The sequence below is a fragment of the Pseudomonas sp. AL10 genome, from assembly GCF_029960685.1.
In the GTDB taxonomy this organism is placed as follows: Bacteria; Pseudomonadota; Gammaproteobacteria; order Pseudomonadales; family Pseudomonadaceae; genus Aquipseudomonas; species Aquipseudomonas lactis.
This window is the reverse complement of the sequence record NZ_JASBQZ010000042.1, coordinates 1-43843: the sequence shown is the minus strand read 5'-3', so window position 1 is coordinate 43843 and position 43843 is coordinate 1. Positions and strand designations below refer to the sequence as shown.

At 61.7% G+C, this 43843-nt stretch carries 41 protein-coding genes; 14 read left to right on the top strand and 27 right to left on the bottom strand.

Annotation, left to right across the window (positions count from 1 at the left end):
• Positions 1-85: 85 nt before the first annotated feature.
• A complete protein-coding gene (locus tag QK296_RS24970; RefSeq protein ID WP_094775228.1) occupies positions 86-2827 on the bottom strand; it encodes a PAS domain-containing sensor histidine kinase in 2742 nt (913 codons plus the stop codon).
• The gene (locus QK296_RS24965; RefSeq protein ID WP_003188217.1) at positions 2824-3261 is read right to left on the bottom strand and encodes a TadE family protein; all 438 of its coding nucleotides are present in this window, start codon (positions 3259-3261) and stop codon (positions 2824-2826) included. The genes QK296_RS24970 and QK296_RS24965 overlap by 4 nt, the downstream gene beginning before the upstream one ends.
• 71 nt (positions 3262-3332) lie before the next feature.
• On the opposite strand from QK296_RS24965, the gene QK296_RS24960 reads away from it, so the two are divergent.
• Both QK296_RS24960 and QK296_RS24955 read left to right on the top strand, forming a co-directional pair.
• Positions 3333-3836, top strand: a complete 504-nt coding sequence (locus tag QK296_RS24960) for a prepilin peptidase (protein ID WP_003188219.1) — start codon at positions 3333-3335, stop codon at positions 3834-3836.
• Positions 3837-3907: 71 nt separating this feature from the next.
• Positions 3908-4693, top strand: a complete 786-nt coding sequence (locus tag QK296_RS24955; protein ID WP_003188220.1) for a response regulator transcription factor — start codon at positions 3908-3910, stop codon at positions 4691-4693.
• A gap of 47 nt (positions 4694-4740) precedes the next feature.
• Here the strand turns inward: QK296_RS24955 and QK296_RS24950 are convergent, their stop codons facing one another.
• From QK296_RS24950 to cpaB, 8 genes are read right to left on the bottom strand one after another with little or no spacing between them, the layout of a single operon-like run.
• Positions 4741-5010 carry a DUF3613 domain-containing protein gene (locus tag QK296_RS24950; protein WP_003188221.1) on the bottom strand — a complete coding sequence of 90 codons (270 nt, stop codon included), beginning with the start codon at positions 5008-5010 and terminating at the stop codon, positions 4741-4743.
• Between the two features lie 10 nt (positions 5011-5020).
• Positions 5021-5746: a tetratricopeptide repeat protein gene (locus QK296_RS24945; RefSeq protein WP_282391633.1), complete on the bottom strand. Its 726-nt coding sequence runs from the start codon at positions 5744-5746 to the stop codon at positions 5021-5023.
• 10 nt (positions 5747-5756) lie between these two features.
• Positions 5757-6644: a type II secretion system F family protein gene (locus tag QK296_RS24940; RefSeq protein WP_003188224.1), complete on the bottom strand. Its 888-nt coding sequence runs from the start codon at positions 6642-6644 to the stop codon at positions 5757-5759.
• A 1-nt stretch (position 6645) separates the two neighbouring features.
• Positions 6646-7527, bottom strand: a complete 882-nt coding sequence (locus QK296_RS24935; RefSeq protein ID WP_282391630.1) for a type II secretion system F family protein — start codon at positions 7525-7527, stop codon at positions 6646-6648.
• Between the two features lie 9 nt (positions 7528-7536).
• Positions 7537-8808 (bottom strand): CpaF family protein, encoded by a 1272-nt coding sequence (locus tag QK296_RS24930; RefSeq protein ID WP_003188227.1) that lies wholly within the window; start codon positions 8806-8808, stop codon positions 7537-7539.
• Positions 8805-9998 (bottom strand): pilus assembly protein, encoded by a 1194-nt coding sequence (locus tag QK296_RS24925; RefSeq protein ID WP_034134625.1) that lies wholly within the window; start codon positions 9996-9998, stop codon positions 8805-8807. Before QK296_RS24925 ends, QK296_RS24930 begins: the two co-directional genes overlap by 4 nt.
• The gene (locus QK296_RS24920) at positions 9995-11200 is read right to left on the bottom strand and encodes a type II and III secretion system protein family protein (RefSeq protein WP_003188229.1); all 1206 of its coding nucleotides are present in this window, start codon (positions 11198-11200) and stop codon (positions 9995-9997) included. Before QK296_RS24920 ends, QK296_RS24925 begins: the two co-directional genes overlap by 4 nt.
• 19 nt (positions 11201-11219) lie before the next feature.
• Entirely contained in the window at positions 11220-12164 is a 945-nt protein-coding gene (gene cpaB / locus QK296_RS24915) for a Flp pilus assembly protein CpaB (RefSeq protein WP_212613807.1), read from the bottom strand.
• A gap of 336 nt (positions 12165-12500) precedes the next feature.
• Between cpaB and QK296_RS24910 the strand changes: the two genes are divergently transcribed.
• Both QK296_RS24910 and QK296_RS24905 read left to right on the top strand, forming a co-directional pair.
• Complete coding sequence (locus tag QK296_RS24910) at positions 12501-12695, top strand: Flp family type IVb pilin (protein ID WP_020302460.1); 195 nt, start codon at positions 12501-12503, stop codon at positions 12693-12695.
• A gap of 52 nt (positions 12696-12747) precedes the next feature.
• Entirely contained in the window at positions 12748-13152 is a 405-nt protein-coding gene (locus QK296_RS24905) for a response regulator (protein WP_282391629.1), read from the top strand.
• Positions 13153-13355: 203 nt separating this feature from the next.
• On the opposite strand, the gene QK296_RS24900 is transcribed toward QK296_RS24905, so the two are convergent.
• From QK296_RS24900 to QK296_RS24885, 4 genes are all read right to left on the bottom strand, one after another.
• Entirely contained in the window at positions 13356-15038 is a 1683-nt protein-coding gene (locus QK296_RS24900) for a POTRA domain-containing protein (RefSeq protein ID WP_282391628.1), read from the bottom strand.
• Between the two features lie 186 nt (positions 15039-15224).
• The gene (locus QK296_RS24895; RefSeq protein ID WP_282391627.1) at positions 15225-17078 is read right to left on the bottom strand and encodes a collagen-like triple helix repeat-containing protein; all 1854 of its coding nucleotides are present in this window, start codon (positions 17076-17078) and stop codon (positions 15225-15227) included.
• Positions 17079-17379: 301 nt separating this feature from the next.
• Positions 17380-18228: a MaoC/PaaZ C-terminal domain-containing protein gene (locus QK296_RS24890; protein ID WP_282391626.1), complete on the bottom strand. Its 849-nt coding sequence runs from the start codon at positions 18226-18228 to the stop codon at positions 17380-17382.
• A 2-nt stretch (positions 18229-18230) separates the two neighbouring features.
• Positions 18231-19583, bottom strand: coding sequence for a 3-oxoacyl-ACP reductase (locus QK296_RS24885; RefSeq protein WP_120247978.1), 1353 nt, complete (start codon positions 19581-19583; stop codon positions 18231-18233).
• A gap of 113 nt (positions 19584-19696) precedes the next feature.
• On the opposite strand from QK296_RS24885, the gene QK296_RS24880 reads away from it, so the two are divergent.
• Together QK296_RS24880 and QK296_RS24875 are read left to right on the top strand one after the other, a co-directional pair.
• Complete coding sequence (locus QK296_RS24880) at positions 19697-20974, top strand: acetyl-CoA C-acetyltransferase (RefSeq protein WP_034134630.1); 1278 nt, start codon at positions 19697-19699, stop codon at positions 20972-20974.
• A gap of 134 nt (positions 20975-21108) precedes the next feature.
• Positions 21109-22008: a PA4780 family RIO1-like protein kinase gene (locus tag QK296_RS24875; protein WP_003188241.1), complete on the top strand. Its 900-nt coding sequence runs from the start codon at positions 21109-21111 to the stop codon at positions 22006-22008.
• Positions 22009-22142: 134 nt separating this feature from the next.
• Here QK296_RS24875 and cueR read toward each other — a convergent pair whose 3' ends face one another.
• The 3 genes from cueR to QK296_RS24860 form a co-directional block, all read right to left on the bottom strand.
• Positions 22143-22544, bottom strand: a complete 402-nt coding sequence (gene cueR / locus QK296_RS24870) for a Cu(I)-responsive transcriptional regulator (protein ID WP_003188242.1) — start codon at positions 22542-22544, stop codon at positions 22143-22145.
• A complete protein-coding gene (locus QK296_RS24865) occupies positions 22541-24742 on the bottom strand; it encodes a heavy metal translocating P-type ATPase (protein WP_094775234.1) in 2202 nt (733 codons plus the stop codon). Before QK296_RS24865 ends, cueR begins: the two co-directional genes overlap by 4 nt.
• Positions 24743-24965: 223 nt before the next feature.
• Positions 24966-25346: a hypothetical protein gene (locus QK296_RS24860; protein WP_003188246.1), complete on the bottom strand. Its 381-nt coding sequence runs from the start codon at positions 25344-25346 to the stop codon at positions 24966-24968.
• A 147-nt stretch (positions 25347-25493) separates the two neighbouring features.
• On the opposite strand from QK296_RS24860, the gene QK296_RS24855 reads away from it, so the two are divergent.
• Together QK296_RS24855 and QK296_RS24850 are read left to right on the top strand one after the other, a co-directional pair.
• Positions 25494-25691: a cation transporter gene (locus tag QK296_RS24855; protein ID WP_003188247.1), complete on the top strand. Its 198-nt coding sequence runs from the start codon at positions 25494-25496 to the stop codon at positions 25689-25691.
• An 87-nt stretch (positions 25692-25778) separates the two neighbouring features.
• On the top strand, positions 25779-26972 hold the full coding sequence (locus tag QK296_RS24850) for a multidrug effflux MFS transporter (RefSeq protein WP_003188248.1): 1194 nt from the start codon (positions 25779-25781) through the stop codon (positions 26970-26972).
• An 8-nt stretch (positions 26973-26980) separates the two neighbouring features.
• Here the strand turns inward: QK296_RS24850 and QK296_RS24845 are convergent, their stop codons facing one another.
• From QK296_RS24845 to QK296_RS24835, 3 genes are all read right to left on the bottom strand, one after another.
• Positions 26981-27160: a hypothetical protein gene (locus tag QK296_RS24845; protein ID WP_003188250.1), complete on the bottom strand. Its 180-nt coding sequence runs from the start codon at positions 27158-27160 to the stop codon at positions 26981-26983.
• A gap of 146 nt (positions 27161-27306) precedes the next feature.
• The gene (locus QK296_RS24840; protein WP_003188251.1) at positions 27307-28320 is read right to left on the bottom strand and encodes a zinc-binding alcohol dehydrogenase family protein; all 1014 of its coding nucleotides are present in this window, start codon (positions 28318-28320) and stop codon (positions 27307-27309) included.
• A 139-nt stretch (positions 28321-28459) separates the two neighbouring features.
• Complete coding sequence (locus QK296_RS24835) at positions 28460-28753, bottom strand: putative quinol monooxygenase (RefSeq protein ID WP_003188253.1); 294 nt, start codon at positions 28751-28753, stop codon at positions 28460-28462.
• A 117-nt stretch (positions 28754-28870) separates the two neighbouring features.
• Here QK296_RS24835 and QK296_RS24830 point away from each other — a divergent pair, with 117 nt between their 5' ends.
• The 3 genes from QK296_RS24830 (at position 28871) to QK296_RS24820 (ending at position 32193) form a co-directional block, all read left to right on the top strand.
• The gene (locus QK296_RS24830; protein WP_169856981.1) at positions 28871-29782 is read left to right on the top strand and encodes a LysR family transcriptional regulator; all 912 of its coding nucleotides are present in this window, start codon (positions 28871-28873) and stop codon (positions 29780-29782) included.
• A gap of 153 nt (positions 29783-29935) precedes the next feature.
• Entirely contained in the window at positions 29936-30622 is a 687-nt protein-coding gene (locus QK296_RS24825; RefSeq protein ID WP_003188257.1) for a helix-turn-helix transcriptional regulator, read from the top strand.
• 200 nt (positions 30623-30822) lie between these two features.
• Positions 30823-32193, top strand: a complete 1371-nt coding sequence (locus QK296_RS24820) for an MFS transporter (protein ID WP_137205432.1) — start codon at positions 30823-30825, stop codon at positions 32191-32193.
• 127 nt (positions 32194-32320) lie between these two features.
• Here the strand turns inward: QK296_RS24820 and QK296_RS24815 are convergent, their stop codons facing one another.
• Positions 32321-33274 carry an adenosine deaminase gene (locus tag QK296_RS24815; RefSeq protein ID WP_014716772.1) on the bottom strand — a complete coding sequence of 318 codons (954 nt, stop codon included), beginning with the start codon at positions 33272-33274 and terminating at the stop codon, positions 32321-32323.
• Between the two features lie 193 nt (positions 33275-33467).
• Between QK296_RS24815 and QK296_RS24810 the strand changes: the two genes are divergently transcribed.
• Complete coding sequence (locus tag QK296_RS24810; protein WP_003188263.1) at positions 33468-34559, top strand: calcium:proton antiporter; 1092 nt, start codon at positions 33468-33470, stop codon at positions 34557-34559.
• Between the two features lie 74 nt (positions 34560-34633).
• Here the strand turns inward: QK296_RS24810 and QK296_RS24805 are convergent, their stop codons facing one another.
• The 6 genes from QK296_RS24805 to QK296_RS24780 all read right to left on the bottom strand — a co-directional run bounded on the left by QK296_RS24805 (position 34634) and on the right by QK296_RS24780 (position 40690).
• Positions 34634-35992 (bottom strand): 8-oxoguanine deaminase, encoded by a 1359-nt coding sequence (locus QK296_RS24805; protein WP_003188265.1) that lies wholly within the window; start codon positions 35990-35992, stop codon positions 34634-34636.
• A gap of 210 nt (positions 35993-36202) precedes the next feature.
• Complete coding sequence (locus QK296_RS24800; protein ID WP_003188266.1) at positions 36203-36889, bottom strand: SDR family oxidoreductase; 687 nt, start codon at positions 36887-36889, stop codon at positions 36203-36205.
• A gap of 56 nt (positions 36890-36945) precedes the next feature.
• The gene (locus tag QK296_RS24795) at positions 36946-37527 is read right to left on the bottom strand and encodes a YigZ family protein (RefSeq protein ID WP_003188267.1); all 582 of its coding nucleotides are present in this window, start codon (positions 37525-37527) and stop codon (positions 36946-36948) included.
• 12 nt (positions 37528-37539) lie between these two features.
• A complete protein-coding gene (locus QK296_RS24790; RefSeq protein ID WP_003188268.1) occupies positions 37540-38199 on the bottom strand; it encodes a TetR/AcrR family transcriptional regulator in 660 nt (219 codons plus the stop codon).
• 87 nt (positions 38200-38286) lie between these two features.
• Positions 38287-39681 (bottom strand): nucleobase:cation symporter-2 family protein, encoded by a 1395-nt coding sequence (locus QK296_RS24785; RefSeq protein ID WP_003188269.1) that lies wholly within the window; start codon positions 39679-39681, stop codon positions 38287-38289.
• Between the two features lie 88 nt (positions 39682-39769).
• Positions 39770-40690: a LysR family transcriptional regulator gene (locus QK296_RS24780; protein ID WP_003188270.1), complete on the bottom strand. Its 921-nt coding sequence runs from the start codon at positions 40688-40690 to the stop codon at positions 39770-39772.
• A 126-nt stretch (positions 40691-40816) separates the two neighbouring features.
• Here QK296_RS24780 and QK296_RS24775 point away from each other — a divergent pair, with 126 nt between their 5' ends.
• Positions 40817-42166, top strand: a complete 1350-nt coding sequence (locus QK296_RS24775; RefSeq protein WP_003188272.1) for an aspartate aminotransferase family protein — start codon at positions 40817-40819, stop codon at positions 42164-42166.
• Positions 42167-42205: 39 nt separating this feature from the next.
• Entirely contained in the window at positions 42206-43699 is a 1494-nt protein-coding gene (locus tag QK296_RS24770; protein WP_169856982.1) for a CoA-acylating methylmalonate-semialdehyde dehydrogenase, read from the top strand.
• The last annotated feature ends 144 nt before the right edge of the window (positions 43700-43843 follow it).

The following is a 43843-nucleotide window of genomic DNA, read 5'->3' as shown; positions in this document are numbered from 1 at the left end:
CGTGGTTTGACGGGGCGCCTAAGATCAAAAGCAGATCAAGAGCAAGATCAAGAGCAGCTCGCTTCGCATCGTGGTTAGCGTTGAATTAGTTCTGCGCGATGGGGAGTTCGATGCAGAATTTCGCGCCGGCCTCGCTGTTGGTAACGCTCAGGCGTCCGCCCATGTTTTCCACAATCCCATAGCTCACCGAGAGGCCCAGCCCGGTGCCCACGCCTATCGGTTTGGTGGTAAAGAACGGCTCGAAAATCCGCTCCAGCAAGCGCGGGTCTATCCCGCCGGCGTTGTCTTCGACCCAGATGCGTACATGGCGGCTGTCGTGCTCGCTATGCAGGGCAATCCAGGGGCGCAGGGCAGGGTCTTTTTCTCGTTGGCTGAGCAGGGCGTCGCGGGCGTTGACCATCAGGTTGATCAGTACTTGTTCTAGTTGGTCGACATAGCCTTTGACCTGTACCGAGAAGTCGGTAGGGCTGATGCGCACGTCCACGCCTTTGCCGCGCAGGCCTTCGCTGAGCAGGGAGAGGGTGCCCTCCAGTGCTTGCGCGGGGTCGAAGGGTTGCTGCTCGATTTCCGAGCGGCGGCCGAAGACGCGCATGTGGTCGACCACTCGTGCGGCGCGTTGTACCTGGGCGTCGATACGTTGCAGTTTTTCCGTGAGGTAGTCGATTTGCACATCGCCATTGCCCAGGCGCTTGAGCACATTGGCGATGGCCATGCGCATCACGTTCAGCGGCTGGTTGATCTCATGGGCCAGGCCGGTGGCCATTTCGCCGAGGGTGGCCATTTTTGCGCTTTGGGTCAGTTGTTGCTGGGAGCGGCGCACTTCGGTGTTGTCGCGGCCCACGGCTTGCACTTCGATCAGGGCGCCTTGTTCATCGAAGACGCCGCGGTCCGACCACACCCACCAGGCATGTTCGCGCCCCGGCAGTTGCAGGCTGATTTCCGCGGTGCTCACCGGGAATTCCGGGGTCAGTTGCTGGATGCGCTGCACAAAGGCGGCGCGTTGTTCATCCGACAGCCACTGGCCCAGGTTGATGCCTGGCAATTGTTCGGGCCGGCATTCCAGGTAATTGGCCAGCGGCGTGTTGCCGAAGGTGAGGATCAGGTCGGGGCGGTAGCGGCAGATCATCGCGGGTGAGTCTTCCACCAGGATGCGGTAGCGCTCCTCGCTCTGGCGCACCTGCTCGGCGGCCAGGGTCGCCTCGGTGACGTCCAGCCACAGGCCTACGGCTTCCACCGGCAGGCCGAGGTCGTCGCGCAGCAGCTTGGCTTCGTCGAGCAGCCAATGGTAGTTGCCTTGTTTGTCGCGCAGGCGGTAGCGGCTGCGCACGTTGCCTTCGCGCAGCAGTTGGCGGGTGCGTTCGAAGTAGTGTTCACGGTCGTCGGGGTGGATCAGCGCTGCCAGGGTGTCGTGGTTGCAATCGGCCAAGGTCCAGCCCAGCAGCGGCAACAGGCTGGCGCTGAAAAACGCCGGGTGCAGCGCGCCGTTGACGTAGCGCTGCACGTAGATGACGGCCGGTGAGCTGGCGATCAGGTTGTCCAGGCGCGCATGGGCGGCGGCGGCTTGCAGTTGCTGGTTCTGGATGTCGCTGATGTCGAGCATGAAGCCGATCCAGCGCCGTTCATTGCCGGCGCCCAGCACTTGGCCTTGTATGCGGTACCACAGGGGCGACTGCTCGGACTCGGTGCGTTGCAGGCGCACGCTGGTCAGCAGTGGCTTGCCCAGGGCCTGCAGGTCTTGCAGGCGGCTGTTGAGGGCCTGGCGGTCGGCGGGGTGGATGAGTTCGAGCCAAGTGCCGAGGGGCTGGCGGGTGGGGCCTTCCTCCAGGCTCAGGTTGCGCAATAGTTGCGGCGCCAGCTGGATCTCCTGGGTAGCGGGCAACAGTTCCCACCAGCCAGTGCCGAGCAGGCCTTGCAGGGCTTCTACCCGTTCCAGTTGCTGGTGGTGACGCTGTTCGCGCAGGCGGCCCAGCAGCGGCGCGGCGAGTGCTGCGCACAGGTTCAGCCAGTCACGCTCGCCGGTGTGGTATGCCTGGCCGTTATAGAAACCACACAGCAGCCACGCGGCGGCGCCATGGCTGTCGCGGTACGGCACCAGGAAACCGTCGGCATTGCCAAATACACTGTGCAAGCGCGGGTTGTCGCTGCGGCCCTGGGCAACGTCCAGGCTCAGTGGCGTGTTGCCGTTGATGCTGTCCAGGCTGGTGCCCAGGTGCTGCCCGGTTTGCCATAAGGCCGGGGCGTCGTGGGCGGTGTATTGGCTGTAGATGCGCCAGCCCTGGTCATCTTCGTCGAGCAGTGCCATGGCGACGCAGGGGATGCGCCAGCGCTGGGCCACGCTGCGCAGGTGTTCGCTGAACACCTGAGGCAAGCGGTTGAGGCTGCACACGCGCAGCTGTTCGCTCATCAGGGCGGCGAGTTGGTGGTTCTGTTCGCGTTGCTGCACCCGTGCCCGGTCAGCCAGCAGGTCAGTGATGTCCAGCAGGTGCAGGGCCCAGGCGTCGCCCTCTGGCTTGATCCAGCCGCGGGTATGCAGGACCTGGCCGGCGGCGCCCTGGAAGTCCAGATCCAGGCCGTGTCGTTGCCACTCCTGCGGTGTGCCCTCGACACTCAGCGCGCTGTCGGCACACAGCAAGGCCTGCAAGGGTGGGTTGGGCACGTTGGCAAGATGCTGGGCAAGCAAAGGCCTCAAGGCGCCCGTGATGCTCAGCACCCGGCCCAGGTTGTCCAGTTGCACTTGCAGGCCCGGCGCGGGCGTCGTTGGCGCGTCCAGAGCCAGGGCGCTGGTAAGCCCGCGCAGGCGTGCGAACAATTTATCCCCTGTCGTCAAAACTGAAGGCTCGAGGTGGCAGTGAGGTTGGTGGGCAGGTTGGGTACGGTACCCACCCCAGGCAACACCAGGGCCGGCAAGACCGCTTTGATATTGGCCGAGGGGTAGGTGATCTTCACCGTCAGCAAATTATTGGTGTAGGTGGCGGTGATATAGCCGGGCAAGAACTTCAATGAGCCTGGGATCCAGTTCAACTGGGCCTGGGCTGCATCCTTGGCGCGTTGCACAACCAGGGCCGAATAGCCGGCGGTGCTGGGGTCCAGGGACACACTGCGGCGTACCCCTTCGGCGGCCGCTTGGTGAAATGACTGCATCAACAGCAGCGGCAAGCTGTAGCTGAGCATGCCGTAGAACACCGCAAAGAAAATCACGAAGACCAAGGCAAACTCGATCGCCGCAGCACCTTTTTGCTTTCTCGGGAGGCTCGATTTCATGACTGCGTCTACCCTGAGGCGAGTACTTGATATCAGCATAGAATCATTCAGCCAAAAGGGATGTTTTTTACGTGATCCAGACGCTAGTGATTGTGCTGTGGTTGGGCGTATGTGCCGTGCAGGATATTCGCCAGCGCCAAATTGCCAATACGCTGACCCTGGGCGTCGGGCTGTTGGCGTTGATCTACCTGCTGTGGGCGGGGTCGACGTGGCTGGGCGCGCCCCGCAGCGAGGGCGGCCTGGCCCTGGCTTTGGCGCTGGTGCTGACCTTGCCGGGCTATGCGTTGGGCCGCTTTGGCGCAGGGGATGTGAAGTTGCTCGCCGCCCTGGGGCTGGCCTCCAATATCGAGTACCTGCTGGGGTCGCTGATCGGTGCGGGCATCGCTATGGTGGCCTGGACACTTATGCATCAAGGGCTTAGCTCAAACCGCGTTAAGCGGGCAGGGCCCGCGTCAACAAAACAGCCTTTTGCGCCCTTCGTTTTGACAGGTTTTGCCGGCAGCTGGTTTTGGATCCATCAGTCGCGCGAGTTGATTAATGCTATGTACATAGTCGGAAAGTACGTCTACGTTTAATCAGGAGTTGTGTAGGAATTTTCGTCAGAAAGGATAGGTCATCATTTGGCTTGCCAGGCATGGAGTAGCGCGTGAACAAGCTTACGTCCGCAGTAAAAGTGCTCGTAGTCGACGATCAACCCTTAATCGTAGAGGAGCTCTGTGAATTTCTTGAAAGCAGCGGGTACCGTTGTGTCCCGTGTGAGTCCAGTGAGCAAGCTGTCCAGCGTTTCAAGGAAGACCTTCAGATCGGTTTAGTGCTGTGTGACCTGCATATGCCGGACATGGACGGCATCGAGCTGGTGCAGGCGCTGCAACGGATCGCCGGCAAGCATCGCGCGTTCGAAGCGATCATGCTTACCGGTCGCGCTGACAAGCAGGATGTGATCAAGGCCCTGCGTGCAGGTATCGCCGATTACTACCAGAAGCCGATCAACCTCGATGAATTGCTCGAGGGCCTCAAGCGCCAGGAAGCGGCATTGGAGGAGCGGCAGAAAGACCTGCAGTTGGGCACGCTCAACCAGAAGTTGCAGTACCTGTCCGAATCCATCAACGACTTGTATATGGACTTGGACAAGGTGCGCCGCAACCCGACGCCCCAGGACCATGACGGGGACCCATCGGCCGATGAAGCCGGGCCGGTGGAGATCCCGGCGATCTTCAATCAACTGTCACCGCGCCAGTTGGATGTGGCCCGCCTGGTGGGCAAGGGCCAGACCAACTACCAGATTGCCTGTGAGCTGGGGATTACCGAGAACACGGTCAAGCTGTATGTGTCCCAGGTATTACGCCTGACCCATATGCACAACCGCACGCAGTTGGCGCTGGCGTTGTCACCGAACAACTCGGCGATGCGCCAGCGAGTAACGGCGCACTAGCACCGCCCCCTGTAGGAGCGAGCTTGCTCGCTCCTACAGGGGGGATTTTATTTGCTGCCCTGCGCAGTCCCGCCTACTTTCTGATCAAAAAACTCCGGGATTGGATGCTTGTTGCTGTCCAGCCAGCGCTTGAGCGCCTGCTCGCGTTCTGCCGGCGTTGTTTTTTGCGGATTGGCCGAGGCGGCGCGCCCGCTCAGTTGCAGCGCCATCCAGTTTTCCGTTTCTGCCTGCCGGGGTGAAGAAGGCCCTGCTTCGATGGCCGAAGCGAGGAGCGGCAGGGCCAGGCAGGCAAGGCCGGCGAGGTGGTGGAATTTCATCATTGACTCCCTATTTCACAGAGGCCGGCAGCGTGTCGCTGACCGCCGCTACCTGATCCTTGACTGGACGCTGCGGTGCCGTGCCAGCGTCCTTGAGGTGTTGCGCGCGTGCCTGGGCCTGGGTCACCTGCTCGGGGCTCAACCCGAGTTGGCCGACCACTTTCGCGGCTTGCTCCCAGTTGTCTTGGTAGATCAGCAAAGTCACCAGGTTCACCGCCGCCAGTTGATCGCTCTGCTTGAGCTCGATGGCGGTCATGAATTCAAAGCGTGCGTCTTCCAGGCGCCGTTGGTCGAGGTACACCACGCCCAGGTCATTGCGGATTTTTTCGTCGGTGGGCGCCAGCCGTGCCGCACGCTGCAGGTGAGCCATGGCCTGGCCGTTGTCGCCCCTGGCCGACGCCAGTTGCCCCAGGCCGTGCTCACCGTCGGCGGCCAGGCAAGTGCCCAGCAGGCTGCGGTACAACGGCTCGGCGTCTGGGCGGCCCAGCAAGCGATAGGCGCGGGCTTGGCGTTGACGAACCTGGGGCAGGGCGCTGGGCAGGTTCTGCAGGTTGGCGAGGCTGGCGTGCAGTTTGCCTTCGTTGGCCATGTCATCGGCCAGGTTCAACGACAGCTCCTGGTCGGCGCTGGGCTTGGGGCAACTGCCCGGTGCCAGCAACCCGGCCCACGGAACCTGGCCATTGCTGGCACAACCGCCCAGTATCAGCAGGCTCAAGGCGACGATCAGTGGTTTCATGGCAGGCTCCTCAAAAGTTATTCAAGGCTCGGGAGATGGCGATCATCGCCGGCCCCCCGAGCACGATCAGCAAGGCGGGAAACAGGAACACCATCATCACCACGGACATCTTTGCGGACATCTTCGAGATGTATTCCTGCAGGCGGGTCAGGCGGCGGTCGTCGAGCAACTGCTTGAGGGCCAGCAAGGATTTCATCGCGCCGCCGCCCTGGTGGATCAACTGCTGAAGGATGATGCAGGTGTCGGTGAATTCATCCACGGCCAGCAGGCGTGCGGTCTTGCCCAACTCTTCGGACAGCTCCAGGCCGGAGTCGACCCTTACCAGGATCAGGCGCAGTTCATGGGTCAGGTCGGGGAGCAAGCGCTGGGCTTCGGTGCTCAACACCCGCAGCGATTGTTCAACTGCCATGCCGGATTCGAACAGGATGCGCAGTAACGGAATGAACGTGGAAATTTCCCGCGCGATACGCTCCTGGCGGTATTTCGCGCTGAGGGCCAGGATGCGCTTGGGCAGCAGGTAACCGATGCCCAGGGCAATTGCCGGGGCAATCCAGGGCGAGCCGGCGTGAGGAAACAGCAGTTGCTGGCCGAGCAGGGTCAAGCCCAGCAGCACGATGGGCACGCCGATCTGGAAGGCGGCGAACATGGAGCGCTGGTTGGCTTTGCGCCAGCCGACGCGGTTGAGCAGGGTCTGGGTTTCGTTGTCCAGGCTGACCGAGCGCTGGGCCACGGCGCTGGCGCCCAATTGGCGCATCAGGCTGCCGAGTTTGTCCTCGCGGGTCAGTTGGCCTTGCAGGCGTTGGCTGACCAGGCGTTGACGGCGCCGTTGCTCCAGCAGGTTGCCGACGATCAAGGCGACGGCGGCGAGCGACAACAGGATGCAGATCAGGATGGCCATCTCAAATACTCCGCAACATGCGCCACATGACGAAGGTGCCCGTGATGTCGAGCGCCGCCGCGGCCAGCAGCAGGTATTGCCCGGTTCCGTCATTCCACATGCTCATCAGGTAGCCCGGGTTGACCATCAAAAAGTAGCCGACCATGGCGATGGGCAAGCCTGCCAAGACGTACGCGGTCATGCGCGTTTCGCCGGTCATGGCCTTGAGTTGGCGTGCACCCTGTTCGCGCTCGCGGATCATCTTGATCAGGTTTTCCAGCAGCTCGCTGGCGTTGCCGCCGTAGCGGTGGTTGACCTTCAGGCCCAGGGCAAACAGGCGGAACTCATCGCGCTCGTAAAACTCGGCAAAGTCGCTGACCGACTCCGGCAGGCTCACGCCCATTTGCACGTTACGCTGGATGCGGCTCATGGCCTGTTTGAGCGGCGCTTCGGTGCTGTCGATCGCACCCAGCACGGCGTCTGCCAGGGTGCGCCCGGACTTGAGGCTGCGCACGCTGTGGTCCAGTAGTTGGGGTAATTGTTCGATCATGCGCTGCACTCGCCGTTGGTAGCGCCAGGCGATAAACACACGCAGCAGCAGCGGCGGCATGATCAGCATCACCAACAGGCCCAGCCCGCCGGCCAGCAAGTAACCCAGCAACATGCCCACCGCCCAGGTACTCAGCCACAACCCCAGGCGATCGGTGGGCTTGCCCAGGCCGGCGCGCTGGAACATGCGCTCCAGCGCGACCCAGCTGCCGTTCGGCTCCTGGGCTACCGGCTGGCCATCGGAGAGGCGCTCCAACACCCGATCGGTACCGGCCTGGCGCAGCCCTCGCTGGAACAGCCAGACGGACAGGCTGATCAGCAGGACGCAAATGAGCAGCAAGACAAGTCCGGTCATGAGCCCTCTCTACAACGGCAATGCCGATTCACGCCGCAGCTTGTCGCCGGCCGGGTTGAGCGCTTCGCGCAGGAAGCCAAAACCGGTACGGCGGTCGAGGCGGAACAGGGTGTTGGTGACATACACGTCGTCGCGCACGCCAACCACTTCCACCACCTCGCTGACGCAACGGCGCCCATCGGGCAGGCGCGTCAGTTGAATCACCACATCCAGTGCAGCGCAGATCATCTGCCGCAGGGTTTTCTCCGCCACCACACGGCCGGTCAGGCCCACCAGGGTTTCCAGGCGCAGCAGCGCGTCCTGGGCATTGTTGGCGTGCACGGTGCTCATGGAACCGTCATGGCCGGTGTTCATGGCGGTCATCACGTCGAGCACTTCGACGCCACGGATCTCGCCAAGGATGATGCGGTCCGGGCGCATCCGCAGGGCGTTGCGGATCAGGTCGCTGGCCTTGACCTCGCCATGCCCCTCGGCATTGGGCGGGCGGGTTTCCAGGCGCACCACATGGGGGTGGCCCAGTTGCAACTCGGCCACGTCTTCGATGGTGACCAGGCGTTCGTGGGGGTTGATCAATTGGCTGAGGATATTGAGCAGCGTGGTCTTGCCGGTGCCGGTGCCGCCACTGATGAGGATATTGCAGCGTTTGCCCACCGCCTCCTGGAAGAACTCGAAGATGTTGTGGTCGATGGTTTGCATCGCCACCAGGTCGCTGCTCTTGAGCATGTCCTTGCGAAACTTACGGATCGACAGGCAGGGGCCGTCCAGGGCAATTGGCGGGATGATCGCATTGACCCGGCTGCCATCGGGCAAGCGCGCATCGACCATCGGCGACGACTCATCCAGGCGCCTTCCGAGGGGCGCGAGAATGCGCTGCATTACACGTTCTACATGGTGCGCATCGATAAAACGCAGGTCGCTCTGGTGGAGCACCCCGTCACGCTCGATAAACACCCGGTGCGGGCCGTTGACCAGGATCTCGGTGATCGACACATCGCGCAGCAGCACTTCCAGCGGGCCGAATCCGGTCAGCTCATCGACGATTTCCTCAGCCAGACGCTCCATCTCATAACGCGAGATCGCCAGGTGCATGCGCGTGATGTACTCGGCCACTTTGTCGATGACAAATTGCGCCAGGGATTGGCGCGAGCCTTCCAGCAGGTTCTGGCCGGATTCTTCGATGGCATCGATGATGTAACGATGCAGCACCAGTTTCAGGCCATCGTGGTCGTTGTGCGCGGCTGCCCCACGGGCCGGGGCGCCGAAGAGTTTTTCGCTGTTCATCGACTCGTCCCCAGCAGGCGTTCGAACCAGCGTGTCGAAGGTTTATCCAAGCCTTCGGTGCGTTTGGCCAGGCGCTCGCCCAGGTGGCGCAGGGCTTGGGTCAAAGCTTCGCGTGGGGCCAGGGTGAACAGGCTTTGCCCCTGGTTTTTGGCGTTCAGGCGCACTTCGGGGCTCAGGGGCAGCACGGCGATGCACTCCAGGCCGAAGCTTTTTTCCAGGGCTTCGGTGTCGGGGGCACAGCCTTTGATGTAGCGATCGACGAGCAGCTTGGCATGGTCGAGCTTCATGCCTTTTTCGCGCCACAGGTTCAGCACCGCCAGGTTACGCCGACAGTCGAGCACGCCCTGGTCGGTGCACCACAGCAACTTGTCGCAGTGGCTGACAAAGGTGCGCAGGGCTTCGCTGTCCGCTTGCCCGGTGAGGTTGACCACGATGTGCTGGAAGTGCTGGCGCAAGGCGCTGAGCAACATGTACAGCTCGGCGGCGCTGGTTATTTCCAGGGGCTCATCGCTGGCGGCGTAGGCGAGGATGCGCAGGCCATCGTCGGTGCTGGTGAACGCGCTGTTGATCAGGGTGGCGTCCAGGCGGCGCAGGTGGCGCAAGGCGTCGCCGAAATTGAAGGTGCTGTCCAGGCCCAGCAGCGCCAGGCTGTCGCCCCTGGGCAGGCCGAGGTCGAGCATCAGCGTCTGCTGGCCACTCTTTTGCACCACCATCGCCAGGTGGCTCGCCAGCAGGGCGCCATCGGTGTTGCCCTGGGCGCCGTAGAGCACGGTGAGGCCGCCGAGATGGGCGTTCGGCGCCGTGGGCGGCAAGCGCTTGCTCAGGCGTCGCACCAGCCCGGCCACTTCGCTGGAGCGCGAGCCATAGGCGACAAAATCCCGGGCGCCGGCACGCATGGCATTCAAGACAAGCTGGTTGTCCATGCCGTCGCCCAAGGCCACTACTGCCAACATCGGCTTGGCTTCCAGGGCGCCTTCGATCAAGGCACTCTGGGCCACCAGGTGTTCACGGTCCAGGCCTACGAACACCAGGTTGGCGAAGGTCACGTCCACCAGTGCCAGCAATTCATCGAGGCTGCCGCCGCCCACGCTGATCACTTGGCCAAGGGGCGCCAGCGCGCCCTGGAGCCATTCCAGGTCGGTGCTGTTGCGGGTGATTGCCAGGAAGGTCTGGCTCAGGCTATCGCTCATTGGGAAAGTCCACTGCGACGGTCGAAGTTGCCGTTTTCCAGGAAGAACAGGCGGAACCAATTCGGGTCGTAGGTGCGCAGTTTCTCGCCGGGCAGCGACGGCAACTGCGCATTGGCGGCCAGTGGCTGTACCAGATGCGGCGTGACGATCATCAGCAGTTCTTTTTCTTCGCTGTTTATAGTGGAGTCGCGGAAGAAAGCACCAATGATCGGGATGTCGCCCAGGCCTGGCAGCTTGGCGATCGTGGAGCGGTTGGTGCTGCTGATCAGGCCGCTGATCACGAAGCTTTCACCGTCGGCTAACGACACGCTGGTGTCGGTGCGCCGGACGGTCAGGGCGGGTACCTGGATGCCCTGGATCCGGATCGCGTTGTTGTAATCCAGCTCGCTGACTTCCGGGGCGACTTTCAAGGCGATGCGGTTGTGGTCGATGACCGTCGGCGTCAGCGTCAGGCGAATGCCGAATTCCTTGTACTCGATGGTGATGGTATCGCTGCCGGCACTGGGCACCGGAATCGGCACTTCGCCGCCGGCCAGGAAGGTCGCGCTCTGGCCGCTCATGGCCACCAGGCTCGGGCGTGCCAGGGTATAGGCGAAGCCGCTGCTTTCCAGGGCGTTGATCAGTGCCTTGACTCGGCCACCGCCAAACCCGATGTTGAAGTTTTCGGCGCTCACCGGCAATTTGAAGATGCCCTCTGAAGGGGATAGCAAGCTCGGGCTGCCGAGGAAGAAATTGTTGCCCATGCCGAGGATCTTGGTGCTGGCCTCCTTGAGCTTGGTTCGGCTGACTTCGACGAAGCGGATATCGGTCTGCACCTGGCTGGGCAGCGTCGGGTCTTCGGAGGGCGACAGCGATTGGCTGGTCAGCGCCGAGGTGGCCTTGCCTTTGACGAACACCATGCTCTGGCGCGGGGTGGTCGAGCAGCCTGTCCACACCATCAGGCTGGTGGCACCGCTGCCGACACCGGTGAGCAGAAAGTGGCGGTCGCCGTTGACCCGCACGTCGGCGATTTTTGGGTCGCCGATGGCCAGGCGCGTAATCGCTACCGGCGATTGCAGCTCGGTTTGCAAGCCTTCGCCCACCTCGATCACGGCGGGCAACTGGCCCAGGGCGTTACAGCTGCCCGATGCGCCCATCGCCATGCCCAGGGGCAGGCACGGCAGCATCAAGGCCAAGGCCAATTGAGCGTAGCGTTGGCTCATTCAAGGCATCCTTGTTCAATCAGGGGGTAGGTTGTGCCGCCGCCGCGCCGCGAATCACTTCGACGCCCCGACGCTGGCCGGTGTCGGCCACCGCGGGGGTGATTTTTTTTGGCGGGCCGCTGAGGGCCAATTGGGTGAATTGGTAGAGGTCGCGGTTGGCGCTTTGCACCTTGTCCGGGGTGTCGCTTTCGCCGGCCCAGTAGCGGCTGAGCAGTTGTTCGTCGGCACTGCGCACGGCCAGGCGCAGCGTGCCGGCTTGGGAGGCGAGCATCAGCCGGCTCAGCAAGGGTTCGGGCACCGCCAGCACCACACTGCGCGCGGCAGTGCGGCGTTGGGCAGCCTGGGCGCGTTCTTCGGCGGTGGCGGGTGGCGGTACGGCCGGGGTGCCGTCGTTGGCCAAGCCCAACTGATCACCGACGCTGAGCAGGCGAATTGCCGGGATGACCACCTGCGCCGACTGCTCGGCATTGGCATTGTCCTGGCGCAAGAACAGCAAGACATCCACGTAATCGCCGGGGCTCAACTGGCCACCGGCACCGATGACCTCATCGACGGCGACGGCCAGCGCTCGTTCGTTTGTACGAATCATGCGGGCCAGGGGGCCGCCGGCGGTGAAGCTCTCATCATTGAGCCAGGTGCCGGCACCCAGGGCCCGCAAGGGCGTGCGGCCGATGGCCTGGTCAACGCTGGTCAGGCTGCCAGCCGGCACGGTGCGCAGTTTTTCCACGGCGACATCGGCAGCCGTGAGGGGCACAAAAGGCGCAACCGCATGCACCAGCACCACGACCGGCTGGCGGGTTTGGTCTTCCACGACGGCAACGGTTTTTTCAACGGAAATGACAGGTTCTGGCGAGGGCGCTACGGAGGGTGCCGGTGGACGACTCAGCACCAGGCCCCAATACCCTGCAACCAGGGCTCCGATAAGCAGCAAGCCAGCCAGGACCATGCTGATACGACTGTTCATGACGGCGCTCCCTATCCTGTTGCACTGCTTTTATTCCCGTTTATCCAAACGAGTTAAATTCGCAACTGGGCTGTGATGAACAACTAACGATTTGGCTATTTGAAGGTAGCCCAGCTAGGACAAATTGCCATTACTGAATGAAAAATTTATCTGCGCGGTTACAGCGGGGGCTGTAAATAACGGATTTGTGGGGCTGGCGGGGTGACTAATACTTTGTGATTAATTCGTTCTTACAGTTGTGAGTGTTAAATTTGTTGACAATGCTCTAGTGGCACACGGCAATCATTGTGTGGGCCAGCTGTATCGGCGCTTTGTGGCGCATGAGGGAGATCTCCTATGATCCTTGACCTGTTCTTGAAATTTTACATTCACGCTCAGTTATTCCTGCGCCGTAGAGACGGGGCGTCGGCCATTGAATATGTGATTATTGTGGCGATAGTTGCATTAGGTATCATCAGCTTTGGTGGTGGGCTTGGCGATAAAATAAAAGCCATTTTTCAGCAAGTGTCTGATGCGCTGCCAGCCGCGTAATAGTCATTGCTACAGGTTATTGTTCCGGTAATTATTTTATCAGGTACCGCCCATGACCCACCTTTCGTCATCCCGCCAACAAATCCTATTGGTGGATGACGAGGAGGATGCGCTGGTCGAGTTGGCCGAATCCCTCGAAAACGAGGGATTCGTCTGTTTTACCGCGACCTCCGTCACCTTCGCTTTGCAAGAATTGACACTTAACCCCGATATCGCCCTGGTCATCACCGATCTGCGCATGCCTGAGGAAAGCGGTATCTCCTTGATCAAGCGCCTGCGCGAACATACCTCACGCTCGCATTTGCCTGTGATCGTGATGTCTGGCCATGCAGAAATGGACGATGTCAGCGATATGCTGCGTTTGCAGGTGCTGGACCTGTTTCGCAAGCCTATCTACCTGGTGCGCTTGCTCGATACCCTCAACAACCTGTTTCCCCTCTCTACACCTGGTCGGTAACGGACCGGCACCGCTTATTAAATGTGGGAGCTGGCTTGCCTGCGATAGCGGTGGTTCAGTTAAAGATTCATTGACTGACACACCGCCTTCGCGAGCAAGCCCGCTCCCACATTTGGCTCGTGGGGTGCCAGGCACTTTGTCGTCGATTGTCCGGCCGTCATCGCAGGCAAGCCAGCTCCCACATAAGCTCCCACGCAACAGCTTCACAGTTGATAACTGAAACTCAGCGTATACCGCGGCCTGCGGTTGAAGCTGTCCAGGGCGATATCCGACATTGGTTTGGCCGCCTCCAGCGCGATGTTGTAGTACTTCTTGTCGCCAAAGCGTAGACCCACCGCCGCCGAGGACATGTCGTTAGCCTTGACTGGCAGGTCGTTGAACCAGGATTTGGCGCGGTCGACTACTACGTAGGGTTGCAGGATCTTCACCCAGTTGCCGGTGCGGTTGAAGCTGTAGTTGACCTCGTACGCCACCCCCCAGCCTTTGTCGCCCGAGCCTTGGTCGTCCGGGTAGCCACGGCCGAAATTCTGCCCGCCGAAGGTCACGCGTTCGCTGTCGGGCAGGGTGTTGTCGCTCCAGTACAGCGCACCGGAGAGCACGCCTTGCCAGTTGTCGAAGAACTTGTCGCTTTGCACGCCGGAAAGGCGCAGGCGGAAGAAGTCGAGGTCGGGTTTGGCCACGCCCAGGTCACTGCGGGCCTTGGCGCCCAGACCGTCGATGCCCTGGTACAGGCCACCACTGATGATGCGCAGGCGTTGCGCGTCGGCTTTGCGCCAATCGCCTTCGAAGGCCAGGGCACGCAGGTTGGATTCGATGTCGAAACTCAGCGGGAAACCCACCAGTTTGTAGCGCGTGGTCTGGTCGACGGCGTACAGGCGCGTACCCAGGGTGAGTGACTCGGTGGGGGAGGCAATGAACGGGTGGCTCAGGCCAATGGAGTAACGGTCGATGGACTGGTGCGGCTTGAGTTCGAAACCGCCGTCCAGTTGTACGCTGCTGTTGGGGTCGGCGCGATAGCGTTCGGCGGCGAGTGCCAGTTGGGTGCCCTCGGCGTTGATGAACTGGTTGTAGTCCACGCGGTAGTAATGTTCTTTGTCCTCGCCGGGCGGGAACAGGCCGCTGACGCTGAGCTGTTCGCCCATGGACGTCTGGGAATTGCTGGTAGCGCTCAGCAACGCTTGCGTGCCGCCACGGCTTTTTTGCACCAGGCTCATGCTGGTAGTGAAAGGTTTGCGGCTGGCCTGGATCTGCATGTGCGTGGCGCCATCGGTGGTGCCCGGTGGCGGTACTTGCGCCTGTACGCTGAGGCCGGGGATGCGGCTCATCAGCGTGGTGTAGCGCTCGAACGTCTTGCGGGTCAGCGGGCGCTCAGCCAGGAGCTTCTGCGCGAGCTTATCGACGTAGGCCGACACCGAACCGATGTCGCCGGTTTGTTGATAGTCCTTGATGTAGCCCTCCACCAGTACCACGCGGACCAGGCCGTTTTCGAAGTTCTGTTGCGGCAGGAACGCGTAGGACAGCAGGTAGCCATCCTCCTGATAACGGCGGGTGATGCCACGGGTCGCTTCAATCAGTTGGGCGAGGTTGGTTTCCCGTCCAATCAACGGCGCATACACCTTTGCCGTCTCGGCGAGCGGGTAGATCGTTCCGCCTTCGATCTGCAACTTTCGAATAGTGACCTTGGTGTCCATCAACAGCGGTTGGCCGGCAGTCGGCGGCGCTTCAGGTACCTGGGTTTTCGACGTGGGTGGTCGGTAGGCATCAGCGGGCAGGTTGGGCACCGGCAGGGTGCGGACAGTGTCGTTGCTGTTAAGAAAGCTGGGAAGGGTCTCGGCCTGGGCGTAGGCACTGAGGGTGAGCAATAACAACGGCGTCAACACGCGCATAGGACACTCCATGGTCAACTGCAGCAGCGCTTCGGGCCCGCCGGGTTCTGGGACTCGGTTCGGGAGGGCGGCGATTGATAAAACGTGTCGCCGCCCATAAAAAAGACGAGAGACTTATTAAAGGTCTCTCGTCTCAACCAAGCGTAGGCGCTGTAGGGGAGGCCGTCTAATCGGCCAGGTGCATTTCTATTTGCCGGTCAGGCCGTTCAACAGACCGCCCAGACCGCCTGTGGCTGTAGTGCCGCCTGTGGTTGTGGCCGTGCCGGTTGTTGTGGCGGTAGTGCCGATATTCAGGCCGCCGAGCAAGCCACCGCTGGTGCCGCCAGTGGTGCCGCCGGTTACCAGGCCACCCACCGAGGCGACGGTGCCGCCGACCGCTGTGACGGTGGTGCCCACCGCGTTGGTGATCGGGTTGGCATTGGCTGCCGTCAAGTTAGTGCCCACGCTGCTCACAGCGCCGCCGACTTGAGTGACCAAACCATTCACCGGAGCTCCCACACCGGTAGTCGTGCCGATGGTTTGCGTCAGGTTGGTGACGCCGCTGGTCACAGGGTTGAGCGCTGCGCCGACATTGGCGGCTACGGTGGCGACCGGTGCGGTAGCTGCGGTGTTTGCTACACCTGTGCCACCCAGCACAGTGCCCAGCGAGGCAACGGTGCCGCCGACTGCACCACCGGTCACACCCGCTGCACTGACGGTGCCGTTGGTGTTGCCCACGTTCAGGCCGGTACCTACGTTAGCCACCAGGCCACCCACCAGCTCTGGAATACCGGGAGCCGAGGTGCCACCGGTTGGGGCCACATAACCGCCCGATTTATCCAGTGTGCCACCGACGCCAGTGAGCACGGTGCCGACAATACCGGTGACTGGGTTGCCGGTGCCGCCAGTGCTGGCGACTTGAGTACCCAGGCCAGTGACAGCCGAACCGACTTTATCCAGTACGCCATTGAGTGGAGCGCCCAGGCCGGTTGCGTTGCCCAGGTTGCCGGTGGTGTTTTCCACCAGCGACACCACAGGCACCACGACTTTGCTGCCCAAGGTGTTGGTCAACGAACCCAGCGGGCCGGTGGTGCTGGCCGTGCTCAGGGTGTCGCCGAGCATGGTAACGGTGGTGCCGACTTTATCCACGACGCCACCTACCGCTGTGCCCACGCCACCTGTCACGCCGCCGACCACAGGTATGCCGCCCAGAGTGGTTGACAGCGATTGGCCGGTGGTCGAGAGGCCGCCGCCCAGGTCCGCCACGCCATTACCTACGCCTGCCACTGTCGTGCCGAGGGAGTTGCTGTTGGTGCCCAGTGAGCCCAAGCCGGTGGTCACACCAGTGCCGATGCTGTTAACAGCAGTGCCTGCCGAGGTGACCAGGCCGCCAGCGGTTGCGCCGACGATCGGTACGCCATTCAGCGTCGAACCCAGGTTACCGACCGCTGTACCGACATTGCCGACTGTGGTGCCAAGGGTGCCGGCGATTTGGCCGGTGACCAGTGGGGTGGTTGTCGAACCTGTTCCGCCACCGGTGCCGCCGCCAGTGCCGCCGCCAGTGCCTCCGCCGGTGCCGCCACCAGTGCCGCCACCAGTGCCTCCGCCGGTGCCGCCACCAGTGCCTCCGCCGGTGCCGCCACCAGTACCGCCGCCAGTGCCTCCGCCGGTGCCGCCGCCAGTACCGCCGCCAGTACCGCCGCCAGTACCGCCGCCAGTACCGCCGCCAGTACCACCGCCAGTACCACCGCCAGTGCCGCCACCAGTACCGCCGTCACCGCCGCCGGTGCCACCGCCCGTACCGCCGTCGCCGCCGCCAGTGCCGCCACCGGTACCACCGCCCGTACCGCCGTCACCGCCGCCAGTGCCACCGCCTGTACCGCCATCACCGCCACCAGTACCTCCACCTGTACCGCCTCCGGCACCTGCACCCGCATCCGGCGATGACGCCGCCACGCTGGATTTATGCCCGCCACCACCGCTGCTGCAGCCGCCCAGGCTCATTGCCAGAACGAGGGCCAGCGCGGTACTTGCTTTCCAAAACACGACTTGAGTTTTCATGATTGAGTTCCTTGCACCTGGTACAACCTTGGTTGTTTCAAACCCTCGTTATTTCTTTGGATAACGATAGGTTTGTCCGTGTGGATATCTCAGGCCAGTGCACTCTTTCACGCAATGCTCAACTTGGTATTAACGATTTATATACATCCGGCCATCGTCGGCTTAATGACTAATACCAAAGGTGTAATGGAGGGATGTTTCAGGATGTTTATATGATTAAAATCAAAGCGTTGTAAATAAAGGCGGACCTCGTAAGGTCCGCTATAACTTAGGGTGTATATATACAATTAATCAGGGGTTTTCAGGCAATCGGCTGCCACTTCCCCCGCATATGTTGAATATCCCCAGCGCCTTTGAGTTCCAACGCCCCGCTGGAACCGGCCGCGCTGCTCATCAATATCACTTCACTGGGCAGGCGCACCGGCTTCATGAACTCGACGTCAATTTCAATATTGGCGGCCGGCAAGTGTTCTGCCAGCGCCGCGAGGGTGCGCGCCTTGTTCCACAACCCGTGGGCGATGGCCTGGGGAAAACCGAACAGCTTGGCGGTTGGCGCACTGAGGTGGATGGGGTTGTAGTCGCCGGACACGCGGGCGTAGCGGCGGCCTATGTCAGTGGGCGCGTTCCAGCGCGTCAGTTCGGTGAGCGTGCCCTGAGTCTGCAATCCGCTGTCCGCAGCTTCGCCTTCAAGCTTCACGCCCCGACATAACATCTGGCTTTCGGCTTCCCACAGGAGCCCAAGGGCATCCTCTACAACGGTGACGATGTCAAAGGTGGCCCCCTTGGGATGGGGGCTGAGATTGCGTGCGTAAACGCCGACACTCACGTCACCCACTCCACCTAGAGGCCGATGAATACGGATGCGATTGCGCAGGTGGATCAACCCCAGCAGTGGAAACGGAAACGTCTTGTCCGTCAGCAATTGCAGTTGCAGGCCGAACGCGAGGATATGCGGATAAGTCGCCGGCAGCATCGGGCTGTCAGCAAAACCGCACACCTTGCGGTACGCCGCAACGGCGCCGGGATTGACATTCATCCGGCAGCGCAACCCACGTTCGGGCAGTGTGCTGCCGGTGATCTTGCGCTTGAGCGCCGCACGCCAATACAGCGGCAGTAGAGGTGGGGTGCTGTCCAAGGTTTGCCATTGCATGCTCAAGCTCCCAGCAGGCTTTGCCCACACACCCGCAGCGCTTGGCCGCTGACCGCACCGGAACCCGGCTGGCTCAGCCAGGCGACGGCTTCGGCCACATCCTGAGGCAAGCCACCTTGGCCCAGGGAGCTCATGCGGCGCCCGGCCTCGCGTAGGGCGAAGGGAATATGCGCGGTCATCTGGGTTTCGATAAACCCAGGCGCGACGGCGTTAATGCTGATCCCACGTTCCTTGAGCAGCGGCGCCCAGGCTTGAGCCAGGCCGATGAGCCCGGCCTTGCTCGCGGCATAGTTGGTTTGCCCACGGTTGCCGGCGATGCCACTGATGGAGGCCAGCAACACCACCCGTGCGTTGTTTTGCAGGGTGCCGCTGTCGAGCAGGGCCTTGGTCAGCACTTGCGCAGCCTTGAGGTTGACCGCCAGCACTGCGTCCCAGTATTCCGGGGTCATGTTGGCCAGGGTTTTGTCGCGGGTGATGCCGGCGTTGTGCACCAGGATGTCGAGCCCGTCTGGCAGGTGTTCGATCAGTTGGCGTGCGGCATCTTCGGCGCAGATGTCCAGCACCACCGTGCGCGCATTCAGGCGTGCGGCCAGGGCTTCGAGGTCAGCCTTGGCCTGGGGCACATCGAGCAGAATGACCTCGGCGCCGTCGCGGGCCAGGGTTTCGGCGATGGAGGCACCGATGCCTCGAGCGGCGCCGGTAACCAATGCCTTGCGCCCGGCCAGCGGGCGCGTCCAGTCTTGCACCGGGGTATCGCAAGCTGCCAGGCGAATGACCTGGCCCGAGATGTAAGCGCTCTTGGGCGAGAGGAAAAACCGCAGCGCGCCTTCCAACTGGTCTTCAGCGCCGTCGCCCACGTAGAGCAACTGCAGCACGCCACCGCTGCGCAGCTCCTTGGCCAGGGAACGGCTGAACCCTTCCAGGGCGCGCTGGGCGCTGGCGGCGAACGGATCGCTGAGGCTTTCCGGCGCCCGGCCAAGGATCACCAAGTGGGCACTGTGGTCGAGGTTTTTAAGCAGTGGTTGGAAGAATTCGCGCAGCTGCTTGAGCTGGTCGGCTTGCTGCAAACTGCTGGCGTCGAACACCACCGCCTTGAGCTTGGGGCCGTGCCCTGGAATCCACGCGGGCGCTGTCGAGGCTTCGGCGCCGTAGCTGTAGACGGCGTCGGTGAGTCGGTTGGCAAACGCCAGCACCTGGGTCGCCAGTGCGCCACCGCCCAGCAGCAGTGCGCCTTCGACCGGGCGCAGGCGTCCGGCTTGCCAGCGTTCCAGGCGTACCGGTGACGGCAGGCCAATGGCGGCGACCAGGCGATGGCCGAGGCTTGAGTTGGCGAAGTCGATATAACGGTCAGACATGGAACGCTCTCCGAAGGCTGGGGTTCAAAGGTTGACCACCCTGGGGTGGCAGTCGTTCGATTGAGCCTAGGCTAGGCTTGATGATTCCACCCACTACCACAAGGGAGCTTTCCATGACTCAATTGCGCCGTGTAGCGATCATTGGCGGTAACCGCATTCCTTTCGCCCGTTCCAATGGCCCCTACGCCACGGCGAGTAACCAGGCGATGCTGACTGCCGCGCTGGAGGGCCTGATCGAGCGCTACAACCTGCACGGCCTGCGCATGGGCGAGGTGGCCGCCGGCGCGGTGCTCAAGCATTCCCGTGATTTCAACCTGACGCGTGAATGCGTGCTCGGTTCGCGCCTGTCACCGCAAACCCCTGCGTACGACATCCAGCAAGCCTGCGGCACGGGGCTTGAGGCGGCGCTGCTGGTGGCCAATAAAATTGCCCTGGGCCAGATCGAATGCGGCATTGCCGGCGGGGTGGACACCACCTCGGACGCGCCGATTGGTGTGAATGAAGGGCTGCGCAAGTTGCTGCTCAAAGCCAACCGCAGTAAATCCATGGCTGACAAATTAAAGGTTCTGTTACAACTTCGTCCCCAGCACCTCAAGCCGGAGCTGCCGCGCAACGGCGAACCGCGCACGGGTTTGTCCATGGGCCAGCACTGCGAGCTGATGGCCCAGACTTGGCAGATCCCCCGCGCCGAGCAGGACCAACTGGCGTTGGAGAGCCATCAGAAGATGGCGGCGGCCTACGCCGCAGGCTGGCACAACGATTTGCTTACGCCCTTTCTCGGCCTCACCCGCGACAACAACCTGCGCCCCGACCTGACCCTGGAAAAACTCGCCAGCCTCAAGCCGGCCTTCGAGCGCAGCGAAAAGGGCACGCTCACCGCGGGCAACTCCACACCGCTGACCGATGGTGCCTCTCTGGTGCTGCTGGGCAGCGAGGCGTGGGCCAAGGAGCGTGGGCTACCAATCCTGGCTTACCTGCGTGATGGCGAAGCAGCGGCGGTGGATTTTGTCCACGGCGCCGAGGGCCTGTTGATGGCGCCGGTTTATGCGGTGCCACGCTTGCTGGCGCGCAACGGCCTGACCTTGCAGGACTTTGATTACTACGAAATCCACGAAGCCTTCGCCGCCCAAGTGCTGTGCACGCTCAAGGCCTGGGAAGACGCCGACTATTGCAAGACCCGCCTGTGCCTGGACGCACCGCTGGGGTCGATCGACCGCAGCCGGCTCAACGTCAAGGGCAGTTCCCTGGCGGCGGGCCACCCGTTTGCCGCCACCGGTGGGCGGATCGTCGCCAACTTGGCTAAATTGTTGGATGCGGCGGGCAAGGGCCGTGGGCTGATTTCCATTTGTGCCGCCGGTGGTCAAGGCGTGACGGCGATAATCGAACGCTGATTGCCGATAAAATTGGCCCATTGAATGCATTCCCAAGGGGTCAGAGGTCAGTAGCCTCTCCCCCCGGCGAGCCGATTGCCGTATAACGAGTTCCACACGCGTGTTTGGTAATACAGGACCCACAATAAAAGCTGATGAAGACTCCTAAACGCATTGAACCCCTGATCGAAGACGGTCTGGTCGACGAAGTGCTGCGCCCTCTGATGAGTGGTAAAGAAGCAGCTGTTTATGTGGTGCGCTGCGGCAATGAATTGCGTTGCGCCAAGGTTTACAAGGAGGCGAATAAACGAAGTTTTCGTCAGGCATCCGAATACCAGGAAGGCCGTAAGGTCCGTAACAGCCGCCAGGCGCGAGCCATGGCCAAGGGCTCCAAGTTCGGCAAGAAAGAAACCGAAGATGCCTGGCAGAACGCTGAAGTGGCGGCGCTGTTCCGCCTGGCCGGTGCGGGCGTTCGCGTGCCCAAGCCGTACGACTTTCTTGAAGGCGTGCTGTTGATGGAACTGGTGGCCGACGAATACGGCGATGCGGCGCCGCGTCTGAATGACGTCGTGCTGGACCCGGACCAGGCGCGCGAATACCACGCCTTCCTGATCTCCCAGATCGTGCTGATGCTGTGCACCGGCCTGGTGCACGGTGACCTGTCCGAGTTCAACGTACTGCTCACGCCTACGGGCCCGGTGATCATCGACCTGCCCCAGGCGGTGGATGCGGCGGGCAACAACCACGCCTTCAACATGCTGGAGCGCGACGTCGGCAACATGGCTTCCTACTTCGGGCGTTTTGCCCCGGAGTTGAAGAAGACCAAGTACGCCAAGGAAATGTGGGCGCTGTATGAAGCCGGCACCTTGCACCCGGCCAGTGTGTTGACCGGTGAGTTCGACGAACCGGAAGAACTGGCGGATGTGGGCGGTGTGATCCGCGAAATCGAAGCGGCGCGGCTGGACGAAGAGCGTCGCCAGGCGATTCGCGCAGCGGATGATGCGCCACCGAGCAAAGTACCGGACGAGCCACCGCCACCGCCTTGGATGCAGTAACTTACAACGGCGCTGATCGTTCCCACGCTCTGCGTGGGAATGCATCCCTGGACGCTCTGCGTCCTAAAGCGTGACGCGGAGCGTCGAAAGCGGCATTCCCACGCGGAGCGTGGGAACGATCATTGTGCTGTCTGTCAGGCGCAGCAGTTACCCGCTGCTAATTCCTTGAGGATCGGGCAATCGGGCCGATGATCGCCCTGGCAGTGCTCCATCAGGTCCTGCAAGGTATCGCGCAGTTGCCCCAGCTCGCGAATCTTGTGATTGAGCTCGTCGATGTGCTGGCGCGCCAAGGCTTTTACGTCGGCGCTGGCTCGCTGGCGGTCTTCCCACAGGGTCAGCAACTTGCCGACTTCTTCCAGTGAAAACCCCAGGTCCCGCGAGCGCTTGATGAACGTCAGGGTGTGCAGGTCATCGTGGCCGTATACGCGGTAGCCGCTGTCGGTGCGGTGGGCGGTTTTCAGCAGGCCAATGGATTCGTAGTAGCGAATCATCTTCGCGCTTAGCCCGCTGGTGCGGGCGGCTTGGCCGATGTTCATGGGCGTTGATCCTCCAAGTCCTTGGGTTTCCAGGTTTTCAACAACAGGGCGTTACTCACCACGCTGACGCTGGATAAGGCCATGGCGGCGCCAGCCAGTACCGGGTTGAGCAGGCCGAAGGCGGCCAGGGGAATGCCGATCAAGTTATACACAAAGGCCCAGAACAGATTCTGTCGAATTTTCGCGTAGGTCTTGCGGCTGATCTCCAGGGCGGCCGGCACCAGGCGCGGGTCGCCACGCATCAAGGTAATGCCGGCGGCGTGCATGGCTACGTCGGTGCCGCCGCCCATGGCGATGCCGATATCGGCAGCGGCCAGGGCGGGCGCATCGTTGATACCGTCGCCGACCATGGCCACCACGCCGGTTTTTTTCAGCTCGGCCACGGCAGCGGCTTTATAGGCAGGCAGTACTTCGGCATGCACATCGTCGATGCCCAAGGCCTCGGCCACCACCCGTGCACTGCCGTGGTTATCGCCGGTGATCAAGTGGCTGCTGATGTGCTGCGCCTTGAGTTGCTGCACGGCCTGCAACGCGCCGGGCTTGAGCGTGTCGCCAAAGGCAAACAGCCCCAGCACGCGGGGTTGCGCGCCTTGCTCGATCAGCCAGGACAAGGTGCGGCCTTCGGCTTCCCATTCCTTGGCACGCGGGCCTAAATCGCCTGCGTCCAGGCCGGTCTCTTCCAGCAAGCGGCGATTGCCCAGCGCCAATGGACGACCGTCGAGCGTACCTGCAATGCCGCGCCCGGTCAGGGATTGGCTGGCGCTCACATCGGCCACGTCCAAGCCTCGTTCGCGGCAAGCATCCAGCACTGCCTTGGCCAGTGGGTGCTCACTGCCGCGTTGCAAGGCGCCGGCCTGTTGCAACAACAGGGCTTCGTTGCCATCCACGGCCGCCAAGTGGGCAATGTTGGGCGCGCCGGAGGTGAGGGTGCCGGTTTTGTCGAACACCACGGCGCTCACGGCATGGGCGCGCTCCAGGGCTTCGGCGTCCTTGATCAGGATGCCGTGGCGCGCTGCGACGCCGGTGCCAGCCATGATCGCGGTCGGCGTGGCCAGGCCCAAGGCACAAGGGCAGGCGATCACCAATACGGCGACCGCATTGATGATGGCGGTTTCCAGGGAGGCACCGTACAGCCACCAGCCCACCACGGTGATCAGCGCCAATACCAGCACGGCGGGTACGAACACCTGGCTGACTTTATCCACCAGTTTCTGGATCGGTGCCTTGGCGGCCTGAGCGTCTTCGACCAGGCGGATGATGCGCGCCAGCACGCTTTCCGCGCCCAGGGCGAGGGTGCGCACCAGCAAACGGCCTTCACCATTGATGGCGCCACCGGTGACCGCGTCGCCGGGTTGTTTGGGCACCGGCAGGCTTTCGCCGCTGATCAGCGCTTCATCGGCATGGCTCTGGCCCTCCACCACCTCACCGTCCACCGGGAAGCGTTCGCCTGGTTTGACCAGCACCAGGTCACCGTGCTTCAAGGCACTGATGGCGACGTCTTCTTCGCGGCCGTCCTGCACGCGGATCGCCCGTTCCGGACGCAAGGCTTCAAGGGCGCGGATGGCGCTGGCGGTCTGGCGCTTGGCGCGGCTTTCCAGGTATTTGCCCAGCAGTACCAAGGCGATTACCACCGCCGAGGCTTCGAAGTACAGGTGCGGCGTCACGCCTGGGGCGGCGGTGAGCCATTCATAGATACTCAGGCCGTAGCCGGCACTGGTGCCGATCGCCACCAGCAGGTCCATATTGCCGGCGCCGGCGCGCACGGCTTTCCAGGCGGCGACATAGAAGCGCGCACCCAGGATGAATTGCACTGGCGTGGCCAGGGCAAACTGTATCCAGGCGGGGAGCATCCAGTGCAGGCCGAAGGGTTCTACCAGCATCGGCAGCACCAAGGGCAACGCCAGCAGAATGCCCGCCACCAGCGACCAGCGCTCGCGGCGCAGACGCCGGGCCTGATCGGCGTCGGTGGCGGTTTCGCTTTGGGGCAGGGTGGCGGTGTAGCCGGCCTTGTCGACGGCGGCGATCAGCACGCTGGGGTCCATCTGGCCCTGTACTTCGATGTGCGCGCGTTCATTGGCCAGGTTGACGCTGACACGTTGCACGCCCGGCACCTTGCCCAGCGCGCGCTCGACCCGCCCGGCACAGCTGGCACAGGTCATGCCGCCGATGGGCAGGTCAAAGGTGGTGGATCCATTCATGGGGCAGTCCTCCAAGAGAAGTTGCCACTAGGATCAACCTTAACCTGTGGGGAAGGTCAAGCCCGATCGTTCCCACGCTCTGCGATCGTCCCCACGCTCTGCGTGGGAATGCAGCCCGTGACGCTCCGCGTCACCCTGGCGTTGAAGTAGTGCCTTGTACCCGGGACGCGGAGCGTCCGATGAGGCGTTCCCACGCAGAGCGTGGGAACGATCGTGGGGTTACTCAGTATTCCAATGCCGCAGCTTTGAGGTACATGCCGTCCGGGCCCAGGGCAATGCGCAATTTGCGTACATCACCGGCTTTCAAAGTGATGTTCTGCGCGGCAGGTGCGAGCATGCCCGGCTGACAGCCTGGCGCTTGGCCCGGCAAAAGCTTCAGGCGCAGCGACGTATCGCCGGGGGGAAGATTGAATGAAGTGGCCTGTTCCTGGAACAGACGCCCGGCGAGTTGGTCCTGGATATACAGGCCGATCTCGCAGTAGGTCGGCACTTCCAGGCGTTCGCGGGAAATAATCAGCACTGCATAATCTTCAGCAGCGAGGGCCTGGGGCGCAGCGGCAGGCAAGCTCATCAGGCCGGCAAGGGCAAAAAACAACCAGCGCATGGCGAATGCTCCGTGGTTCACAGCTAGGAAGGTTGAAGCTTGGCCGACGTCGCCGCCGAATACCAGCCCGGCAGAAATACTGAGAACTTGACCTTGCCATCATGGCAAGCTCGACACTGGGCTCAACCTCATCAAAGGAGTCATGTCATGCAAATATTCAGCGTTGAAGGAATGACCTGCGGCCATTGTGTTAAAGCGGTGACCCAGGCGGTACAGAGCCAGGATCCGGCGGCGAGTGTGGAAGTCGATTTGAAGGCCAAAGAAGTGCGGGTGGCAAGCGGTCTGTCCTCGGACAAAGTGATCGACCTGATTACCGAGGAAGGCTACAGCGCCAAGCTGGCGTGATTTTTCTGATCGTTAGCCACCTAACGTAATGTTCATGGCACCCAAGCGCGGCTAGACTGTTGAGCTGCCGACTCACTTGGGTGTCTGATGAACCTTCGCATAATCCTGATTCTGGGCGCCTTGAGCGCCTTCGCGCCGTTGGCGATCGATTTTTACCTGCCGGGCTTTCCGGCAATGGCCACGGCCTTCGCCACTGACGAAAAACATATCCAGCTGACCCTGGCCGTGTATTTCGCCGGCCTGGCCATTGGTCAATTGATCTACGGGCCGTTGGCCGACCGCTTTGGCCGGCGTGTGCCGCTGCTCAGCGGCGTCACCCTGTTTACCCTCGCGTCTTTCGCTTGTGCGTATGCGCCGTCCCTGGAATGGCTGATTGGCGCGCGCTTCGTGCAGGCCCTTGGCGGGTGTGCGGGCATGGTGATTTCCCGGGCGGTGGTCAGTGACAAATGCGATGCCGTGGGCTCGGCCAAGGTGTATTCGCAACTGATGCTGGTGACCGGCCTGGCCCCGATCCTGGCGCCATTGGCCGGTGGCCTGATGGTCGGCGTGTGGGGCTGGCAGTCGATTTTCCTGGCGTTGTCGTTGTTCAGCGTGATGGCGGCCATCGCGGTGGCGGTCGGGTTGCCGGAAACCTTCCCTGCCGATCAGCCGCGCCAGCCGTTGTCGGGCTCGTTGCGCCGCTACGGCTCGCTACTGTCAGACCGGGTGTACCTGGGTTATGCCTTGACCGGCGGCATCTCGATTGCCGGGATGTTTGCCTACATCGCCGGCTCCCCCTTCGTGTTTATCAAGCTCTATGGCGTGCCGGCCGAGCATTACGGCTGGTTGTTCGGCTCCAACGCCGCGGGCTTTATCCTGGTGGCGCAACTGAACGCACGCTTGCTGGCCAAGCGCGGCCCGGCGTTTTTGCTGTCGCGCACTGTGTGGGTGTACGTGGCGGCGGCGTTGACGCTGTTGGGGATTGCCGCGTTGCGTACCGAGGCGCTATGGCCGTTGTTGGTGCCGCTGTTTATCTGTATCGCCAGCCTGGGCTGTATTTTGCCGAATACCTCGGCCTGTGCCATGAGCGGGCAGGGCGCTCGGGCCGGCAGCGCGTCGGCGTTGCTCGGTTGCATTCAGTTCGGTGTGGCGGCAGGCGCGGCGTCGTTGGTCGGCGTGTTGCACGACGGCACGGCGATGCCGATGGCCATGGTCATCAGCCTATGCGGTGTGCTGGCGGTGACCATTGCCATGGCGACTCAGCGCCTGCAACGGGCAAGGGCCGTACAGGCGCAGGTCTGAAGTTGGTCTCAGCCAGCGGAACGTTGCTGGTTGAGAGGGAAGCGATGGGGCGCCTGGATCCGGGCTTGCAGCGTGTCGGCAAAAGCGCGGGCCTCGGCCTCACTGCGAAAGTTGATGGCCTCGCCGTCGAGACGAACTTGCCATTGGCTGCCTGGGGATTTTGCTAACGCTTTTATCAGGATTTTCATTGCTGACTTCCTCACGTAAAAGAATCGTGGCAAAGGCGGCCAATATAAACCTGAACGGGCTCATAAAGATGACAAGGATCAACTCTCGGACTAATGGTGTCGTCCATTACCTACGTAGATAACGGACGACGCTGACAGCCGTTTTTTCAGAACCCTTCCAGCACGATCTTGCCCTTGGCCTTGCCGCTTTCCAGCAGGGCGTGGGCGCGGCGCAGGTTCGCCGCATTGATCACGCCGAAGTGCTCGCCTACCGTGGTTTTCAGGATGCCGGCGTCGATCAGTTCGGCCACGCGGTTGAGCAGGTTGTGCTGCTCGATCATGTCTGGCGTCTCGAACATCGAACGGGTGTACATGAACTCCCAGTGCAGCGACAGGCTCTTGCGCTTGAGCTTGCTCACATCCAGGGCCTTGGGATCGTCGATCAACGCCAGCTTGCCTTGGGGTTGCAGCGCTTCGACCAGTTGGTCCAGGTGATGCTCGGTCTGGGTCAGGCTGGCAACGTGGGTGACATGCCCGTGCCCGGCCTGTTTCAACGCTTCGCTCAGCGGCTGGCTGTGGTCGATCACCAGGTGTGCGCCCAGGGCCTTGGCCCATGCCTGGGTCTCGGGGCGTGAGGCGGTGCCGATGACCTTCAGCGCCGTGAGCTGGTTAGCCAGTTGAGTCAGGATCGACCCCACACCACCGGCAGCGCCGACGATCAGCAGGCTCTGGCCTTGATCGTCTTTGCCTTCAGCCACCTGCAAACGTTCGAACAACAGCTCCCACGCGGTGATGGCGGTCAGCGGCAATGCGGCCGCTTCGGCAAACCCCAGGCTCTTGGGCATATGGCCGACGATGCGTTCATCCACGGTGTGCAGTTCGCTGTTGCCGCCTGGGCGTACCAGGGAACCGGCGTAGTACACCTTGTCGCCGGCCTTGAACAACGTCACGTCACTGCCGACCGCCTTGACCACACCCGCCACGTCCCAACCCAGCACTTTGGCGGCGCCATTTTCCGGGGCGACGTTCTGGCGCACTTTGGTGTCCACCGGGTTGACCGAGATGGCTTTGACTTCCACCAACAGGTCACGGGGGCCGGCCTCGGGGGCTGGTAGTTCGATGTCTTGCAGGGATTTTGGATCGTTGATCGGCAGTGAGGCGTAGTAGGCGATGGCTTTCATGATGACTCCAAGTGAATACGGTCAAGGTAGGAGCGAGCTTGCTCGCGAAAAGCGTTAACGATGACGCGGTGTTTCTGGTTTAACGCGTCGGTCTTTAGGTTTTCGCGAGCAAGCTCGCTCCTACAGAAAAAAGGCGGGATCAGGCGAGAAATTTCAGGCGCTTGAGTTCGAAGTGTTCGATCACATCGGCGGCCTTGGCGCGAAAGCTCTGGATATGCGCGCTCTGGTCGTGGTCGGCCAGCGCCGCGTCATCGCTCCAGCGCTCGAGCATGTAGAAGGTCTCGGGGTGTTGCAGGTCCTGGTGCAGGTCGTACTGCTCGCAACCGGCTTCCAGGCGGGTCGGTTCCAGCAGGCCGCGCAGCAGGGTTTCCAGGGTGGCGTGCTGGCCGGGTTTGGCGATCAGCGTGGCGATGACATTAAAAGCGGTGGACATAGTCGACTCCTGGCACGGGCTAACGGGATGGGCAGATGATTGGCTATTTCCCACGCCGATAAAAGCGGCTAAAACAGCAGGCTGTTTCAACCAAATATTGATAATGGACAGGAATGCATGCTGCGTTTTGATGATTTACAGTTGTTTGTGCGGGCGGCGGACTTGGGCAGCCTGTCGGCCGCGGCGCGAGTCATGGACCTGTCGCCGGCGGTGGCCAGCGCCGCGCTCAAGCGGATCGAACAGCAACTGGGTACGCGCTTGCTGGCACGTTCCACCCGCAGCCTGCGCCTGACGGCCGAGGGCGAGGGCTTCCTGGAGTATGCGCGGGCGTCACTGAGCGCGCTGGATGAAGGGCGGCGCCTATTGGCCAGTGGCCAGGATCACGTCAGTGGTGTGCTGCAATTGTCCGCACCCTCGGATTTTGGTCGCAACCAACTGTTGCCGTGGCTGGATGCGTTCCAGCAGGAGCATCCGCAACTGAACGTGCGCCTGTTGCTTGGTGATCGCATCGCCGACCTGTTCCGCCAGCCCGTGGACATTGCCCTGCGCTACGGCGAACCCGAAGACTCCAGCCTGATTGCGCTGCCCATCGCCCCGGACAATATTCGCGTGCTCTGCGCTGCGCCCAGTTACCTCGCCCGGCATGGCGAGCCGCGGCATCTGGAACAATTGGCCCAGCACAATTGCCTGCTGTACATGCTCGGCAGCCGCGTCCACGACCACTGGGGTTTTTACGATGGCAAGCGCCACGTAAGCCTGACGGTCAGCGGCGATCGCTTCAGCGATGACGCTGATGTGGTGCGCCGCTGGGCGGTGGCGGGCATGGGCATCGCCTACAAGTCGTGGCTGGATGTGAGCACCGATGTGTTGGCCGGGCGCTTGCGTTTGATCCTGCCGGAACTGCAGGGCGAGCGCACCCCGCTCAACTTGCTGTGCGCCCACCGTGCGCAATTGAGTAAACCCATCAATCTGCTGCGGGACATGCTCGTGTCCCGTTGTACGACATTGACCGCGCAGCGACCGGGGTGAATGGGTTCTCGGCAATAGCCTGCGCCACGCTCGGAAGTTTCACTCATACCCTGTCCTGATCTGCATTGTCAGACGCCGCGGAGCCTATGGCCTGCGCACCTATACTTGGGCGTCAACCGCAGCAGAAAAAATGGTTTAACAGGGAGTGAATACATGGGAGCAGCACCTTGCATCAGTCAGATCGCCAGCTTGCTCGCCGAGCCTAAACGCACGGCCATGCTCTGGGCCTTGATGGACGGTTCGGCGAAGTCTTCAGAAGAACTGGCGGCTCTGGCCGAGTTGTCGCCAGCGTCAGCCAATGCGCATTTGGCGCGGCTGACCGGCAGCGGCCTGTTGCGGATCGAAGCGCGGCGGGGCCAGCGCCTGTTTCGGGTAGCGGCCGCCGATGTCAGTGCCGCCATCGATGCGTTGGCCAGCACCACCATGGCCAGCGCGGCCCGCAGCACTCCGGATGTGTTGCCGCCGGCGCTGCGGGCACCGCCGTTGCTGCGCCGCGCCCGCTGGTGCCACGGCCACCTCGGCGGCGAGCTGGCGGCGCAGCTGTATCAACGGATGCTGGAGGCCGGATGGATCGAGCGCCATGAGCCGCGTACCGAAGTGACGCCCAAGGGTGTGCAGGCGTTGGCGGAACTGGGCATTTTCACTCAGGCACTGGCAACGCCGCTGGCCTGCGACTGCTTCGACTGGAGCCAGCAACAACCCCACCTGGGCGGTGCGTTGGGGGCGGGCTTGATGCAGCTGTTTTTGCAGGCGAACTGGATCAGCGTGATCAACGAATCTCGGGCCTTGTCTTTCACTGATGTAGGGCTTGAGCACATAACCCGCATCGCCAAACTGTAGGAGCGAGCGTGCTCGCGAAAAACGTGAGTGCGCCGCGTTTTATGCAGATGCCCCGCGTTATCGTTGACGATCTTCGCGAGCGAGCTCGCTCCTACAGGAGTTGGCGTCGTTCTCAGGTGTTGTCAGGTCGCATCCAGCAATAGCCGGCGCAAACGATGTCGCACACTCGTAAGGGGGATTTTTCATACGAGGGGTGCAGCATGGGTAGGCAGGGTTATAGCGCGGCGGAACGCCTGGAACGGTTGCCCATCAGCGGTTACCACCGAATCATTTTCATCATCATCGCCCTGGCGTTTTTTTTCGACTCCATGGACCTGGCGATGATGACCTTCCTGTTGGGCTCGATCAAAACCGAGTTTGGCCTGAGCACGGCCCAGGCCGGGTTGCTGGCCAGTTCGAGTTTTTTCGGCATGGTGGTGGGCGCTTCGCTGTCCGGGATGCTTGCTGATCGCTTTGGGCGTAAACCGGTGTTCCAGTGGAGCATCGTACTCTGGGGCCTGGCGAGCTACCTGTGTTCCACGGCGCAAACGGTGGAGACACTGACGTTGTTCCGGATCTTGCTGGGCATTGGCATGGGTATGGAGTTTCCCATTGCCCAGTCGATGCTGTCGGAGCTGATACCGGCCAAGCGACGTGGACGTTACATCGCCTTGATGGATGGTTTCTGGCCATTGGGTTTTGTGGCGGCGGGCGTGTTGTCTTACTTCTTGTTGCCGGTGATTGGCTGGCGCGACATCTTCCTGGTGTTGGCGATACCGGCGGTGTTTGTGCTGGCCATCCGTTTCTTTATCCCGGAGTCGCCGCGTTGGCTGGAACAGGCGGGGCGCCATGAGGCGGCGAACAAGGTCTTGCTGGGTATCGAGCAGAAGGTGCGCGATTCCCTGGGCCGCGCCGACTTGCCGGAGCCGATCGCCTTGCCACGGATCGAGAGTGCGCCGGGGACGTTTTTCTCCGCGTTCCAGCAGCTGTGGTCGGCGCAATACCGCCGGCGCACGATGATGATCTGGAGTGTGTGGTTCTTCGCCCTGCTCGGGTTCTATGGGTTGACGTCGTGGTTGAGTGCGTTGTTGCAGCAATCGGGTTTTGCCGTGACTCAGTCGGTGTATTACACGGTGATCATTTCCCTGGGCGGAATTCCAGGCTTTTTGATGGCCGCGTGGTTGGTCGAGCGCTGGGGACGCAAGCCCGTGTGCGTGGTCACCTTATTGGGCGGCGGGGTGATGGCGTTTCTGTATGGGCAGAGCGCAGTGTTTGGCGGCAACGTGGGCCTGCTGATCACCTCGGGGTTGTTGATGCAGTTCTTCCTGTTTGGCATGTGGGCGGTGCTGTACACCTACACACCGGAGTTGTATCCCACCTCGGCACGTGCGACCGGCTCGGGGTTTGCGTCGGCGATTGGGCGGGTTGGCTCGTTGCTGGGGCCGTTGGTGACCGGGTTGGTGTTCCCGATAACCGGGCAGGGCGGGGTATTTGCCTTGGGCGCGCTGTGCTTTGCGGTGGCGGCGCTGGTGGTGTGGCTGTTTGGGATGGAGACCAAGGGCAAGACCCTGGAAGAACTCACACAGGCTTGAAGCTGATGGGGTCAATGTGGGAGCCGGGCTTGCCCGCGATAGCGGTAGGTCAGGTAATAAGAGGCTGGCTGATACACCGCTATCGCAGGCAAGCCAGCTCCCACAGTTTGAGTCCAGGTCTATTCAGTTATGGCTTCACGAGCCGCGCATCCAGGCTGTTCTGTGCCAGGCGTTTGGCCTGGTCCTGGGTCATGCCCAGGCTGGTGTGCAGCGCATGGAAGTTCTCGGTGACGTAACCGCCGAAGTACGCGGGGTCATCCGAGTTCACTGTAACCTTCACGCCACGTTCGAGCATGTCGAGGATGTTGTGCTGGGCCATGTCGTCGAACACGCAGAGCTTGGTGTTGGACAGCGGGCACACGGTCAACGGGATCTGCTCGTCGATGATGCGCTGCATCAAGCGCTCATCTTCGATGGCGCGCACGCCATGGTCGATGCGCTGGATTTTCAGCAGGTCGATGGCTTCCCAGATGTACTCGGGCGGGCCTTCTTCACCGGCGTGGGCCACGGTCAAAAAGCCTTCGTGACGGGCACGGTCGAACACGCGCTGGAACTTGCTCGGTGGGTGGCCCATTTCCGAACTGTCCAGGCCCACGGCCACGAACGCGTCACGGAACGGCAGCGCCTGGTCGAGGGTTTTCTGCGCTTCGTCTTCGCTCAGGTGGCGCAGGAAGCTGAGGATCAAACCGCTGGTGATGCCCAGTTGCTGCTCGCCGTCTTTGAGTGCAGCGGCGATGCCGTTGAGCACCACTTCGAACGGCACGCCACGGTCGGTGTGGGTTTGCGGGTCGAAGAAGGGTTCGGTGTGGATCACGTTCTGGGCTTTGCAGCGCAGCAGGTAGGCCCAGGTCAGGTCGTAGAAGTCCTGGGATGTGCGCAGTACATCGGCGCCCTTGTAATACAGGTCGAGAAACTCTTGCAGGTTGTTGAAGGCGTAGGCCTTGCGCAGGGTTTCGACGTCGTTCCATGGCAGCGCAATCTTGTTGCGCTCGGCCAGGGCGAACAGCAGCTCAGGCTCCAGCGAGCCTTCCAGGTGCAGGTGCAATTCAGCCTTGGGCAGGGCGTTGAGCCAATCGTACATTTTTAAAATCTCATCAGGTGCAATGGCGGCATTCTACAGGCCATGGCTGAAATAATCGGCAAAACCTGACCAGCAGGAGAGTATTTCTGTCACTCACGCAAGGGCGGCCTGAACTAAGGTGTAACGAAACGTTAGCGGCTCGGCGCAGTCTGTACCCCATCAAAGACTGATTTGTTGTACGAAAAGGCCCGGAATGCTCACATCCCTCAAGCAAGAAAAATTCATGCTGCTGGCGCTGATTGCCGCCATCGCCGCCTACCCGCTGGAACACTGGATGCTCCACAGCGGCCAACTGGTTGCGCTGCTGGCCGGCTTTGCGCTGATCGCGTTTATCGTGATGGCATCGATGCGCGTGGCCCATCACGCCGAGCAGTTGGCGGAAAAAGTCGGCGACCCCTACGGCACCATGATCCTGACCCTCGCCGCCGTATTGGTGGAAGTGGTGATCCTGGCGATCATGATGAGCAACGAGCCATCCCCCACTTTGGTGCGCGACACCATTTACTCGGCGGTGATGCTGGATATCAACGGCATCCTCGGCCTGGCTGCGCTGATGGGCGGTATCAAGCATGGCGAACAGTCCTACAACGATGACTCGGCGCGCACCTACAGCGTGATGATCCTTACCGCCATGGGTGTGTCGATGGTGGTGCCGGAATTTATCCCCGAAGCCGACTGGAAAATTTACTCGGCCTTCACCATTGGCGCGATGGTGGTGCTTTACACCTTGTTTTTGCGCATGCAGGTGGGGCCGCACAGTTATTTCTTCAGCTACAGCTACCCGGAAAAACGCCGCAAGAAACAGCCCGAAGACGAGCACGCGCCGTCTGTCAGCCTGACGTTTTCCATTGCGACCCTGGTGTTTGGGGTGATCGTGATTGGCGCGTTGGCCGAGGTGATGTCAAAGACCCTCGACCTGGGCCTGGAAGGCACAGGCGCACCGCCGGTGATTACCGCGATTGTGGTGGCGGCTATTTCGGCCGCGCCGGAAATCCTCACGGCACTGCGCGCCGCGTTGGCCAACCGCATGCAGTCGGTGGTCAACATCGCGCTGGGGGCTTCGTTGTCTACGGTGATTCTGACGGTGCCGGTGATGGAAGCCATGGCGCTCTATACCGGGCAGCCGTTCCAGATGGCGATGACGCCGGTGCAAACGGTGATGGTGTTTATCACCCTGATCGTCAGCGCGATCAACCTCAACGATGGTGAAACCAATGCGATAGAAGGGATGACGCATTTTGTGTTGTTTGCGACTTTTATCATGCTGTCGCTGTTGGGGCTTTAACCCGATTTGAAAGGTGCCGCAGTTCCAAGGTGGGAGCGGGCTTGCTCGCTCCCACATTTTGGTTGGCGCCTGGCTTAGGTGCCCGCGATCAACTGCCGCGCCGCCTGGCTGTGATCGGCGATCAAGCCCTTGAGGTCAAGGCCTTCGACTTGGCCGTTGATCACCCGCCACTTGCCACCAATCATCACTCGGTCTGCCCGGTCCGCGCCGCACAGCAGCAGCGCGGAAATGGGGTCATGGCTGCCGGAGAAGCGCAGTTCATCGAGTTTGAACAGTGCCAGGTCCGCCTGCTTGCCTACGGCCAACTCGCCAATGTCCGTGCGCCCCAGCAACTGTGCCGAGCCCTTGGTGGCCCAGCCCAATACGCCTTCGGGGGTGATCTTTTCCGCGCCATAACGCAGGCGCTGGATGTACAGGGCCTGACGCGCTTCAAGGATCATGTTCGAAGCGTCGTTGGAGGCCGAGCCGTCCACGCCCAAGCCGATGGGGGCGCCGGCGGCAAGCAGGTCCAGGGTAGGGCAGATGCCGGAGGCCAGGCGCATATTCGAGCTTGGGCAATGGCAGATGCCGGTGCCGGCGGCGCCCAGGCGCTCGATTTCGTCCGGGTTGAAGTGAATGCCGTGGGCCAGCCAGGTGCGCGGGCCAAGCCAGCCGACGCTGTCGAGGTAATCCACGGTACGCAGCCCGAAGCGTTGCAGGCAGAAATCTTCCTCATCGAGGGTTTCCGCCAAGTGGGTGTGCAGGCGCACGTCCAACTGGTTGGCCAGCTCGGCACTGGCTTGCATGATTTCGGGGGTGACGGAAAACGGCGAGCACGGCGCCAGGGCGATCTGGATCTGCGCGCCGTCACCGCGCTGGTGATATTCGCGGATCAGGCGCTGGCTGTCGTCGAGGATCACTTGGCCTTGCTGCACGGTTTGCTGCGGCGGCAGGCCGCCATCGGCTTCGCCCAGGCTCATGGAACCGCGGGTGAGCATGGCGCGCATGCCCAGTTCGCGCACGGTCTCGACCTGCACATCAATGGCGTTTTCCAAACCATCGGGGAACAGGTAGTGGTGATCGGCCGCCGTGGTGCAGCCCGAGAGCAGCAGTTCAGCCAAGGCGACTTTGCTGGCCAGGGCGAGTTTTTCCGGCGTGAGCCGCGCCCATACCGGGTACAGGGTTTTCAGCCAGGGAAACAGCGGCTGGTTGACCACCGGGCCCCAGGCGCGGGTCAGGGTTTGATAGAAGTGGTGGTGTGTATTGATCAGCCCAGGCAGCACCACATGCTCGCGGGCATCGAACACCTGCGCGCAGGGTTGTGCAGGCGCTTGCCCTTGGGCCAGCACTTCGGTGATGACACCGTCTTGCAGCACCAGGCCGCCACGGGCATCGAGGCCATTGGCAGTGAAAATCGCGAGGGGGTTTTTTAACCAGATACGGGTCGCAGGCATTGGCCGGCTCCTCTGAATGATGGGTTCAGGTTTGCCAGCTCAGTGTTGCCCTGTCTGCTGATCCAGGGTCGCCGGGAAGGGCGAGGTGGGCAGTTTACCTCTGTGGGGGCGAGCTTGCTCGCGAAAATCGTCAACGATGACGCGGGCTGTCTGGTTTAACGCGTTGCCTGGGCGTTCTTCGCGAGCAAGCTCGCTCCTACAGTTTGGGGATTACCAGGCGATGGTGTCGCCTTTGTAGTCGACGAAGTGATGGCCGCCTTTGCCGGTGTAGGCATTTACCTGGTCCACCAGGCCGCGCACGCTGGTCTCGACGTCGATGTGGGCGTTTTCGCCGCCCATGTCGGTCTTCACCCAGCCCGGATGCAGCGATAGCACCGTCGGCTTGGGCTCGCCCAGTTGCGTGATAAAGCTATTGGTCATCGAATTGAGCGCGGCTTTGCTGGCCTTGTACAGCGCCAGGTCCGAGCCGTCGGGAATGGTCACGCTGCCCAGTACCGAACTCATGAAGGCCAGCACGCCGGTGTCTTTGCGGATCTGCCCGACAAAACGCTGGGCCAGGTTGATCGGCGCCACGGCGTTGGTGAAGAACAACTGGCCGACTTCCGCCAGGGTCGCGTGGCCGGGTTCCTGGTTGGCCGGGCCCTTGACGCCGGCGTTGACGAACAGCAGGTCGAAGGTACGGTCTTTCAGGCGTTGGGCCAGGGCGATCACGGCTTGCTGATCGTCCATATCCAACTTCTCGATCTGCACCGGCCCCACGGCTTTCAGGGCATCGGCCTTGTTCGGGTCGCGCACGGTCGCGGTCACGTCCCAGCCGTCCTGGAGCAGTTGCTTGACCAGGCCAAGGCCCAGCCCGCGCGAGGCGCCGATGATCAGTGCGGTTTTTGGCGTAGACATGAAAGGCTTCCTTTGAAATCGCGGTTCAGGGAGTTCAGCGCATAACAGTAGCAGTTTCAGCGTTCGAGCAGGATGCGCCCACGGCTCAGGTCGGCGAGCTGGGTTTGCAGGGTGTCGATGTGCGCCTCCCCCAGGGCGAGCTGCAGCTCTACGCCGTTGGCGGTGAAGGTTTCTTCCACCACAAGCCCGCCGAGTTCAGCGACACGCAGCTTCACCAGGTTCAGTTCAGAGAACCCGCAGGCGCAACGCAGGGGGACGCGGCTGATCAGCTCGATGCGTTCGGCATTCTGCAGGCATTTATTGGCCCCGCCGCCATAGGCCCGGGCCAATCCACCCGTGCCCAGTTGAATGCCGCCGTACCAGCGGATCACCAAGACGGTCACCTGATCAAAGCCCTGGGCCTCGATGGCCGCAAGAATCGGGCGCCCGGCGGTGCCTCCGGGTTCGCCGTCATCGCTGCTGCGGTATTGATCGCCCAGCTTCCAGGCCCAGCAGTTGTGCGTGGCGTTGAGGTCGCTGTGCTGCTCGAAAAACGCCTGGGCGTCTTGCGGGCTGGTAATCGGCGCCGCCAAGGTGATAAAGCGACTTTTGCGTATTTCTTCACGAAACTCGCAAAAGCCGGTGAGCGTAAAAGACATAAATTGCTTCGTTTATAGGGCTGGCTTGATGCCGCAGCCTTTGAGAATGATATGGATCAGGTTGGTGCCAGCATCTTCCATGTCCTGCTTGGTCAGCTTGGTGCGACCGGTAACACGGCAGATCTGGGTGGCGAAGTCAGCGTAGTGCTGGGTGCTGCCCCACAGCAGGAAGATCAGGTGCACGGGGTCGACGGGGTCCATTTTGCCAGCGTCGATCCAGGCCTGGAACACCGCGGCACGGCCACTGAACCAGGCCCGATAGTCCTGGCCGAAATATTCAGTGAGGCATTGGCCGCCGCTGATGATCTCCATGGCGAAGATCCGCGAGGCCTGGGGCTGGCGGCGCGAGAATTCCATCTTGGTGCGGATGTAACGAGCGAGCGCCACGGCCGGGTCATCTTCGGCGGTCAGCGCGTTGAAGGTGCTGTCCCACAGTTCGAGGATATTGCTCAGCACCGCGACGTACAGGCCCAGCTTGTTGGTGAAATAGTAGTGCAAGTTGGCCTTGGGCAGCCCGGCACTGGCAGCGATGGTGTTCATGCTGGTGCCTTTGTAGCCATGACGCGCGAATTCATCTTCAGCAGCCTGGAGAATCGCTTGTTCGTTCTTTTGCCGAATGCGGCTGGCGGGTTTACCGGCGTGGTTGCTGTGGGCAGGAACTTCGAGGCTCATGGAGGTTTCCGTGCTGATCGATAGAGACGACGTGTGCACAGATAACCCACCCTCAAGCCTCAGACAAGTCCTGATGCAATAAAACCGTCAAAGCGGTTCCAGGCTGTCGCGTTCCGGGTTGTGGTTTGCGGCGGCGGTACTTGCCTTGGCCTCCGGCAGTAACAGGCACAACACAATGGCGGTGATGCCGCCGCTGGTGATGGCGGAGTCGAACAGGTTCTGCACCAGAGTCGGCATCAGGTGCAGCAGGTTGGGTTGCGCGGCGATACCCAGGCCAACGCCGAACGAGGTGGCGATGATCAGCATGCTGCGTCGGTCCAGCGGCGCCTGGGCGAGGATGCGCACGCCTGCCGCGGCCACGCTGCCGAACATCACCAGGGTGGCGCCGCCCAGTACCGGCTTGGGGATTTGCTGCAGTACAGCGCCGATCAGCGGAAACAGGCCCAGACAGAACAGCAACACGCCGATGTATAAACCGACATAACGGCTGGCCACGCCGGTGAGTTGGATCACGCCATTGTTCTGGGCAAACGTGGTGTTGGGGAAGGCGCTGAAAGTGGCGGCGATCATGCAGCTCACCCCATCGCCGAGCACGCCGCCCTTGAGCCGGCTTATATAAGAAGGGCCGCTGATGGGCTGGCGGGCAATCATGCAATTGGCGGTGAGATCGCCGACGGTTTCGATGCTGCTGATCAGATAAATCAACGCAATCGGCAGGAAGGCGCTCCAGTCGAAGTTGAAACCAAAGCGGAATGGTGTAGGCAGGCTGACCAGTGGCAAGTCAGGCAAAGCCTGGGGAATCAGTTTGCCGCTGAACCACGCCGCCAGGCTGCCCAGGGCCAGGCCGATGATGATGGCCGACAAACGTACCCAGGGCGTGTTCGAGCGGTTGAGCAGGATGATCGTCAGTACCACGAACAGGCCCAGCGCCAGGTTGGCGGGGGCGCCGAAGTCCGGTGCATTGAAACCGCCGCCGAGGTCGGTGATGCCCACTTTGATCAGGCTGATGCCGATCAGCGTAATCACAATGCCGGTCACCAGCGGTGTGATCACGCGGCGCAGCTGGCCGATAAAGCGGCTCAATACGATCTGCACTGCCGCGCCGAAGAAGCACACGCCGAAGATCATCGCCAGAATGTCTTCCGGGCTGCCACCGCGTTGCTTGACCAGAAAGCCTGCTGACAACACCGCGCCGAGAAACGCAAAGCTGGTGCCTTGCAGGCAGATCATACCGGCACCGATGCCAAACGGCCTGCGTGCCTGGATAAAGGTGCCTACGCCGGAAACCATCAACGCCATGCTGATCAGGTAGGGCAGGTGAGCGGTGAGGCCGAGGGTGGAGCCAATAATCAGCGGCGGCGTAATGATGCCGACGAACGCCGCCAGTACATGTTGCAGCGCCGCGAGGAGAGCGGGCAGTGGTTTCGGCCGGTCGTTGAGGCCGTAGATCAGGTCGCTGGGGCTGGAGGATTCTGGGGGCATGGCGGGTCAACTCAAGGCGAACGGTTCAAGGTCCTTGAGTGCTTGCAAAAAGCTGTCCATGTGCTCAGCTTTTTGTGCAAGGCCCGAATTAGCGGGTGGCAGCCAGGCTTTCGAGGAAACTTTCCAGCACCAAATGAGGGCGACGACCCTTGCGCGTGACCGATGCCAGGCTCAAATCGTAAAAACGTGTCGCCGGTTTCAGCGCACGCAGTCGGCCTTGTTGTACCCACAGGCTGGCGTAATGATCGGGCAAGTAGCCGATATAGCGCCCGGTGAGAATCAGGAACGCCATGCCTTCACGGTCTGAGGCGCTGGCGGTGCAGTTGAGCGCCTGGTAATGGGCCTGGATCTCCGCGGGCAAGCGGAAGGTGGGGGCGATGGCGTCCTGGCTGTCAATGCGTTCGTCGTCGAGTTGCTTGTTGTCGGCGTAAAACAGCGGGTGGCCGACCGCGCAATAGAGCAAGGAGCGTTCGCTGTACAGCGGCTGGTATTCCAGGCCCGACAGTGCGCTGGCCTGGGGCACCACACCGACGTGCAGGCGACCGTCGAGTACGCCTTGCTCCACTTCATTGGGGGCGATCATGCGGATCTGGATCTGCACGTCCGGGCCGCGTTCCTTCAGCTGCGCCAATGCGTGGGTGATGCGCATATGGGGCAGGGTCACCAGGTTGTCGGTGAGGCCAATGATCAACTCTCCGCGCAAATGTTGATGCAGGCCGTTGACTTCGGTGCGAAAACTTTCCAGGGCACTCAGCAGTTGCAGGGCAGATTGATAAACCTCGCGGCCTTCTTCTGTCAGAGAGAACCCGGCGCGGCCGCGTTGGCAGAGCCTCAGCCCGAGCCGTTGTTCAAGGTCGCTCATCTGCTGGCTGATGGCCGAGCGCCCGATGCCAAGGACGGTTTCCGCTGCCGAGAAGCCGCCGCACTCCACCACGCTGCGAAAGATGCGCAGCAGGCGAATATCGAAGTCACTGACTTGTGCCAAAGGGTCGGGACGACGGCTGCTCATAGTTTAGTGAAGTCCTGACTGAAGGTTAGAAGAGTTGGATTTCACCGACTTTATCCCCGTGGCAATTTAGCTGCAACAACGCTTTTTCAATCCCGACGCTGCCTTTTGCCCTGCGAGGTTTTGCTGATGAACATGCCCGAAAACGCCCCATCGTCCCTGGCCAGCCAATTGAAGCTGGATGCGCACTGGATGCCTTACACCGCCAACCGCAACTTCCAGCGTGATCCTCGCCTGATCGTGGCCGCTGAAGGTAGCTGGTTGACCGATGACAAGGGGCGCAAGGTCTATGATTCGTTGTCGGGCCTGTGGACCTGTGGCGCCGGGCATACGCGCAAGGAAATCCAGGAAGCGGTCGCCAAGCAATTGGGCACCTTGGACTACTCCCCAGGCTTTCAGTACGGTCATCCGTTGTCCTTCCAGTTGGCGGAAAAGATCACCGACCTGACCCCAGGCAACCTCAATCATGTGTTCTTTACCGATTCGGGCTCTGAATGCGCCGATACAGCGGTGAAAATGGTGCGGGCCTACTGGCGCCTGAAAGGCCAGGCCACCAAGACCAAGATGATTGGTCGCGCCCGGGGTTACCACGGCGTGAACATCGCCGGTACCAGCCTGGGCGGTGTGAACGGTAACCGTAAGCTGTTTGGCCAGGCGATGATGGATGTTGACCATCTGCCTCACACCTTGCTGGCCAGCAATGCCTTCTCCCGGGGTATGCCGGAGCAGGGTGGTATTGCCTTGGCCGATGAGTTGCTCAAGCTGATCGAGCTGCATGACGCGTCGAACATCGCCGCCGTGTTTGTCGAGCCGATGGCCGGTTCCGCTGGCGTATTGGTGCCACCGCAGGGTTATCTCAAGCGCCTGCGCGAAATTTGCGACCAGCACAATATCCTGTTGGTGTTTGACGAAGTGATCACAGGCTTTGGCCGCACCGGCTCGATGTTCGGTGCCGACAGCTTCGGCGTGACCCCGGACCTGATGTGCATCGCCAAGCAAGTCACCAACGGCGCTATCCCGATGGGCGCGGTGATTGCCAGCAGCGAGATCTACCAGACCTTCATGAACCAGGCGACGCCGGAATACGCCGTGGAATTCCCCCACGGCTACACCTACTCGGCGCACCCGGTGGCTTGCGCGGCGGGATTGGCGGCATTGGACCTGTTGCAGAAAGAAAACCTGGTGCAGAGCGTGGCTGAAGTCGCGCCGCACTTTGAGAATGCGCTGCACGGTTTGAAAGGCAGCAAGAATGTGATCGACATTCGCAACTACGGCCTGGCCGGTGCGATCCAGATTGCCCCGCGCGATGGGGATGCCATCGTGCGCCCATTCGAGGCCGGCATGGCGTTGTGGAAGGCCGGTTTCTATGTGCGTTTTGGCGGTGACACCCTGCAGTTCGGCCCAACCTTCAACAGCAAGCCGCAGGACCTGGACCGTCTGTTTGACGCGGTCGGCGAAGTGCTGAACAAGATCGACTGATTTCTCCTTCTATATAGAACAATTTTTCAGGAGCCCTGCATGAGCCTTATCCAGCATTTGATCAACGGTGAACTGGTCAACGACAGCGGTCGTAGTGCCGACGTCTATAACCCGTCTACCGGCCAGGTGATTCACCAGGTGCCGTTGGCCAGTCGTGAAACCATTCAACAGGCGATTGATTCGGCCAAGGCTGCGTTTCCGGCCTGGCGCAATACGCCGCCAGCCAAGCGTGCCCAAGTGATGTTCCGTTTCAAGCAATTGCTGGAGCAGAACGAAGCACGGATCTCGCAGTTGATCAGCGAAGAACATGGCAAGACCTTGGAAGACGCAGCGGGTGAGCTCAAGCGTGGGATCGAGAACGTGGAATACGCGTGCTCGGCACCGGAGATTCTCAAGGGTGAATACAGCCGCAACGTAGGGCCGAACATCGATGCGTGGTCGGACTTCCAGCCGTTGGGCGTGGTGGCGGGTATCACCCCGTTCAACTTCCCGGCGATGGTGCCGTTGTGGATGTACCCGCTGGCGATCGTCTGCGGTAACTGTTTCATCCTTAAACCTTCAGAGCGCGACCCGAGTTCGACGTTGTTGATCGCGCAGCTGTTGCAGGAAGCCGGGCTGCCTAGAGGCGTGCTCAGTGTGGTGCATGGCGACAAGGGCGCGGTGGATGCGCTGATCGAAGCGCCGGAAGTCAAAGCCTTGAGTTTTGTAGGCTCTACGCCGATTGCCGAGTACATCTATTCCGAAGCGACCAAACGTGGCAAGCGTGTGCAGGCGCTGGGCGGGGCGAAGAATCACGCGGTGCTGATGCCGGATGCAGACCTGGATAACGCGGTGAGTGCCCTGATGGGCGCAGCTTATGGTTCCTGCGGTGAGCGTTGCATGGCGATCTCGGTGGCGGTGTGCGTGGGCGATCAGGTGGCGGATGCGTTGATCGCCAAGCTGGTGCCGCAGGTCAAGGCGTTGAAGATTGGTGCGGGCACTTCTTGCGGGCTGGATATGGGCCCGTTGGTGACGGGGCAGGCGCGGGATAAAGTCAGTGGTTATATAGAAGACGGTGTGTCGGCGGGTGCTGAGTTGGTGGTTGATGGCCGTGGCTTGAGTGTTGCCGGGCATGAGCAAGGATTCTTCCTTGGCGGTAGCTTGTTTGACCGCGTCACCCCGCAGATGCGTATCTATAAAGAAGAGATCTTTGGGCCGGTGCTATGCGTAGTGCGGGTGGATAGCCTGGAAGCGGCGATGCAGCTGATCAACGAGCATGAATACGGCAACGGTACTTGCATCTTCACCCGTGACGGTGAAGCGGCGCGTCTGTTCTGTGATGAGATTGAAGTCGGCATGGTGGGCGTTAACGTGCCGCTGCCAGTGCCGGTTGCGTATCACAGCTTTGGCGGGTGGAAACGTTCGCTGTTTGGCGATTTGCATGCCTATGGTCCGGACGGGGTGCGTTTCTATACCCGTCGCAAGGCGATCACCCAGCGTTGGCCGCAACGGGCCAGCCATGAAGCGTCGCAATTCGCCTTTCCTAGTCTGTAAGGCTCGGTAGGTAGAAGGCCGGCCCCTTGGGGCCGGCCTTTGCGTCATTGGGGCTTTTTTGACCTATATGACAGAAATGTGAAAAAGAAGGTTGACGGCAGATTCTGGAAGCCTATAATTCGCCCCACTTCCGGCGCAGTCGAA

What these genes read in the sequence shown, in the direction of transcription:
- QK296_RS24965 (WP_003188217.1), bottom strand. Translation starts at nt 3,261, where the DNA reads ATGAAATCGAGCCTCCCGAGAAAGCAAAAAGGTGCTGCGGCGATCGAG.
- QK296_RS24950 (WP_003188221.1), bottom strand. Translation starts at nt 5,010, where the DNA reads ATGAAATTCCACCACCTCGCCGGCCTTGCCTGCCTGGCCCTGCCGCTC.
- QK296_RS24945 (WP_282391633.1), bottom strand. Translation starts at nt 5,746, where the DNA reads ATGAAACCACTGATCGTCGCCTTGAGCCTGCTGATACTGGGCGGTTGT.
- QK296_RS24940 (WP_003188224.1), bottom strand. Translation starts at nt 6,644, where the DNA reads ATGGCCATCCTGATCTGCATCCTGTTGTCGCTCGCCGCCGTCGCCTTG.
- QK296_RS24935 (WP_282391630.1), bottom strand. Translation starts at nt 7,527, where the DNA reads ATGACCGGACTTGTCTTGCTGCTCATTTGCGTCCTGCTGATCAGCCTG.
- QK296_RS24930 (WP_003188227.1), bottom strand. Translation starts at nt 8,808, where the DNA reads ATGAACAGCGAAAAACTCTTCGGCGCCCCGGCCCGTGGGGCAGCCGCG.
- QK296_RS24925 (WP_034134625.1), bottom strand. Translation starts at nt 9,998, where the DNA reads ATGAGCGATAGCCTGAGCCAGACCTTCCTGGCAATCACCCGCAACAGC.
- QK296_RS24920 (WP_003188229.1), bottom strand. Translation starts at nt 11,200, where the DNA reads ATGAGCCAACGCTACGCTCAATTGGCCTTGGCCTTGATGCTGCCGTGC.
- cpaB (WP_212613807.1), bottom strand. Translation starts at nt 12,164, where the DNA reads ATGAACAGTCGTATCAGCATGGTCCTGGCTGGCTTGCTGCTTATCGGA.
- QK296_RS24910 (WP_020302460.1), top strand. Translation starts at nt 12,501, where the DNA reads ATGATCCTTGACCTGTTCTTGAAATTTTACATTCACGCTCAGTTATTC.
- QK296_RS24905 (WP_282391629.1), top strand. Translation starts at nt 12,748, where the DNA reads ATGACCCACCTTTCGTCATCCCGCCAACAAATCCTATTGGTGGATGAC.
- QK296_RS24900 (WP_282391628.1), bottom strand. Translation starts at nt 15,038, where the DNA reads ATGCGCGTGTTGACGCCGTTGTTATTGCTCACCCTCAGTGCCTACGCC.
- QK296_RS24895 (WP_282391627.1), bottom strand. Translation starts at nt 17,078, where the DNA reads ATGAAAACTCAAGTCGTGTTTTGGAAAGCAAGTACCGCGCTGGCCCTC.
- QK296_RS24890 (WP_282391626.1), bottom strand. Translation starts at nt 18,228, where the DNA reads ATGCAATGGCAAACCTTGGACAGCACCCCACCTCTACTGCCGCTGTAT.
- QK296_RS24885 (WP_120247978.1), bottom strand. Translation starts at nt 19,583, where the DNA reads ATGTCTGACCGTTATATCGACTTCGCCAACTCAAGCCTCGGCCATCGC.
- QK296_RS24880 (WP_034134630.1), top strand. Translation starts at nt 19,697, where the DNA reads ATGACTCAATTGCGCCGTGTAGCGATCATTGGCGGTAACCGCATTCCT.
- QK296_RS24875 (WP_003188241.1), top strand. Translation starts at nt 21,109, where the DNA reads ATGAAGACTCCTAAACGCATTGAACCCCTGATCGAAGACGGTCTGGTC.
- cueR (WP_003188242.1), bottom strand. Translation starts at nt 22,544, where the DNA reads ATGAACATCGGCCAAGCCGCCCGCACCAGCGGGCTAAGCGCGAAGATG.
- QK296_RS24865 (WP_094775234.1), bottom strand. Translation starts at nt 24,742, where the DNA reads ATGAATGGATCCACCACCTTTGACCTGCCCATCGGCGGCATGACCTGT.
- QK296_RS24860 (WP_003188246.1), bottom strand. Translation starts at nt 25,346, where the DNA reads ATGCGCTGGTTGTTTTTTGCCCTTGCCGGCCTGATGAGCTTGCCTGCC.
- QK296_RS24855 (WP_003188247.1), top strand. Translation starts at nt 25,494, where the DNA reads ATGCAAATATTCAGCGTTGAAGGAATGACCTGCGGCCATTGTGTTAAA.
- QK296_RS24850 (WP_003188248.1), top strand. Translation starts at nt 25,779, where the DNA reads ATGAACCTTCGCATAATCCTGATTCTGGGCGCCTTGAGCGCCTTCGCG.
- QK296_RS24845 (WP_003188250.1), bottom strand. Translation starts at nt 27,160, where the DNA reads ATGAAAATCCTGATAAAAGCGTTAGCAAAATCCCCAGGCAGCCAATGG.
- QK296_RS24840 (WP_003188251.1), bottom strand. Translation starts at nt 28,320, where the DNA reads ATGAAAGCCATCGCCTACTACGCCTCACTGCCGATCAACGATCCAAAA.
- QK296_RS24835 (WP_003188253.1), bottom strand. Translation starts at nt 28,753, where the DNA reads ATGTCCACCGCTTTTAATGTCATCGCCACGCTGATCGCCAAACCCGGC.
- QK296_RS24830 (WP_169856981.1), top strand. Translation starts at nt 28,871, where the DNA reads ATGCTGCGTTTTGATGATTTACAGTTGTTTGTGCGGGCGGCGGACTTG.
- QK296_RS24825 (WP_003188257.1), top strand. Translation starts at nt 29,936, where the DNA reads ATGGGAGCAGCACCTTGCATCAGTCAGATCGCCAGCTTGCTCGCCGAG.
- QK296_RS24820 (WP_137205432.1), top strand. Translation starts at nt 30,823, where the DNA reads ATGGGTAGGCAGGGTTATAGCGCGGCGGAACGCCTGGAACGGTTGCCC.
- QK296_RS24815 (WP_014716772.1), bottom strand. Translation starts at nt 33,274, where the DNA reads ATGTACGATTGGCTCAACGCCCTGCCCAAGGCTGAATTGCACCTGCAC.
- QK296_RS24810 (WP_003188263.1), top strand. Translation starts at nt 33,468, where the DNA reads ATGCTCACATCCCTCAAGCAAGAAAAATTCATGCTGCTGGCGCTGATT.
- QK296_RS24805 (WP_003188265.1), bottom strand. Translation starts at nt 35,992, where the DNA reads ATGCCTGCGACCCGTATCTGGTTAAAAAACCCCCTCGCGATTTTCACT.
- QK296_RS24800 (WP_003188266.1), bottom strand. Translation starts at nt 36,889, where the DNA reads ATGTCTACGCCAAAAACCGCACTGATCATCGGCGCCTCGCGCGGGCTG.
- QK296_RS24795 (WP_003188267.1), bottom strand. Translation starts at nt 37,527, where the DNA reads ATGTCTTTTACGCTCACCGGCTTTTGCGAGTTTCGTGAAGAAATACGC.
- QK296_RS24790 (WP_003188268.1), bottom strand. Translation starts at nt 38,199, where the DNA reads ATGAGCCTCGAAGTTCCTGCCCACAGCAACCACGCCGGTAAACCCGCC.
- QK296_RS24785 (WP_003188269.1), bottom strand. Translation starts at nt 39,681, where the DNA reads ATGCCCCCAGAATCCTCCAGCCCCAGCGACCTGATCTACGGCCTCAAC.
- QK296_RS24780 (WP_003188270.1), bottom strand. Translation starts at nt 40,690, where the DNA reads ATGAGCAGCCGTCGTCCCGACCCTTTGGCACAAGTCAGTGACTTCGAT.
- QK296_RS24775 (WP_003188272.1), top strand. Translation starts at nt 40,817, where the DNA reads ATGAACATGCCCGAAAACGCCCCATCGTCCCTGGCCAGCCAATTGAAG.
- QK296_RS24770 (WP_169856982.1), top strand. Translation starts at nt 42,206, where the DNA reads ATGAGCCTTATCCAGCATTTGATCAACGGTGAACTGGTCAACGACAGC.